This is a genomic window from Vibrio sp. YQ_11 (genome assembly GCF_043103065.1).
GTDB lineage: Bacteria > Pseudomonadota > Gammaproteobacteria > Enterobacterales > Vibrionaceae > Vibrio > Vibrio parahaemolyticus.
This window is the reverse complement of sequence record NZ_JBICJM010000048.1, coordinates 346,029-403,284: the sequence shown is the minus strand read 5'-3', so window position 1 is coordinate 403,284 and position 57,256 is coordinate 346,029. Positions and strand designations below refer to the sequence as shown.

At 45.4% G+C, this 57,256-nt stretch carries 55 protein-coding genes (2 of these 55 only partly in view); 33 read left to right on the top strand and 22 right to left on the bottom strand.

Annotation, left to right across the window (positions count from 1 at the left end):
• The 4 genes from ACF8EG_RS20245 to ACF8EG_RS20230 form a co-directional block, all read left to right on the top strand.
• On the top strand, positions 1–897 hold the 3' portion of the coding sequence (locus ACF8EG_RS20245; RefSeq protein ID WP_069505380.1) for an HD-GYP domain-containing protein. It extends 315 nt beyond the left edge of the window; only the last 897 of its 1,212 coding nucleotides appear in the window; the start codon falls outside the window, past its left edge; it ends in the stop codon at positions 895–897.
• Positions 898–1,097: 200 nt separating this feature from the next.
• The gene (locus tag ACF8EG_RS20240; RefSeq protein ID WP_005480654.1) at positions 1,098–1,724 is read left to right on the top strand and encodes a LysE family translocator; all 627 of its coding nucleotides are present in this window, start codon (positions 1,098–1,100) and stop codon (positions 1,722–1,724) included.
• A gap of 179 nt (positions 1,725–1,903) precedes the next feature.
• Complete coding sequence (locus tag ACF8EG_RS20235) at positions 1,904–3,442, top strand: YjjI family glycine radical enzyme (protein ID WP_069505382.1); 1,539 nt, start codon at positions 1,904–1,906, stop codon at positions 3,440–3,442.
• A 20-nt stretch (positions 3,443–3,462) separates the two neighbouring features.
• Positions 3,463–4,344: a YjjW family glycine radical enzyme activase gene (locus tag ACF8EG_RS20230; protein WP_053340050.1), complete on the top strand. Its 882-nt coding sequence runs from the start codon at positions 3,463–3,465 to the stop codon at positions 4,342–4,344.
• Positions 4,345–4,384: 40 nt separating this feature from the next.
• Here the strand turns inward: ACF8EG_RS20230 and ACF8EG_RS20225 are convergent, their stop codons facing one another.
• Positions 4,385–5,323 (bottom strand): LysR family transcriptional regulator, encoded by a 939-nt coding sequence (locus ACF8EG_RS20225; protein WP_024103879.1) that lies wholly within the window; start codon positions 5,321–5,323, stop codon positions 4,385–4,387.
• 458 nt (positions 5,324–5,781) lie between these two features.
• Between ACF8EG_RS20225 and ACF8EG_RS20220 the strand changes: the two genes are divergently transcribed.
• Together ACF8EG_RS20220 and ACF8EG_RS20215 are read left to right on the top strand one after the other, a co-directional pair.
• Positions 5,782–6,549, top strand: coding sequence for a TerC family protein (locus ACF8EG_RS20220; RefSeq protein WP_025630869.1), 768 nt, complete (start codon positions 5,782–5,784; stop codon positions 6,547–6,549).
• Between the two features lie 160 nt (positions 6,550–6,709).
• Entirely contained in the window at positions 6,710–7,312 is a 603-nt protein-coding gene (locus ACF8EG_RS20215) for a 2OG-Fe(II) oxygenase (protein WP_025630870.1), read from the top strand.
• Positions 7,313–7,371: 59 nt separating this feature from the next.
• On the opposite strand, the gene ACF8EG_RS20210 is transcribed toward ACF8EG_RS20215, so the two are convergent.
• The 11 genes from ACF8EG_RS20210 to proV form a co-directional block, all read right to left on the bottom strand.
• A complete protein-coding gene (locus tag ACF8EG_RS20210; protein WP_065765125.1) occupies positions 7,372–9,321 on the bottom strand; it encodes an LTA synthase family protein in 1,950 nt (649 codons plus the stop codon).
• 203 nt (positions 9,322–9,524) lie between these two features.
• Complete coding sequence (locus tag ACF8EG_RS20205) at positions 9,525–10,937, bottom strand: ATP-binding protein (RefSeq protein ID WP_031781818.1); 1,413 nt, start codon at positions 10,935–10,937, stop codon at positions 9,525–9,527.
• A complete protein-coding gene (locus tag ACF8EG_RS20200; RefSeq protein WP_069505384.1) occupies positions 10,927–11,583 on the bottom strand; it encodes a response regulator in 657 nt (218 codons plus the stop codon). Before ACF8EG_RS20200 ends, ACF8EG_RS20205 begins: the two co-directional genes overlap by 11 nt.
• Positions 11,584–11,586: 3 nt before the next feature.
• Positions 11,587–12,222, bottom strand: a complete 636-nt coding sequence (locus tag ACF8EG_RS20195; RefSeq protein WP_069505386.1) for a tetratricopeptide repeat protein — start codon at positions 12,220–12,222, stop codon at positions 11,587–11,589.
• 14 nt (positions 12,223–12,236) lie between these two features.
• Entirely contained in the window at positions 12,237–13,031 is a 795-nt protein-coding gene (locus ACF8EG_RS20190) for an SDR family oxidoreductase (protein ID WP_069505388.1), read from the bottom strand.
• A gap of 8 nt (positions 13,032–13,039) precedes the next feature.
• Complete coding sequence (locus ACF8EG_RS20185) at positions 13,040–13,723, bottom strand: TenA family transcriptional regulator (RefSeq protein WP_069505390.1); 684 nt, start codon at positions 13,721–13,723, stop codon at positions 13,040–13,042.
• Positions 13,724–13,748: 25 nt separating this feature from the next.
• Positions 13,749–15,308, bottom strand: coding sequence for an AMP-binding protein (locus tag ACF8EG_RS20180; RefSeq protein WP_069505392.1), 1,560 nt, complete (start codon positions 15,306–15,308; stop codon positions 13,749–13,751).
• A gap of 80 nt (positions 15,309–15,388) precedes the next feature.
• Entirely contained in the window at positions 15,389–16,000 is a 612-nt protein-coding gene (locus tag ACF8EG_RS20175) for a thermostable hemolysin (protein WP_015296838.1), read from the bottom strand.
• A 276-nt stretch (positions 16,001–16,276) separates the two neighbouring features.
• Complete coding sequence (gene proX / locus ACF8EG_RS20170; RefSeq protein ID WP_029795784.1) at positions 16,277–17,284, bottom strand: glycine betaine/L-proline ABC transporter substrate-binding protein ProX; 1,008 nt, start codon at positions 17,282–17,284, stop codon at positions 16,277–16,279.
• Entirely contained in the window at positions 17,277–18,362 is a 1,086-nt protein-coding gene (gene proW, locus ACF8EG_RS20165) for a glycine betaine/L-proline ABC transporter permease ProW (RefSeq protein WP_025505026.1), read from the bottom strand. Before proW ends, proX begins: the two co-directional genes overlap by 8 nt.
• 3 nt (positions 18,363–18,365) lie before the next feature.
• Positions 18,366–19,553 (bottom strand): glycine betaine/L-proline ABC transporter ATP-binding protein ProV, encoded by a 1,188-nt coding sequence (gene proV, locus ACF8EG_RS20160; protein ID WP_024701815.1) that lies wholly within the window; start codon positions 19,551–19,553, stop codon positions 18,366–18,368.
• A gap of 438 nt (positions 19,554–19,991) precedes the next feature.
• Here proV and ACF8EG_RS20155 point away from each other — a divergent pair, with 438 nt between their 5' ends.
• The 7 genes from ACF8EG_RS20155 to ACF8EG_RS20125 all read left to right on the top strand — a co-directional run bounded on the left by ACF8EG_RS20155 (position 19,992) and on the right by ACF8EG_RS20125 (position 28,519).
• Positions 19,992–21,872, top strand: a complete 1,881-nt coding sequence (locus ACF8EG_RS20155) for a DUF294 nucleotidyltransferase-like domain-containing protein (RefSeq protein WP_053315112.1) — start codon at positions 19,992–19,994, stop codon at positions 21,870–21,872.
• Positions 21,869–22,615 carry a 3'-5' exonuclease gene (locus ACF8EG_RS20150; RefSeq protein ID WP_005477841.1) on the top strand — a complete coding sequence of 249 codons (747 nt, stop codon included), beginning with the start codon at positions 21,869–21,871 and terminating at the stop codon, positions 22,613–22,615. The genes ACF8EG_RS20155 and ACF8EG_RS20150 overlap by 4 nt, the downstream gene beginning before the upstream one ends.
• Positions 22,616–22,803: 188 nt before the next feature.
• Positions 22,804–24,465 (top strand): BCCT family transporter, encoded by a 1,662-nt coding sequence (locus tag ACF8EG_RS20145; protein WP_020838949.1) that lies wholly within the window; start codon positions 22,804–22,806, stop codon positions 24,463–24,465.
• Between the two features lie 301 nt (positions 24,466–24,766).
• Positions 24,767–25,300: a diaminobutyrate acetyltransferase gene (ectA, locus tag ACF8EG_RS20140; protein WP_005477699.1), complete on the top strand. Its 534-nt coding sequence runs from the start codon at positions 24,767–24,769 to the stop codon at positions 25,298–25,300.
• A 35-nt stretch (positions 25,301–25,335) separates the two neighbouring features.
• The gene (gene ectB, locus ACF8EG_RS20135; RefSeq protein WP_005464458.1) at positions 25,336–26,601 is read left to right on the top strand and encodes a diaminobutyrate--2-oxoglutarate transaminase; all 1,266 of its coding nucleotides are present in this window, start codon (positions 25,336–25,338) and stop codon (positions 26,599–26,601) included.
• Positions 26,602–26,616: 15 nt separating this feature from the next.
• Positions 26,617–27,003 (top strand): ectoine synthase, encoded by a 387-nt coding sequence (locus ACF8EG_RS20130; RefSeq protein ID WP_005464385.1) that lies wholly within the window; start codon positions 26,617–26,619, stop codon positions 27,001–27,003.
• A 91-nt stretch (positions 27,004–27,094) separates the two neighbouring features.
• Entirely contained in the window at positions 27,095–28,519 is a 1,425-nt protein-coding gene (locus ACF8EG_RS20125; RefSeq protein ID WP_015296832.1) for an aspartate kinase, read from the top strand.
• A 71-nt stretch (positions 28,520–28,590) separates the two neighbouring features.
• On the opposite strand, the gene ACF8EG_RS20120 is transcribed toward ACF8EG_RS20125, so the two are convergent.
• The 6 genes from ACF8EG_RS20120 to ACF8EG_RS20095 all read right to left on the bottom strand — a co-directional run bounded on the left by ACF8EG_RS20120 (position 28,591) and on the right by ACF8EG_RS20095 (position 35,075).
• Positions 28,591–29,577, bottom strand: a complete 987-nt coding sequence (locus ACF8EG_RS20120) for a cytochrome-c peroxidase (protein ID WP_031381152.1) — start codon at positions 29,575–29,577, stop codon at positions 28,591–28,593.
• Between the two features lie 402 nt (positions 29,578–29,979).
• Entirely contained in the window at positions 29,980–31,131 is a 1,152-nt protein-coding gene (locus ACF8EG_RS20115; RefSeq protein ID WP_069505394.1) for an ABC transporter permease, read from the bottom strand.
• Positions 31,128–32,294, bottom strand: a complete 1,167-nt coding sequence (locus tag ACF8EG_RS20110) for an ABC transporter permease (RefSeq protein WP_069505396.1) — start codon at positions 32,292–32,294, stop codon at positions 31,128–31,130. The genes ACF8EG_RS20115 and ACF8EG_RS20110 overlap by 4 nt, the downstream gene beginning before the upstream one ends.
• A 19-nt stretch (positions 32,295–32,313) precedes the next feature.
• On the bottom strand, positions 32,314–33,294 hold the full coding sequence (locus ACF8EG_RS20105) for an HlyD family secretion protein (RefSeq protein WP_025630883.1): 981 nt from the start codon (positions 33,292–33,294) through the stop codon (positions 32,314–32,316).
• Between the two features lie 3 nt (positions 33,295–33,297).
• Positions 33,298–34,713, bottom strand: a complete 1,416-nt coding sequence (locus ACF8EG_RS20100; RefSeq protein ID WP_005500452.1) for a TolC family protein — start codon at positions 34,711–34,713, stop codon at positions 33,298–33,300.
• A gap of 134 nt (positions 34,714–34,847) precedes the next feature.
• Positions 34,848–35,075, bottom strand: a complete 228-nt coding sequence (locus tag ACF8EG_RS20095) for a hypothetical protein (protein WP_005500455.1) — start codon at positions 35,073–35,075, stop codon at positions 34,848–34,850.
• 495 nt (positions 35,076–35,570) lie between these two features.
• Between ACF8EG_RS20095 and ACF8EG_RS20090 the strand changes: the two genes are divergently transcribed.
• The 6 genes from ACF8EG_RS20090 (at position 35,571) to ACF8EG_RS20065 (ending at position 42,987) form a co-directional block, all read left to right on the top strand.
• Positions 35,571–37,190: a sensor histidine kinase gene (locus ACF8EG_RS20090; RefSeq protein WP_029837246.1), complete on the top strand. Its 1,620-nt coding sequence runs from the start codon at positions 35,571–35,573 to the stop codon at positions 37,188–37,190.
• Positions 37,187–37,873 carry a response regulator gene (locus ACF8EG_RS20085; RefSeq protein WP_020840554.1) on the top strand — a complete coding sequence of 229 codons (687 nt, stop codon included), beginning with the start codon at positions 37,187–37,189 and terminating at the stop codon, positions 37,871–37,873. Before ACF8EG_RS20090 ends, ACF8EG_RS20085 begins: the two co-directional genes overlap by 4 nt.
• Before the next feature lie 652 nt (positions 37,874–38,525).
• The gene (gene zwf, locus ACF8EG_RS20080) at positions 38,526–40,028 is read left to right on the top strand and encodes a glucose-6-phosphate dehydrogenase (protein ID WP_029801870.1); all 1,503 of its coding nucleotides are present in this window, start codon (positions 38,526–38,528) and stop codon (positions 40,026–40,028) included.
• Positions 40,025–40,741: a 6-phosphogluconolactonase gene (gene pgl, locus ACF8EG_RS20075; RefSeq protein ID WP_025504463.1), complete on the top strand. Its 717-nt coding sequence runs from the start codon at positions 40,025–40,027 to the stop codon at positions 40,739–40,741. The genes zwf and pgl overlap by 4 nt, the downstream gene beginning before the upstream one ends.
• 39 nt (positions 40,742–40,780) lie before the next feature.
• Complete coding sequence (gene gnd / locus ACF8EG_RS20070) at positions 40,781–42,229, top strand: decarboxylating NADP(+)-dependent phosphogluconate dehydrogenase (protein WP_015296824.1); 1,449 nt, start codon at positions 40,781–40,783, stop codon at positions 42,227–42,229.
• Positions 42,230–42,459: 230 nt separating this feature from the next.
• A complete protein-coding gene (locus ACF8EG_RS20065) occupies positions 42,460–42,987 on the top strand; it encodes a hypothetical protein (protein WP_031850875.1) in 528 nt (175 codons plus the stop codon).
• Between the two features lie 10 nt (positions 42,988–42,997).
• Here ACF8EG_RS20065 and ACF8EG_RS20060 read toward each other — a convergent pair whose 3' ends face one another.
• Positions 42,998–43,201, bottom strand: a complete 204-nt coding sequence (locus tag ACF8EG_RS20060) for a hypothetical protein (protein WP_025631216.1) — start codon at positions 43,199–43,201, stop codon at positions 42,998–43,000.
• Positions 43,202–43,780: 579 nt separating this feature from the next.
• Here ACF8EG_RS20060 and ACF8EG_RS20055 point away from each other — a divergent pair.
• The gene (locus ACF8EG_RS20055) at positions 43,781–43,918 is read left to right on the top strand and encodes a hypothetical protein (protein WP_005464410.1); all 138 of its coding nucleotides are present in this window, start codon (positions 43,781–43,783) and stop codon (positions 43,916–43,918) included.
• A 60-nt stretch (positions 43,919–43,978) separates the two neighbouring features.
• Here ACF8EG_RS20055 and ACF8EG_RS20050 read toward each other — a convergent pair whose 3' ends face one another.
• Positions 43,979–45,739, bottom strand: coding sequence for a sigma-54-dependent Fis family transcriptional regulator (locus ACF8EG_RS20050; RefSeq protein ID WP_069505398.1), 1,761 nt, complete (start codon positions 45,737–45,739; stop codon positions 43,979–43,981).
• 235 nt (positions 45,740–45,974) lie between these two features.
• On the opposite strand from ACF8EG_RS20050, the gene ACF8EG_RS20045 reads away from it, so the two are divergent.
• Complete coding sequence (locus ACF8EG_RS20045) at positions 45,975–47,495, top strand: aldehyde dehydrogenase family protein (RefSeq protein WP_025532536.1); 1,521 nt, start codon at positions 45,975–45,977, stop codon at positions 47,493–47,495.
• Positions 47,496–47,561: 66 nt separating this feature from the next.
• Here ACF8EG_RS20045 and exsE2 read toward each other — a convergent pair whose 3' ends face one another.
• Positions 47,562–47,915 (bottom strand): T3SS regulon translocated regulator ExsE2, encoded by a 354-nt coding sequence (exsE2, locus tag ACF8EG_RS20040; protein ID WP_069505401.1) that lies wholly within the window; start codon positions 47,913–47,915, stop codon positions 47,562–47,564.
• Between the two features lie 7 nt (positions 47,916–47,922).
• Entirely contained in the window at positions 47,923–48,369 is a 447-nt protein-coding gene (exsC, locus tag ACF8EG_RS20035; protein ID WP_005464682.1) for a type III secretion system regulatory chaperone ExsC, read from the bottom strand.
• Between the two features lie 388 nt (positions 48,370–48,757).
• On the opposite strand from exsC, the gene ACF8EG_RS20030 reads away from it, so the two are divergent.
• From ACF8EG_RS20030 to vscJ, 12 genes are all read left to right on the top strand, one after another.
• A complete protein-coding gene (locus ACF8EG_RS20030) occupies positions 48,758–49,174 on the top strand; it encodes a YscW family type III secretion system pilotin (protein WP_069505403.1) in 417 nt (138 codons plus the stop codon).
• A gap of 622 nt (positions 49,175–49,796) precedes the next feature.
• Positions 49,797–50,657 carry a type III secretion system transcriptional regulator ExsA gene (gene exsA / locus ACF8EG_RS20025; RefSeq protein WP_005464548.1) on the top strand — a complete coding sequence of 287 codons (861 nt, stop codon included), beginning with the start codon at positions 49,797–49,799 and terminating at the stop codon, positions 50,655–50,657.
• A 131-nt stretch (positions 50,658–50,788) separates the two neighbouring features.
• On the top strand, positions 50,789–51,787 hold the full coding sequence (esxD, locus tag ACF8EG_RS20020) for a type III secretion system regulon anti-activator ExsD (protein WP_079750066.1): 999 nt from the start codon (positions 50,789–50,791) through the stop codon (positions 51,785–51,787).
• Positions 51,788–51,799: 12 nt separating this feature from the next.
• The gene (gene vscB, locus ACF8EG_RS20015; protein WP_005500477.1) at positions 51,800–52,228 is read left to right on the top strand and encodes a YscB family type III secretion system chaperone VscB; all 429 of its coding nucleotides are present in this window, start codon (positions 51,800–51,802) and stop codon (positions 52,226–52,228) included.
• A gap of 41 nt (positions 52,229–52,269) precedes the next feature.
• Positions 52,270–54,114 (top strand): SctC family type III secretion system outer membrane ring subunit VscC, encoded by a 1,845-nt coding sequence (gene vscC, locus ACF8EG_RS20010; protein WP_242536742.1) that lies wholly within the window; start codon positions 52,270–52,272, stop codon positions 54,112–54,114.
• A gap of 5 nt (positions 54,115–54,119) precedes the next feature.
• Positions 54,120–55,421 carry a SctD family type III secretion system inner membrane ring subunit VscD gene (vscD, locus tag ACF8EG_RS20005; protein WP_005477850.1) on the top strand — a complete coding sequence of 434 codons (1,302 nt, stop codon included), beginning with the start codon at positions 54,120–54,122 and terminating at the stop codon, positions 55,419–55,421.
• Positions 55,408–55,617: an EscE/YscE/SsaE family type III secretion system needle protein co-chaperone gene (locus ACF8EG_RS20000; RefSeq protein ID WP_015296814.1), complete on the top strand. Its 210-nt coding sequence runs from the start codon at positions 55,408–55,410 to the stop codon at positions 55,615–55,617. The genes vscD and ACF8EG_RS20000 overlap by 14 nt, the downstream gene beginning before the upstream one ends.
• Before the next feature lie 11 nt (positions 55,618–55,628).
• Positions 55,629–55,877 carry a type III secretion system needle filament protein VscF gene (vscF, locus tag ACF8EG_RS19995; protein ID WP_005464566.1) on the top strand — a complete coding sequence of 83 codons (249 nt, stop codon included), beginning with the start codon at positions 55,629–55,631 and terminating at the stop codon, positions 55,875–55,877.
• A 3-nt stretch (positions 55,878–55,880) separates the two neighbouring features.
• The gene (gene vscG, locus ACF8EG_RS19990; protein WP_005477707.1) at positions 55,881–56,240 is read left to right on the top strand and encodes a YscG family type III secretion system chaperone VscG; all 360 of its coding nucleotides are present in this window, start codon (positions 55,881–55,883) and stop codon (positions 56,238–56,240) included.
• Complete coding sequence (gene vscH, locus ACF8EG_RS19985; protein ID WP_005464335.1) at positions 56,237–56,863, top strand: YopR family T3SS polymerization control protein VscH; 627 nt, start codon at positions 56,237–56,239, stop codon at positions 56,861–56,863. The genes vscG and vscH overlap by 4 nt, the downstream gene beginning before the upstream one ends.
• 8 nt (positions 56,864–56,871) lie before the next feature.
• Positions 56,872–57,216 (top strand): SctI family type III secretion system inner rod subunit VscI, encoded by a 345-nt coding sequence (gene vscI / locus ACF8EG_RS19980; RefSeq protein ID WP_005464519.1) that lies wholly within the window; start codon positions 56,872–56,874, stop codon positions 57,214–57,216.
• Positions 57,216–57,256, top strand: the beginning of a protein-coding gene (vscJ, locus tag ACF8EG_RS19975; protein WP_005500485.1) for a SctJ family type III secretion inner membrane ring lipoprotein Vsc. 706 nt of this gene lie beyond the right edge of the window; only the first 41 of its 747 coding nucleotides appear in the window; it begins with the start codon at positions 57,216–57,218; its stop codon lies beyond the right edge, outside the window. Before vscI ends, vscJ begins: the two co-directional genes overlap by 1 nt.

Here is a 57,256-nt window from a genome sequence, read left to right as displayed (position 1 = left end):
AAAAAGCTGATTGCGGAAGCAAAAGGCCTAGCGCAGAAACTTCTCAACCAAACTTTTGAAGGCAAAGTTATCCAAGTCGACGAGATTGAATCGTGGGCGGATGACATGATCGAAAGTGTATTTATTGATTCAGACGCTTTGCAGTGTGTTTCTGCATTGCGCCAGAAAGATTCTTATTTACTCGAGCACTCAGTAAACGTCGCCTGTCTGCTGGTTTCGTTCGGAAAACACTTAGGCTTAGACAAAGATACCCTCAAGCAATTGGCGATTGGTGGCATCATTCACGATGTAGGTAAAATCAAAGTGGACGATAAAATTCTTCACAAGCCAGCGCGTTTAACGCCAGAAGAGTTTGAGCACATGAAGTTGCACCAAGTCTTCGCGGGCGAGATCATCGTTGAAGTGAAAGGGTTGAGCGATGTCAGCCGAGACGTGTGTTTAATGCATCATGAAAAGCTTGATGGAACGGGGTATCCGCGCGGACTATCGGGCGATGAGATTCCGATTCATGGTCGCATGAGTTGTATCGTCGACATTTATGACGCGCTCACCGCTGATCGTTGCTACAAAAAAGGCATGAGCTCAGCAGAAGCATTTAAGATTTTGCTCAGTCTAACGCCTTTCCATCTTGACCCTGACCTGGTTTACAAGTTCATCAACTGCATTGGTGTGTATCCAGTAGGTTCTATCGTGGAACTCAGTGATGGCCGAGTGGGTATTGTGTGGTCTTCGAATCCATCTCAAGCGTTAAAGCCAGAAGTGAAATGTTTCTACTCCCGTAAGTACAAACGATACATTGATGTCGCGATGGTGGATTTAAAAACAAGTACGCACAAAATTGAAAGAGCGATAGCGCCTTCATCGTTAGAAATTGATCCAAAACCGTTCTATGACTAAATCGGTACTTAGCTTGAATCATTACTGACTATTTTCTTTACACTATTGCATATAGCGAGTATTTTGGTTGCATAATTAATGCGCAATTTGGATTGCGCATTTGCCTCAGAAATACGTTTCAAGGATAGAAGCGTCGATGCTACATCACTTAGCTTAAGGCTTAATATGTGGCATCAAACCATGATTGGAAAGGAGCGCCAATGCAACTCGATACTTGGATTTACTACACTCTCGCGATACTTGTGCTCACAGCCTCTCCTGGGCCAAGTTCTCTACTTTGCTTAAGTAAAGGTGTCAGCAGCGGCTTTCGTCTCGCACTGACGACGGCTCTAGGCAGTTTAAGTGCGATTACCATCATTCTTACCCTTTCTTTTACCGGTTTAGGCGTTGTGATTGCGTCTTCTGAGTTCGTGTTTAACATCATCAAATGGTGTGGTGCGGCATATTTGATTTGGTTAGGCATTCAAGCATTTCGATCAAAACAAAACGATTTTGCGAAGTCCGACTCTGCACAGGTGTCAACCAGCCACGTCAGCGCCTATACCAGTGGTTTTATCGTTGGTTCCAGTAATCCGAAAGCCATTATTTTCTTTACGGCACTATTCCCACAATTCATTGACCCAACCGCTTCGCTGCTGACCCAATATGCGATTTTCGCGGGTACGTTCGTAGTATTCGAATTGAGCTGGTTAACCTTTTACGCCTTATTAGGGGTGAAAACATCCAATTGGTTATTTGAAGCTGGACGAGCTAAGTTGTTCAATCGCTTAACGGGTGGAGTGTTTATCAGTGCTGGTGTGATGCTATCTACGGCGAATCGCAGCTAGATTGTGAGGTAACCCCTAATTTAGGGATAGCTTATTTCCAATATGGAAATTAACGGTTTGTTTTTTTTCATTAGTGGCAAGGCTTAACTAGGCGTAAAATTCACTCTAGCCCTTTAGGGGTAATGATCTGTACCTACCCAGATCCAGATGTCGTGGTCTTTTTTGCAGGAACATCCTTGATGACAAGCCTATCTGAACTCCAACAGCGTTTTCTCAATATCGCAACCGACGGCCGTTTGTCTCCGAAACAGAAGTCTAACTTCCTCGCTTTACAAGCCGAAGCATGTATTCCATACATGCCCATTTCTGAAGCACTTCGTGAAGCGATGAGCGATGGCGTAATTTGTGACATGTTTGAAGGTCATGCGCCTTTTAAACCGCGTTACGTTTTACCTGACTATGCTAAGTTTTTATCTCAAGGCTCTGAATATTTGGAGTTGTCACCTGCAGAAGATTTTGATGATGCGCTAAATATGCTTACCATCATCTATCATCATGTGCCGTCTGTTACCAATATTCCGGTGTATTTAGGGCAGTTAGACGACGTCCTGATGCCTTATGTAGGCGACCAAACTGAAGCGCAGATTTACAAAAAACTTCGACATTTCTGGATCATGCTGGATCGCACGTTGCCGGATGCCTTCATGCACGTGAATATCGGGCCGACAGACAACATTATCTGTCGCACTATTTTACGTGTGGACGCAGAGCTCAAGCAAATTGCACCAAATCTCACGTTTATGTACGACGAATCGATCACACCAGATGATTTGTTACGTCAGGCGACGAAAAACATTTGTGACTGTAGCAAGCCTCATATTGCGAATTACCCAATTCACGCAAATGCTTATAACGGAGCGCGGTTTGGTATCGTCAGTTGCTACAACTCACTCCCGCTAGCTGGTGGTTCAAACACGCTTGTACGCATGAATCTAAAAGAAGTGGCGAAACGTGCAGCAAGTCGCGACGATTTTTTCAGTAATGTATTACCGACGTATCATCAACTAATGACGGAGTTGATGGATGCAAGAAGCTCGCACTTGCATGAACAATCACAGTTCTTCCAAGGCTTCTTAACCCAAGAAGGCTTGATTGAAGAGTCACGCTTTGCGCCAATGTACGGCATTTATGGCATGGCTGAAGCGGTCAACTTACTTCTTGAAAAAGAAGGGCAAACCTCCCGCTACGGACAAGACGAACGTGCAAATGCATTAGGCCATGAGATTTCAGCGACACTAGCGACATTGGTTGATTCTACGGCTGTGAGATATGGCTTAGAGGGCAAAGCGTTGTTGCATGCTCAAGGTGGTATCAGTCTCGATCTGGATGTAACGCCAGGTGTGCGCCTTCCTTACGGTAACGAGCCAGACCCTGTTACTTATGTACAAGCAACTGCGGCGCATCATCAATATTATCGAGCGGGTATCAGCGATATTCTAACGATTGATGAAACGGTGAAGTCAAACCCAGAAGCCATGTTCAATTTATGCAAGGGTGCGTTGAACGCAGGGTATCGAGAGTTCACCGCAAACGTCGCATCGAATGATTTAGTTCGAGTGACCGGTTATATGGTGAAGTTATCTGATATCGCGAAATACGATGCGGAAGGTTCCCGTACTAATACGACGTTTTTGGGCGCTGAAGCGGCGAAAAACACTGGAATTTTAGAGCGTTCACCACGAGTGGTGAGCCAAGAAATGTCGCCAGTCTACAAGTAACTGGTGACGGAAAGAACAAGATGTCTAGACGAAGTGAAAGCCTTTTGGCAAAAGTAACTCGTATCCTTCCTTTCTCTTGTGTTGATGGGCCAGGAAATCGTCTAGTCATCTTTCTACAAGGTTGTAACTATCAGTGTTTGAACTGTCACAACCCTCACACTATCAACCATTGTAATCACTGTGGTGATTGTGTTGCAGAGTGTCCGGCAGGCGCATTGAAGTTCGACGAAAGCAACAACGTTGTTTGGCTTAAAGAGGAGTGCACCCACTGCGATCATTGTATAGAGATATGTCAGAACCAATCTAATCCAAAAATTACTGACTACTCTGTGCCGACAATGCTCGATTTGATACGAAAACAACGCTTTTTTATTAGCGGTGTGACGGTATCCGGTGGGGAATCTACCTTACAACTTCCTTTCATTATTGAGCTGTTTAAAGGGATCAAGCAGGATCCTGAACTACAGCACCTCACCTGTTTCATCGACAGCAATGGTTCATTGTCAGTCTCGGGATGGTTGCGTGTCTTACCTTTTATGGATGGCGCAATGATTGATTTAAAATCGTGGCAAACCGACACACATCGTTGGTTAACTGGCCGAGAACATCACCGAGTCTTTCAGGCGATTGAGTTTCTTGCAGAACAACAAAAGCTGTACGAAGTGCGTCTTCTGCATATTCCCGGTAAAAGTGACTTAGATACGGAAATCGAATCGGTAGGGCGGTATCTTAATGCGCTACCAAGCTCGGTACACGTTCGCCTCAATGCTTTTCAACATCATGGCGTGGTGGGAGAGGCACGCAGCTGGGACAAGTGTTCAAAAGAAGAGATAGAGCAACTAAAGGAACAGCTTGGAAAGTTTGTTGATCGTCCTATCGCTGTTCCTTCCGTGTTCGTTTAGAGCAGCCTCTAATCTTTACACACTTAGGATTGCGCGCGGTTTACTTATCGCAGCCTTCGAGCTCTTTACAAGCATCAAGCAACTGTTGTTGTAGCCATCTCAGAGCAGGATCATTGAGACTCGCTTTGTTCCACACCAAGCTGTAAGCCACTTGCCCGTAATCAAACGGTAAAGAGCGCTGCACTAAACCTTTCGCTTGATGCGCGACTCCCGCCCAAAGTTTTGAACACGTAAATAGATAATCGGAATGATGGCACATGACGGCTGCCGAACCGAAATCTGCCACACGCATCGCCATATTACGCTTTGAATGCTGCTGAGTAAGGTTTTGCTCGAAGTAAGGCTGAGAAAGATCTTTATCGTGAATCCCGATGTGGCGAGCGCAAAGATAACCTTCAATCGACAGGGGCGCTTTAGATAACGGGTTTGATTCGCCCATTAAACACACCATTTCATCTTTCAAGATTGTTTGCCAAACCAAGTCTTTATTTTGAGTTGGCGGCTGGCTGATGTCATGCGGCAGCAACAAAAAATCGACTTGTCCTCTCACTAGTGAATCAAAACTCATCTCTTCTTTTGCATGGACGCTTAAGTGAGCATTGTTCCCCAACTGTTGAGAAATGCGCGTTAACACGGGAGCAAACAGCTCAAAAGAACTGCCTCTCATCGACAGAGAAAACGTACCTTGATAATAAGCTGGGTTGAATGAACCTTGGTGCAATAGGCCGTTCATGCTAGACAGAATACCGTGAATGGACGGGCCAATATTCAATGCAAATGGTGTGGGCACTAAACGTGTACCATCACGATAGAAAAGATCATCTTTGAGCGTTTCACGCAACTGGCTTAGCGTTTTACTGACACTGGAAGGCGTCACACAAAGTCGCTCGGCCGCCTGAGTGACACTGTGAGTTGTCAGTAACATGTGAAGGACGGTGAGGTGTTTTAAGCTAATGCGCGATAGAGCGATATAATCCATGAGAGCGATGATTTCTTGTGATTTCTGCCAGTATATCAGCATGAAACAAATTTTTACTATTGATCACTGAGTAAAAACAGCATCTTTTTCTTTGAGTCCAATGGAATAGCTTAAAGTCCAATATTGGCTTTATTTGATAAAAGATGCTTGGTGGACTTGTCGTTTTACTTGCTGAATATCTGAATATGCTTGATATAGAAGCGTTTCGAACGGGGGCATTCCTTAAGACTCCACTATAAAATTTTTCGAGTGATAAACAGAGGAGGGGTGAGATGGAAGGAATCCTTTAGAGCACAAATAAAGACACGAGTTTTTGTGTTGAAAAGAGTATTGTGTTGCAAACCAAGAGGTGCTTAACTCTAGATCCCTAAGTAACAGAGGTATAAATAATTAATGGACGACCCCTTTAGTCGACTGAACCCTTCTCCGTATCGCTTCCATTCTCAGGAGGCATACTCATGTTAGAACTTTTCATGCAGCCCGAAGCATGGGTGATATTTGCCACCTTATTTGCTCTCGAAGTTGTTTTAGGCGTCGATAACGTCGTTTTTATTTCCGTTTTATGTGAAAGATTGCCATCCCACCAGAGAAAGCTCGCACGAAATCTAGGTATTGGTCTTGCGGTGTTAGCGCGTATTGGATTGGTGTTTTCTATCACATGGATCATGCAACTTACACAGCCATTATTTAGCGTTGCAAACCATGCAGTGACAGGTCGAGATATGATAATGATCTTGGGTGGTGCGTTTTTGTTAGCGAAAAGCTTAAAAGAGCTTTGGAGCTGGTTAACTCACAATGAAACCAATCACTCTACCCATGTGCGCACAGGATTGGCGGTGGTTTTGTTACAAATCGTTGCGGTTGATGCGGTATTCTCGATGGATTCTGTCATCACAGCAGTCGGTTTAACAAGTGAAGTACCGCTTATGGTTGCTGCAATTATTGCTTCTGCATTGGTCATGGTTATGACTGCTGAGAAGATCAATAACCTAGTTACCCGTTACCCTGGTTTCAAAACCTTAGCGCTACTGTTCCTAGTATTGCTGGGTGGCTTGCTGATGGCCGAAGGCTTCGCAATCCATATCAATAAAGGGTATGTGTACTTTGCGATGGCGTTTGGTTTGGTGCTGGAACTGTGTCATATCCAACTAAAGAACAAGCAGCGCCGAACTATCCAGCGAATCAGACCGATGCATCAACCAACCGTGATTTATGGTGCCCGATAACTTACTAATTTAGCCGCTCAAGAGAGCGGCTTTTGTGTGTGCTTTTCTTTCAGTTTTATTTGCTGATTCAGAATTTGTCGTTTCGACAAAAAGTTGTATTTGTTGCATTGGATTGAATTTTTTATATAAACCGTCCAATCCACACGAGTGAATAAAATAAATGAACAAGCTGATCGATGCGTTAGCAACGGATGGTTACTACATTTGGGATGACTTTCTTTCTGAAGGCGAAGTAACCCAATTACGTGATTGCATACCGGATAATTGGAAGAAAGCACGCATTGGTCGAAATGATGATGTGACCCGAATGGAATCAATTCGCAGTGACAAAATTCAATGGTTAAAACCAGCTATGGGCCAGCCAATCGCGAATTATTTGAGCAAAATGGAAGAGATTCGACAAGAGGTGAACCGCCATTTCTTCTTGGGTTTGTTTGAGTATGAAGCGCACTTTGCTAAGTACGAAAAAGGCGATTTTTACCAAAAACACCTTGATTGCTTTAAAGGGAACGAAAACCGTCGCTTAACCACGGTGTTCTACATGAATGAATCTTGGAGTGAAGAGGACGCGGGCGAACTGGTCGTCTATGACCTCAATGACAAAGAAATCGCAACAATCCCGCCTCGTGGGGGGCGTCTACTGGTGTTCTTATCTGAACAGTTTCCTCATGAAGTGTTGCCGACTAACGCGGAGCGTTTCAGTATCGCTGGCTGGTTTAGAATTAATGGTGTGAGAGATAACCTTCTGGATATCGCGAGCTAACATTTAAAAATGAAAAAAGGCAGCATTTGCTGCCTTTTTCTTAACTGAATCAACGAGTACTAGTTAGCACGTTTCGAAGAATACCAGTTGTTTTGATACGCTTTAGATGCAAACAACGCGTTTGCTTTTGCGCGGTCAATAACGGATTCATCGACCTCTAGCGGCGTCATCGTTTGGCTTTCAAAGTCGTATTCCATGGTCGACACTTTTTCGCCAGGAGAAAGTACAACCAAGTTATCTCGGGTTAAGTAACCGAAGTTTTTGTCGTACTGCATCATTGCGCGTTCATCTTCGCGAGCCAGTGGCTTAGTTAAGTCACGGCCAATCATCGGTGTTTTTGCGTCCACACCAATAAGAGACAGCAGCGTTGGCGGCATATCAATGTTGTTGGCGATGCGGTCATCTTTACGTGGTTGAATGTCTTTACCAATGATCAAAGCAGGGATGTGGAAGTGCTTAACAGGAACAAGGTTTGCACCAAATACACGAGCATCGTGGTCCGCAATTACGATGAAAATCGTGTCATCCCAGTATGATGATTTTTTCGCTTTGTCGAAGAACGTTCCCAAAGCGTAATCTGAGTATTTCACCGCGTTGTTACGCGTCATGTGCTCAGAATCGTATTGTTCGATTTTACCTTCTGGGTACTCATAAGGACTGTGGTTGCTTGATGTGAAGACAAGGCTGAAGAAAGGTTTGTCGCCTTTTGAAAGGCGCTCAAACTCTTCATCTGCTTTATTGTAAAGATCTTCGTCGCTCACTCCCCAAGAGCCAACAAAGCCTGGGTTCGTATAGTTTTTCTCTTCAACAATTTGGTCGAAGCCATTGCCGAAGAAGAAGGTCTTCATGTTATCGAAGTTTGCTTCACCGCCGTAAATGAACTGTGTGTGGTAGCCTTGTTCTTTCAGCAAATCAGCAATAGTAAAGAAACCCGTTTGGCTCTTACTCAGTTTAACAACCGCGCGAGAAGGCGATGGCGGGAAGCCTGTTGTTACCGCTTCGATACCACGAACTGAACGAGTGCCCGTGGCGTACATTTGTGTAAACTGCCAGCCTTCTTGCATCAGTTCATCAAGGTTTGGTGTAAGAGGCAGACCACCCAAAGAGCCCACAAACTGTGCGCCCAAGCTCTCTTGTAACAAGATAACCAAGTTTTTACGCTTGCCTTGGTACGTCGCTGGGTTGCTGTTCATGGTTGGTAGCAATGTAGGATCAAAGTCGACCTTCGTTGATGAAGCGCGAACGAGATCCAACATCTTTTGATTGTCCATCTTGCCGTAGAACTGCTCAGCGCTCTTTTCTGACTTCATATTGTTGACAGCAAATAGCAATGAGTAAGACGAATTCAGTGCTAAGTCGTTAAGCAGTGGATCGTTCGAAAACGCCACCATAGCAGGGTTGAGCGGACGGTGACCCAAAGACGAACGAGCGCCTGCAACACAAAGAAGCACAACGAAAATCGCCAAAAGAGGGCGCCATTTCCAATTGATTTGTTGCGCGCTATCGGTCAGTTTTCTGCTCCATTTCCAGCCTAAAACTAGCGTCAAAGCGGTGCCGATTGCACCAATAAACAGTTCTAGTTTGTAGCCAGTCCAAAGCATGCTCATCACTTCTTTCGGGTAGATGAGGTATTCAACAAACAGGCGGTTCGGACGTAGGTCATATTCTTGAATGAATGGTGCCGTTGCCAGCTCCATGTACACAAGAATCCATAGCCCAGTGACCATCCACAAGCGCAATACCCATTTCCAGCATTCTCCGACCTTGCCTTTTAGTGGCATGAAAGAAGAAAGCAGAGCAGGGAGGATGAACAACCAGCATAACGTTGCGATATCAACACGCACGCCTTGGCCTAGGATGTAAAGGAAGTCGTTGAAGGATTCAATACGATCAAACTGCCAAAAGGCGAGTAAAATGCGTGATATGGACAAAAATGCAAGTGAAAACAAAGAAAAAACAGCGAGAGGCTGCAATGGCCCAAACATGGGTCTCTTAGACGAACTTTTCATATTTATTTTGTGATGGACTTAGTCGTGATGTTGTGTCGTTTCTAGCAAAGCGAGCGTGAAATAAACGTGAATTATAATGAAAATCTATGGACTGGATTGTAAGTATTCGTATGTCTATGTAAGAGTGGGAGGCGTCTCATGTCTGGGGCGAAACAAGGCGATAGAAGTGTGCTCCATATCGCCTTTTTAGTCGTCTTTTTTCGCTAGTACTTTGGGAATGCGACGACAAACGTGTTCTTGCCGTTTTCTCTCGGAATCAGCTCTATTATTGCGCTGTGTAGCGTGGCGATATCTTTGCAAATAGACATGCCCAACCCCGCACCATCGCCTTTTTCTGAGTGACCTCGGTAGAATTGTTCAAAGATCCTTTCTCGCGTTTCTTGTGGAATCTCCGGGCCAGTGTCGGAAACTAAGATTTTGATGGCATTTCTATTTTCTTGCACACTAACTTGGATTTCGCTGTGTGCGCCTGAATAGCGAATGGCGTTGTCTACAAGGTTACGGAACAACACTTCTAACAACATTTTGTCGCCAGAAAGCGCGACTTCCGCTGGTGAGAGGCTGATGTCTTGATCTTGTCTTAAAGCAAGTGGCGCTAAATCGGCGACGACGGTTTGCAGCAATGGCGTTAGTTCGACGTTGTCAAAGACGCGTTCAGATAAACTGTCTACTTTAGCAAGTGTAAGCAGTTGGTGGATGAGACGGTCGGTTCTTTCAATGCCTTGAAGGATGTTGTGTAAGTCTCCGCGTAGCTGCTCTGGATCATTACTTTCAAGAGCGTTTTCTACGTTTAGGCGCAGGATTGTCAGCGGCGTTTTGAGCTCGTGTGCGGCGGCTCGCGTAAAGCGCTTCTCTCTCTGCCACGCTTGTTCAAGTTCAGAAAGCAATGAATTGAGTGCTTCCACCAACGGAGCAAGCTCGGTTGTGTTGTCGGTAACATGAATGCGGTCTAAGCGGTGCACGTTTCGTTGCGTGATAGCCGTGCGCAGATCGTTAATTGGTCTGAAATACCTGCCTATCAGCCAGAACAGCAACAGCAGCAAAGTCGGCAATAGTAGTAACTGTTCGATGGACGTCGACAGAGCGATTTCATGGATGATCTCTTTACGTATCTTCTGCTTTTCAGCAACGACAACGTATTCGTTCTCATGCTCGGTCTGTGGTAATGAGAGTTGGAAAGTGCGCCACTGTACGCCGTCTTTGGTAATGTCGGCGTAGCCGTTGTTATCAAAAGAAGAAGAAAGAGAACTCAGATTCGGAGTGGAACTCCAGATTAACTTGTTGTCACGGTAGAATTGAAAAACGAGATTCTGTTCGTAGGGGTGACCAAATTTGGTGGCTTTGTCTTCGTCGCTCTTTGCCAAAGAATCGATGTTCTTCATCCACTGGTCGAATAGCTCTCTGTGGTTGGCGAGAGTGTCCGTTTCGGTTGAAATGGACAGCGTCAGCAGCATCAGCTTAGCGGATTGCCCAAGCCTAGCGTCATAAACTTCTTCGACTTCGTGTTTGGCTGACTGAAAGCTGAAGTACAAAGAAATAAGCAAAAGCGCGCTGACTAACAAGCCAACCGAGAGCGTCAGTTGGCGTTTAATGGAGTAAGGTTTTTTATTTTTCAAGAATGTACCCCACACCACGAATGTTTTTGATGGCGACGTTGGGGGCTTTTTTACGTAGGTTATGAATGTGAACTTCTATCGCGTTGTCGCTTGAACCTTCATCCCAGCCATGTAGTGATTGTTGCAATTGCTCCTTACTTTGCACGCGTCCGGCGTTCGTCATCAAGCTGGTGAGGATTTTAAATTCATTGCGTGTGAGTTTAAGCAGCGCGTCATCGTAGCGAATGCTTTGTTCCGATAAGGATAAAGACAACTGCCCAACCTGAATGATTTCTTCTGCACTGCCAGATTGACGGCGAATCAACACACGCAAGCGAGCGAGCAACTCTTCGAGTGCAAACGGTTTTCCGAGGTAATCATCTGCGCCGCCATCAAGGCCTTGAACGCGATCGCGAATGTCGTCGCGTGCGGTAAGTATCATCACTGGGAGCTTAAACCCGCCTTTGCGAATATTACGCAGAACTTCCAATCCATCGATATCGGGGAGAGTGAGATCCAAAATCACGGCAGTGAACGCTTCTGTTTTGAGTGCGCTAGTCACGCCAGACCCTTTTTCCACCCAATCAACGGTGTACCCATGGCGACTTAATGAAGTCACCATGGATTGACCGAGTAGTTTGTCATCTTCTACGAGTAATAAGCGCATGGTTTATTTCAATCTCCCAAGAATCGCTTCAATTTCCAGTTTTCGGCCTTTATCCGCCAAAGGTCGGTCAGGGCGAGGTGACGCCTGCATTGCGCGAGTCAAATACACTTTCGCTTCTTTGTCTCGACCTTCTTCTGCAAGGAAGTCTCCATAAAAATAGTTCGGATCGATGCCTTTTGGATTGATCTCTAACGCTTTTTTCAACATTTGTTCGGCTTTATCGTCATCACCAAAGCCAATTGGCCACCCCGGAACTTTGTAATACAAAGAACCTAAACTGGTGTATGCAGAGCCATCAAGCGTTTGCGGTGACGTTGCAATTACCCCTTCGAGTAAAGATTTAGCTTCTTTGGCGAGTGATAGTGCACCTAAGCCACCTTGAGCACCAGCCAGCGATGCTTTATTGATTGCCAGCCAAACAGTGAGTTCGGGATTGCCGGGTTCTCTGTCGAGATAAATACTGGTTTTGGCAATCGCGCTATGAAAGCATTGTTCCTTTTCGTCACCGTCAGGCGTGCTGTACTGACATTCCGCCCATTTCTTTTGAACCTGTTGCAGTGGAGCATTACCTGCCAACGCAGCGGTCGAAGCTAACGTTGAACAAACCGTCAAAGCGCAAAGTAGTTGTTTGGTATTCATCGTCCATGTCCTCTTCAATGACTGACTCGGTTTACGTATTGGTGAATGGTTTCTTGTTGCTTACGAATCGCAGAAGAAACCACGCTTGGAAGCAGTTGATTGATGCGTGCAAAAAGTTTTTCTGGCCAACCAATCCATTTCGCGGAAATTTCTTTTTCCAACATGATGACAACGTGATCGGCAACAACTTGCGGGGAGTCCGTTTTGTTACCCAGTTGTCGATTCATTTCATTGACGGCATCGCTATTGAGTGAGGTTTCTGTCGCTCTTGGTGCCAAATACAGCGCACGGATTCCGGTTGCGAACAGCTCTCTGTCGAGCGATTCGGTAAAACGGTGCAACCCCGCTTTTGCCGCGCAATAGGAGGTATAGCCTGGGTAGCCAATTGAGCCGAATGTTGAACCTATATTGAGAATCACCCCAGGTTGCTTTAACCACGTCAACGCCGATTGGCACAGCAGCATCGGCGCAACGAGATTGAGTTGGATTTCGTCTGCAATCTGCGTTGGTCGTTTGTGGCTTAACAACGAGAAATCGTTGCTGCCCGCATTGTTAATCAGTGCGTCCACTTTTTGATGTTGGCGCGCTCGATCTTTAATCGCTGTTAATCCTTCTGATGAGGTGATGTCTGTAACGACTACGTCATGACGTTCTGGATTTGACAGTTCACGTTGTAGTGTTTGCAAGCTCTCTTCGTTTCGCCCAACAAGAATGAGGCTGGCTCCGCGTTTTGCTAACTCGCGCGCGATGGCTTGCCCAATTCCGCCCGTTGCGCCTGTCAGGAGAATGGTGCTGTTGTTAATGATCATGCTTCACCTCACGCCGCTTGTTGGGTTGAGAAGGAAGGCAAAGAGCGCAGCATTTGTCCGTACAGTGCAAACACCATTTTTGCGGAGTCGATGATGACTTGTTGATCTTCCACTATGGTGATTTTGTTCATCAGTGATTCAAAAAATTGCAGATGATCTTGGTCTAACACGCTGTGTGAAATTAGGTAAGTCATTGCTGAAGGCGGTAGGCTTAGCGTTGACTGGATTTTTTCTGCCATTTGGCCACCAATGCCGACGCTGGTGCCTTCTAATACCCACACCATGCCAAACAGCGCGAGTGGGTTGTGGCGGTCAATATTGTGGTAAAGGTAGGAAACCATCAATTCAATCGGCGCACCGACTTGGCCTACATCTTTGTTGTTGCGCACTGCTTCGGCATCGCCGCCACACGCTTTGATGTCATTTAAAATCCATTCTTGATGGCCTTTCTCTTCCTCGATGTACTCGGCAATGGCATCTCGTACCCATTCGTATTCGCCAGATAGTCGGCCTCCACACGCCATCAGCAAGGGAACGGTGTGCTTAACGTGATGGTAAGCTTGGGTTAGAAAGGCGATATACATATCTTTGGAAATGTTGCCTTGTTGAACGTCTGCGATGACTGGCGCAGTTAACATTGCTTGTTGAGCAGCGGCAGTGCTTTGTTTGAGTTGTTCGAAAAATAAAGTCATAACCTTCTCCTTAAGAAGCCGTTAACTAAGATGCAGTTTGGAAAGACGTAATGTGTTGCTGAAAGGGCAAATCGATACGTTGGAGCTTTTGCGCTTGCAGCGTTAATTCAGACGTTGTGCTCGCTAATAACTGAGTCACATCATGTTCGATTTGATTTCGTTTGAGCTTGCCGTTATCCGTGTACCAACCAGAGATGGCTCGTGGGTTGTCTAGCAGCAATAAGGTTCGGATTTGAGCGTAATCGGGTAGGGTTCGGTTTAATGCATGAACCTTTGCTTCGACGTCTTCGCTATTGGCAATGACAGCGCATAATGTTTGTTGGTTATCGCCCGTAACGATCAGTGGCGTCATCGGCAAAAACGCCAACGCTTCTGATTCAATCCATTCCGGTGAGACATTTCTGCCGTATGCGGTGACGATAAGGTTCTTCTTGCGTCCTGAGAGAGTGACAAAACCTTGCGCGTCAATTTGGGCTAAGTCGCCAGTCGCTAACCATTCTTGAGTAAACGGCTCATTCAAATAGCCAAGAGCAACGTTGCCTTTGACAAGCAGTTCACCATCTTCCGCGATACGAATCTGAGTGTGCGGAAGTGGTTTGCCACACGTTCCTGCTTTAAATGCGCCTGGTGTATTCAAACAAACAACAGAGCCACATTCAGACAGACCATAACCTTCAAACGCAGGGATGTTCAGCGCATGCGCGGTGTTAATCAGTTGCGACGACACTCTTGCACCGCCAACGGCGACAAATTTTAGAGAATCCACAAGAGAGGGCTGCTGTTTCGCGATATGAATGAGCGCAAGCAATAAAGCCGGTGTTAGCACTAAGCTTTCTGGTTTGATGGTCGCTAATGCTTGTGCAAACAGACGCGGTTCGAATTGGCTTGAACCGAGTAAGCCAGTTTGCTCTGCGGGTAAAATATATGACGTCACGCCCAACATGAGTGGAACATAAACGCCAGTTATGTTCTCGAGAAGCGTCGATAACGGAAGCAGCACTAAGTGTGAGTGTGCCGTGCTATTTACTGCGTCGGCGAGCGATTTTGCCACCAAACACAAATGATCATTGCTTAAACAAACGCCTTTAGGCTGACCCGTCGAGCCAGACGTAAATGTGATTTTTCCGGTTTCTGGTAGATAAGCTACCTGTGTATCTTCATCTCCCAACTGGTTACGACGCAGCAAAGGCAAATTTGCAATGGAAAACGGATTGTCTTGTTGCTTAAAGCTTTGCTTAGGATGAGAAGCCAACCATGCTTGCCAATCGCCAACTAAAGCATCGACGCCTGATTGCTCTAACGTATGTTCAACTTGTGCATCAGAGAAAAAAGTCGGAATAGGCACGACGACTATGTCTGCCGCCATCGCCGCCAAATCAACAATGGCCCAATCGATGCTGTTTTCTGCGCGTAGCGCGAGTGCTTTGATGTTCTGTGCAATAAGCTCGGCGGCAACGAGTTCGATCTTGTTTAACAATTCAGAGTAAGTCAGTTCAACCGTTTGATTCGCTTCGTAGCCGACAAGTGCTACTCGATCTGGTGTCGTTTTTGCCCATTTTGTAATGGCATCGAGGAGAATATTCATACATCACCTATATTCTGGCGTTGTGTTTAACCAAGTTGTTGTGGTTGTGGTTGTGTTTTTAACGACGTTTACTTTTCTATCTAGGCTTGTTTGCGTTTTCTTTCTTGGACTAATCGAAGACGCTCTAGTCCTTTTTGCAAATTGCCAGCTAACACACGCGGTTGATGTTCGTAGTACGACCCCCAAGTGGACTCGGCATCGGGGACTTTGTTTTGATCGGCCTGCGCGATGATATGAGGCTCCAATCCTAGGCGCGCCATCATGGCGTGAAGTGGATCTGTCGCGGTGAAGATGCACCATTCAAAACCGAGGTTGACCAGCATTTCTGCGATGAGGTAGAAGTGCAGAGACGACATGCCCTTAGCGAAAGATGCCAAGTGACCGAATTCCACTAAGTTCGAACGTTTTACGTCGCAGTTAAATACGTTAGAAACCAGCTTTTGGGCGTCGTCTTCTAAATACTGTTCAAGGAACAAGGGCTCATCTTCGGCGATGCGAAAGCCGCATACGGAAATAATTTGGCCGCCTTCAATGAGGGTTAAATACGCCGGCATAAATTGTTTTAGCTCGGCAAAGAATGCTTCTTGATAACGCTGAGAAACATGCTCGATAACTTGGCTCCAAAGCGGATGCATTGGATAAACGATGTCTAAAGTAAAGCCATCTGCAGAAGTTTGTGCATGGTGTTTCATGAGCGCTTCCTTTGTTTGAGTAGTTATCAACAAAATAAAACGCGAAACTTAAGAAATTCTTAAGGAATGAAATTTTGATAAATTATTTAACGAAAGGAAGGCTTAAATGGCAGTGCCTTTTGGGGTTTTGTGCTGGTATGTAATTGATATTAATACGATGTTTTTTGAGTGATCTAAATAAAAAAGCCAGTCTAAATAATCGACTGGCTTTTCATTTTCTCACTGAGGAACTAAAGATACGCTAAAGCTTTAGCGGTTTGGTAAGATGTTTGGGCGTTACATTGCCGCTTTCTTCGCTTCTTCAATCCAACCATCAAAGGTTGTTTGGTTGGCTTTAATCCAGCCATTTACGTGCGCTTCGATGTCTGCCGCGCTATTTTTACCTTGGCTCATCATCATGTTTTGAGCGCTGACATCATTGATATTCAGTTTGATGATTTCGAACAGTTTCGCTGCCGATGGGTTCTTCTCGGTGAACTCTTTGTTCGCGACGATGCGCATAGAGTTCATTTCAAAACCGTAGTTTTTGCCGTTTTTCAGTGTGGTGTCGATGTCTTTACGTTCACCAGGAAGAGACGAGAATGGCACCTCTAGCCAAACGACGTCTTTACCCGGAACAAGTACGCCACTTACCCAATACGGTGTCCATGTGTAGTAAAGAATTGGGTCGCCTTTTTTGTAGCGGGAGATTGTATCAGCAATGATTGCGGCGTAATTACCTTGGTTGTGAGTGACGGTGTCACGAAGTTTGAACGCGTCCAACTGATGCTCAACCACCATTTCACACCCCCAACCTGGGTTACAGCCGGTAAGATCGGCTTTGCCATCGCCATTTGCGTCGAATAGCTTCGCCAATTTTGGATCTTTTAACTGACCAATGTTCGTAATGCCGTATTTCTCGGCGGTTTTCTTATCGATGAGGTAGCCTTGCGCTGCGCCACTGACGTATTGGCCTTCTCGGAAAAACTTATCATCACCACCTGACATGGTGTATTTGTCTGCATGGAGCGGGAACCAGCCAACCGCTAAGAATGTTGCGTCACCTTTCGCTATCGAGGTGTAACCGACGTTGTAATCCACTTCTTTGGTTGGTTGGACATCGTAACCCAAAGCTTCCAGAGCGCGGTTTACAATCAACGTTTGGAATGTCTCTTCAGCGACAGTGGACTGTACAGGTTGAACCGCGACGCCTGCTCCCGGTAACTCTCCAGCAATACCGTAAGTCGAAAATGCGATTGTGCTTAGCGCGCCGACAGACAGCGCTTTCTTCCATGAATTATTCATTCGTATTTCTCCTAAGTTTTAGGTCGTTTTGGTTCTTGTTGGTTTTAAATTTGAGCAGATAAGAGATAGGGCCGGTATGGTACCAGCGAAGTTTGGTATTGCCGGCGTTGACGCCAAGCTCTTGCGTAATGCGATCCAACAAAATAGCGAGGATCACAATGCCTAAACCGCCGACAGCGGCCAGACCCATGTCCAGTCGTCCGATGCCTCGTAACACCATCTGACCCAAACCGCCCACGGCGATCATCGAGGCGATAACCACCATCGACAGAGAAAGCATCAAGGTTTGGTTGACGCCCGCCATGATCGTTGGCAGCGCAAGCGGCAATTGAATGCGATACAGCATTTGCTTTTTGTTTGCACCAAAAGAGTGACCCGCTTCGATAAGCTCTTCCGGTACTTGTTGAATCCCAAGAATGGTCAATCGAACCACTGGTGGTAGCGCGAAAATGATCGTCACGACAACGCCCGGTACGTTACCAATACCAAACAGCATCACTATCGGAACAAGGTAGACGAACGCCGGGGTGGTCTGCATCGCATCCAATATTGGTCTTACAAATTTGGCGGCGGTTTGACTTCTGGCTAGCCAGATCCCCATGGGTAAGCCAATCAACAAGCAGAAAAACACCGATGTGAGCACCAAGGCGAGCGTGGTCATGGCTTGAGACCAAGCGCCGATCAAGCCAATGAACACTAACGATACTAGTGTTGATAAACCAAGTTTGAAGTTAGAAAACTGCCACGCGAGTAAAAATAGGATCAGCACCATAATCGGTGACGGCGTAGAGACTAACGCGGTTTCGAATGAGGACAAGATAAAATCGATCGGAACTCGTATGGCTTGAAAAACAGGGCGACCATGTTCAACGAGCCAATTCAACCCAGATTCTACCCAATTATCGAGTGGGAGAACGGCATCTTGAAATGGGTTCATGATATCGAAAGGTGTCTCTTGCACGGTTTCGCTGTTCAACCAATCGTTGCTGGTTGCGGCCTCACTACCTTGTGACCACGGGTCTTCTTGTGTTGGTGCGGCTTGCGACCAAGGATCGTTATTTGTTTGCTCTGTAGACATCGTTTAATCCTTATCGAGTGTTTGCAGAAGACGCGACTTCGTCACGACACCAAAATAGGTTCCTTGCTCATCGACTACTGGCACAGCATAAGGAACGCTCGCCACGACGCCGAGAATGTCATTCACAGACTGGTCCGGCTGAAGGGTCACGTCATCTTCTAATTGAGCGCTGGCCAAGGAGCGATTTTCCTTGTGGGCTAAGCGTAAGGAGTCGAGAGAAACGATGCCGGAATATCGGCTAGATTTATCGACGACGATGCCGTAATCACGGTCGTGATCCATCAAGATTTGCATGGCAGAGCCAGGGCCGTCGTGTTCGGATTTCTTGAATACCGCAGCGGGCTTCTTGCGCGCAATATCTTTGACGGTTAGCACGCTGGCGACATTAACGCCGCGGAAAAACGCCTCGACATAATCATTGGCGGGGTTATGAAGAATTTCATCTGGTGTGCCGACTTGCACAACTTCGCCGTTTTGCATGATGGCAATTCGGTCACCGATGCGCATGGCTTCGTCCAAGTCGTGCGAAATGAACACGATGGTGCGTTTATCGTCATTTTGCAGACGAATCAATTCATCCTGCATTTCAGAACGAATCAAAGGATCGAGCGCGGAGAACGCTTCATCCATCAGCAAAATATCGGGGTCGCAAGCTAGGGCGCGGGCAAGACCAACACGCTGCTTCATACCACCTGATAGTTCATCAGGAAACGATTCAGCGTAGGTGTCTAATCCAACTCTCTGCAACGCTGATAATGCACTTTCGTGGCGAATAGTCACATCGACGCCTGCGAGTTCCAGGCCAAAAGCGGCATTTTCTATCACCGACATGTGGGGCATGAGCGCAAAATTTTGAAAAACCATTGAAATGTTGTTACGACGAACTTCGCGTAGTTCTTCTTCGGAGATGTGAGCAATGTCTTTCCCTTTGAGGTAAACACTGCCTTTGGTGGGCTCAATGAGTCGATTGAGAAGTCGAACGAGAGTGGATTTTCCTGAGCCAGAGAGCCCCATAATGACAAAAATCTCGCCTTCATTGATGGTCAGAGATACATCGTTGACGCCAACGGTTAAGCCAGTTTGTTCAAAAATATCGTCTTTATCAACGCCTTTTTCGATGAGTGAGAATGCTCGCTCCGGAGCTTCTCCAAACACTTTATAAAGTCCCTTAACTTCCAGTATGGGATCCATGTTAATTGTCCTTTGTTATGTGTTTATCACGAGTTAACGCTTTGTACTCTAATTAAATTGGTAAAAGTTTTCAAATGATTGACTTGGCTTATTGGTGTTCTGTGATCATATTTTTCGTAGTAATGAACTTTCATTGTTTTATTGATAAATCATTTTAAAACATTTGGTTATGAATGTTTTTGTTTGTGCTTTTAGGCGATAAATACGACGTTGAATTTATTTCTAAGTTTTTAATACATATCGGCACAGTAGAGTTGCATATTTGTTGTTCAGTGTTTAGAGGAGGGAAGAATAGTAAAATAGTTAGAGTTCAAACTTATGCTTGAAAAAAACAAACATAACATGATGAGGTAAGCAGAAGTCTTAGCGTTATCTGTTGCTTATGCTAAATCGAGATGATATTGATCTGGTTACTTTAGGCAACGCATGGAATAAAGAATGGAAGCCGAGCAGTTAGAAGTACTCAATTTCATTAGCCAACATCCTCCTTTCGATGAACTGCCAGAAGAGCAGTTAAAAAAAATCGCCATTCATTCAGAAGTGGCGTATTTCCGTCAAGGTACCGACATCCTCAAATTTGGCGATACGATTCGCGACTTGTATATGGTACGCAGTGGAGCGGTAGAGATTTATCGACGCAAAGGTGAACTTTATAACCGTATTGATGCTGGTGGCCTGTTCGGGCAAATGGGGTTGCTCATGAACAACCGCGTTCGTATGCCAGCAAAAGCGATTGAAGACACCTTGGTGTATTGCATTCCTGAGAACATCTTCAACGAACTTTGCGACGAGTTTGAAAACTTCGCGGATTTTATGGAGCTTGAAGATAGCGCTCGGCTTCGCAATGCGATCTCTAGTCGCTCCGATGGCAATGATTTAACAACCGCAAAAGCGCGTAAAATCCTGACTCGTGACCCTGTGACACTCGAAGCGACCGCTTCTATTCAAGAAGCTGCAAGCCTAATGGCAGAAGAGAACGTCACCGCCTTGCTCATCGTCCGCCCAACCGAAGAACTGACCGAAGAGGATGATGATCAACTGCTTGGCATTCTTACTGACCGCGATTTATGTATACGGGTTTTGGCGCAGGGGATTGATACCAATATATCGGTGAGCGAGGTCATGAGTTACGACGTGGTATCGCTCGATTACAACGCGTATGTGTTTGAAGCGATGCTGACCATGCTTCGCTACAACGTGCATCATCTGCCGATTCTCAAAGACAAAAAGCCAATAGGCATCATCGGTATGACGGACATTGTCCGTTACGAATCTCAAAACAGCTTGTTGCTGGTGAGCTCGATTTTCCAACAGACCAGTGTGGAGGATCTCAAACAAGTTTCCTTACAAGTGAAAGATTGTTTTGTTCGCATGGTCAATGAAGACGCCAACGCACACATGATTGGACGAGCGATGTCGGTGATTGGCAGCAGCTTTAAGCAGCGATTAGCGGAACTCGCCGAACAAGAGCTTGGTCCTGCCCCAATTCCATACTGTCTGGTTGCGATGGGATCGATGGCGCGAGATGAGCAGCTCATCGTCACCGATCAAGATAACGCCCTTATTCTTGATGACAGTTACGATCCTGACAAGCACGGCGAATATTTCGCGCAGTTTGCGAAATTTGTATGTGATGGATTGGCGGCATGCGGCTATACCTATTGTACGGGCGACATTATGGCTACCAATCCTGAATGGCGAAAAACCAAATCGCAATGGGAAGAGTGCTTTGGCGATTGGATCGATCATCCGACGCCAGAGAGGTTGCTCAACAGCAATATTTTCTTCGATTTGCTAGGGATTCATGGCCGGGTGAAATGGGCAGAGCAACTGAGTAGCTTTATTGTCAGACGAGCCAAAAAGAACAATCGATTTTTGGCTTGTATGGCTTACAACGCCATTCGAAGAACGCCGCCGTTAGGATTTTTTAAAGATTTCGTGATGGAGAAAGATGGGCGTCATCGCAACTCTATCAACCTTAAACGACGCGGTACCGCGCCGCTGGCAGATTTGATTCGAGTGCATGCCTTGGCGATTGGTTCGCGTTCGCAAAACTCGTTTGATCGATTAGACGACATTAATGACGCCGGGATTCTGCCAAAAGGGCGAGGAATGGACTTGCGAGATGCGATGGAGCTTATCTATATGGTTCGAATCCGTCACCAAGCCTTGGATATTGAAAATGGCGACGAGCCGGATAACAACATCGAGCCAGAAAACATGTCTGATTTCGAACGTCGTAATCTGAAAGCGGCATTCCAAATTCTAAGCAATGCGCAGAACTTCATTAAGTTCCGCTACCAAAGAAGCAGTAAATGATGTGGTTGGAAAAAAGTAAGGCGAGTACACCGCTGCTCGATACTTCGCAAACGCCGGAGTGGTCAGTATTGTTTGAGCAGTTGGCAGAGCAAGCGCAAGATCAACGGTTGAAGCGATACTATTCGACTCCTATGGTGAATGGGGATACGCCATTAAAAGAGGTGCCGTTTGTCTCGGTAGATTTTGAAACGACGGGCTTAAATGCAGAAGACGATGCCATTCTTACCATTGGTCTTGTGCCGTTTACGATTGACCGAGTGCAGTGCAGTGGTTCAGCGCATTGGATTGTAAATCCGAACCGAGAGCTTAATGAGGAGTCTGTCGTTATTCATGGCATTACGGATTCTGAAGTGAAAAACGCGCCCCAATTAACGCAAATACTAGGTGAGATTTTGGATGCACTCGCTGGCAAGGTGGTGCTGGTGCACTACAAGAATATCGAGCGACAGTTTTTTTATAATGCGCTTTTAAACACCATTGGCGAAGGGATTCAATTTCCTGTCGTTGATACATTGGATATTGAGTACGCGCTTCAACGCCGAGAATGCTCAGGCATCTGGAACAAGTTAAAAGGTAAGAAGCCAGGGTCAGTGAGGTTAGGGCATGCTCGGGAACGATATGGTCTGCCTGCTTATCAACCGCATCACGCATTAACGGATGCATTGGCGACGGCAGAGTTGTTTCAAGCTCAGTTGCAATATCACTTTAACCGAGACATGCCAATTTCTGCTATTTGGCAATAAATGTTATTTACCTTAAATACAAAAACATCAAATGATCGATGGAGGTGTTTCCTTTTAAGATGCTAATGAGAGCTACTACTTTAAGAAAATACATATACTTAAACTTGTGCTTGGTGATGTGAACTAATCATCACTCAAACTCCTACAAAGTATTTAAATTTGGTCACGTATTGTTAAGGAGATTATTCGTGAGCACCGACAATAATGGTGGGATTAAACGTCCCGATGGAAAGGTAAACGCGATAGATACTGACTATCAGATTGGTCAGGATAACGTTGCGTTAAAAGTCGGCCCATTCGGCTTAGACATTCACAACCGAGTTTTCGCAATTTCTGGGATGGCTATCGTCCTCTTTGTTGTGGCAACGCTAACTTTTCGCCAACAAGTTGAACCCTTTTTCGCTGGCTTACGTGCTTGGCTAGTATCCAATCTTGACTGGTTCTTTCTTGCTTCTGGCAACGTATTTGTCATTGTCTGCTTGGTCTTGATTGTGACACCGCTTGGCCGAGTTCGAATTGGTGGTACTGAAGCGACACCAGATTACTCTTATGCAGGCTGGCTAGCGATGTTGTTCGCAGCCGGTATGGGCATCGGATTAGTGTTTTTTGGTGTGTCTGAGCCAATGTCGCACTTCAGCTCTGCACTTGGCGGCGTGAACATTGAAAATGGTGTGCGCACCGACTGGGCACCACTTGGTGGTGCGGTTGGTGATACAGATGCTGCATCTGCGCTTGGTATGGCTGCGACCATTTACCACTGGGCACTTCACCCTTGGTCGATTTATGCATTGTTGGCCCTTGGCTTAGCGATTTTTTCGTTCAACAAAGGGTTGCCACTGACCATGCGTTCCATTTTTTACCCGCTGTTTGGTGAACGAGTTTGGGGCTGGGTAGGGCACATCATTGATATTCTTGCGGTTGTTGCGACGGTATTTGGTCTGGCGACATCGCTCGGCTATGGCGCTTCACAAGCAGCAACAGGTTTGAACTTCTTGTTTGGTGTGCCAATGACCGACACAACTCAAGTCGTGTTGATTGTAGTGATCACGGCATTGGCGCTGATCTCGGTGGTTGCAGGCCTGGATAGTGGGGTAAAACGTCTGTCTGAAATCAACATGATTCTGGCGGCGATGTTGCTGTTCTTTGTGATCATCGTTGGCCCAACAATGGCGATTCTGACTGGCTTTTTCGACAACATTGCATCGTACATCACTAACATTCCCGCATTGTCTATGCCGTTTGAACGTGAAGACGTGAACTATTCGCAAGGTTGGACGGCGTTCTACTGGGCTTGGTGGATTTCTTGGTCACCATTCGTGGGTATGTTTATCGCTCGTGTTTCACGTGGACGTTCGGTTCGTGAATTTATCATCTGCGTTATTTTGATTCCTTCGACGGTTTGTGTGCTTTGGATGACAGCTTTTGGTGGCACAGCGATCAGCCAGTACGTGAATGACGGTTACGAAGCCGTATTCAATGCTGAGCTTCCGCTTAAATTGTTCGCTATGTTAGACGTAATGCCGTTTGCAGAAATTACATCGGTAGTAGGTATCATTCTGGTGGTTGTGTTCTTTATCACGTCGTCGGATTCAGGCTCCCTTGTGATCGATACGATTGCAGCTGGTGGTAAAGTCGATGCGCCAACACCACAACGTGTTTTCTGGTGTACGTTTGAAGGCTTAGTCGCCATCGCACTGATGCTCGGTGGCGGGCTGGCAGCGGCTCAAGCGATGGCAGTAACTACAGGCTTACCATTTACCATCGTATTGCTTGTTGCGACAGTTTCTTTGATTAAAGGTCTAATGGATGAACCTCGTCCAAGTACCAAGGCAGTCAAAAAAGATAAATAGCCACGACGACAAAACTAACCTTAAAACGGCATGCGAAAGTGTGCCGTTTTTTTATGTAAAAAACCTTAAGTCCCCTCTTTGAAACCCCACTGCATTCTGACTCATGTTGAGTTGTTTCGTATTAAATAATGCTTTAATAAATTAGAGTTCAAACTATTTTAATTTTAGGTTAAATGTTGTTTTTATGTGATTTTGGTCACATTAATCCAGATTAAAACGCCAATTATTTGATTTTCAACCGTAAAGAATGTCCATAATAAATACGAAATTTAATTAGACGTCAAAGGATATGCATTTCAAAATGATCACATCAGCACCTTGGGTGCTTTATCCAGAAATTGGAGAAGACCCAAGCAAAAAATGGATTTTTCGTGAACCTAAAATCTCTGATGGTGACGGCATTTACAGCTTAATTGCAGATTGTCCTCCGTTGGACATGAACTCTTCTTACTGCAATTTTCTACAGTCAACGCATTTCAGCAAAACCAGCATTTTGGTTGAGCACAAAGGCGACATCGCTGGCTTCATCTCGGGTTATCAGAAGCCTGACGAACAAGACGTATTATTTATTTGGCAAGTCGCTGTATCACCTCGATTCAGAGGTAACGGTTTAGCATTTCGTATGCTCAAGGAGCTTCTCGAAAGGGAAGCGCTGAGCGAGGTTAAATCGGTAGAAACGACCATCACGGAAGATAACCAAGCCTCTTGGGCGTTGTTCAAAAAGTTAGATGCGATGAACGGCAATCATGGCCAAGTCAGCACCTTTTTGGATGAAAAAGCCCATTTTAAAGGCAAGCACGATACAGAGTTTTTGTATCGCATTCCTCTCAAATAATCCTCAAACAATAGGAATCAAAAAACGGTCTCATCATGGATATTTTCAAAAAGCAGGAATCCAACGTACGCTCATATTCAAACAATTTTCCAGTGGTATTTCGCAAAGCGAAAGGTTGCTGGCTAGAAACAGAACAAGGTGAACGCTACTTAGACTTCCTCGCTGGAGCGGGATCCCTAAATTATGGCCATAACAACCCTGTATTGAAGCAAGCACTGCTTGAATACATTGAAATGGATGGCATCACTCACGGTTTGGATATGCATTCAGAAGCGAAAGCGGGCTTTCTCGCCGCACTGGATAACTACATCTTAAAACCAAGAAAACTGGACTACAAAGTTCAATTCACCGGCCCAACTGGTACGAATGCGGTGGAAGCGGCACTCAAGTTGGCGAAAAAAGTGAAAGGCAGAAGCAGCGTTGTTGCATTCACTAACGGTTTCCACGGTTGTACCGCAGGCGCGCTGGCGGCTACAGGTAATCAGCATCATCGACAAGGTAACGGCTCAAGCCTTACAAACGTAACGCGCATTCCGTTCGAAGGTTACGCTGGCGTTGATGGTTTGGCGCTGTTCGAAACTATGCTGAATGACAACTCTGCAGGTATGGACAAACCAGCAGCCGTATTGCTGGAAACCGTACAAGGCGAGGGTGGTTTAAACGCCGCCTCTAATGAGTGGCTACAGCGCTTGAGTAAAATATGTAAAGCAAACGACATTCTATTGATTGTCGATGACATTCAAGCTGGTTGTGGCCGAACTGGGACATTCTTCAGTTTTGAGCCATCAGGTATTGAACCCGATATTGTGACGCTATCGAAATCGATCGGTGGTTACGGTCTGCCAATGGCGGTTGTACTGCTGAAACCAGAACTTGACCAATGGAAACCAGGCGAGCACAACGGCACGTTCCGTGGTAACAACCACGCATTTATTACTGCGGCAAAAGCACTAGAAATCTACTGGTCAAATGACGATTTCGAAACGCACATTAAGCAATGTTCGCAAAATGTGAGTGAAGTGATTGATCGCTGCGTGCGTCGTTTCCCGCAAATGTTCGTTCAGAAAAAGGGACGCGGCATGATGATTGGCATCGAGTGTATTCACGGTGACTTGGCAGCAGAAATCGCTAAAGCATGTTTTGACGACGGCATGGTGATTGAAACCGCAGGCCCAGACGATGAGGTGGTGAAGTTCTTCTGTCCATTGACCATCAGTGAATCTGAGCTGAACCAAGGATTAAGCATCTTTGAACGTGCAGTGGAAACGATTGCTGCAAAACACTTCAAACAAGCATCTTAATAAGGATTATCAGTTATGATCGTAAGAACACTTGACGAGTGTCGAAATAGTGAGCGTCGCGTAGTCGCGGATAACTGGGAAAGCGTACGTATGTTGTTGAAAGATGACAACATGGGATTTTCTTTTCACATCACCACGATTTATGAAGGAACGGAAACGCATATTCATTATCAAAATCACCTAGAGTCCGTTTTCTGCATGAGCGGCGAAGGTGAAATCGAAGTGGTGGGGGGCGAAACTTACCCAATCAAACCGGGCACATTGTACATTTTGGACAAGCACGACGAGCATTACCTAAGAGCATATAAAAACAAAGAAATGGTCATGGCGTGCGTTTTCAATCCCCCAATCACAGGTGCCGAAGTGCACGATGAAAACGGCGTTTACCCGCTCGTTGACTAAAAGCTAAGTGTGAGGTGCACGTCGCCTCACATTTCTACGCGCTTTCTTTTTCTCTATTTCACTTAACGTTACCAATCAAAAAAGGCTTATCATGACTTTTACCGTAGAAAAAATCGGCGGTACTTCAATGACAGCATTTGATGCTGTTCTCGACAATATTATTCTTCGTCCCAAAACGCCATATAACCGCATTTTTGTTGTGTCGGCATACGGTGGCATGACCGACGCGCTATTAGAATGTAAAAAAACCAGCAAAGCAGGCGTCTATCAGTTAATTGCTAAACGTGACGATCAATGGCAAGACGCCCTAGCGTATGTAGAAAGCCGCATGTTGCTTACTAACGAAAACATCTTTGCGGATCCAATGAATCGAATTCGAGCGGATAAGTTCATTCGTTCACGCATTGCAGAGGCGAAAAATTGTATCGCTAATATTCTAGAAACCTGCCAATACGGACAGTTTTCTCTGCGTCACTATCTGCCACAAATTCGCGAGTTTCTATCGTCGATTGGTGAAGCGCACAGTGCGTACAATACAGCGCTTAAGCTGAAAAACATGGGCATCAATGCGAGGTTTGTGGATCTCTCTGGTTGGGATAATCAGGAACCAAGAAGTCTCGATGATTCCATTCGCGACGCGTTTGCTGATATCGATGTGACCAAAGAACTGCCTATCGTTACGGGTTATGCATACTGCAAAGAAGGTTTGATGCACACTTATGACCGAGGCTACAGTGAAATGACGTTCAGTCGTATTGCCGCTATCACCAAAGCAGACCTAGCCATCATCCATAAAGAATACCATTTGAGCTCAGCGGACCCACGCGTGGTCGGCCCAGAGAAAGTGTTGCCAATTGGAAGCACGAACTACGATGTAGCAGATCAACTTGCTAACTTGGGCATGGAGGCGATTCATCCCAATGCTGCCGCTGGTTTGCGCGAAAGTGGGATTGAGCTGCAAATCAAAAACACGTTTGAGCCAGAACATGAAGGTACGTTGATATCTTCAGGGTATCGCCCAGAAGAAGACAAAGTGGAAATCATTGCTGGTAAAGAAAAGGTCTTCGCACTGCACTTGTTCGATCAAGCGATAGTCGGCAAGGTTGACAACGTGAGCTACGAATTGATGGAAATCATCTCTGATGCACGCGTCAGCTTGATCGGTAAAGAGATGAACGCTAACTCGATTACGTATTACCTTGGCGGTAGCTCGGACAGCTTAAACAAAGTGTTATACAAGGCCGAAAAACGTTACCCGAATGCTTCCATTAAAGGGCGAATGGTTGCGCTAATTTCAGCAATCGGTTCTCACATCGACACTAACAAAACGTTAGCGAAGGGCGTCCTTTCTCTCATGAACAGTGGTGTCACACCGGTGGCGTTGCACTCTTCGTTGCGTAATGTAAACGTGCAATTTGTTGTCAGTGACAAAGAATATCAACGCGCTATTTGTGCATTACACGATGAATTTTTTACGCCTGTCGAAGGCTCGAACGCAATGGAGCATGTGGCTTAATTGATTCATCGATTTAGACGTTACAAAAGGAGCCTTTCGGCTCCTTTGTTCTATCTAGTGCCAACCAAATTTTAAATATTTGGCCTTGCGGTTTCATGAGTTGATGGTGGTAAGTGAGGCAAGGTGACTTGTGGTTGCTCGCCTGTCAGAGAACGCAAGAATTCTGTGATTTTGGTCGACTCTTCTTTCGTTAGCTTTTGACCAAGTTGCAGATCGGCCATCATTTCTACCGCTTCTTGAAGATCCCAAACAGACCCGTCATGGAAGTACGGGTAGGTTAATTCTACGTTACGTAAGGTTGGGACTTTGAAGACGAACTTATCGAAATCACTTCCGGTAATGGCTTTGCGGCCAACATCTGGGTTATCTGTTGCAAATGGCTTCACTAACCCCATTTTTTGATACATTTGTCCGCCTGCTAATGGTCCGCTGTGACAAGCGGTGCAACCTTTGTCTTTAAACAGTTGATAGCCTTCCACTTGTGCAGTAGTAAGTGCGTCGTCGTTACCTTTCAACCATAAATCGAATGGAGAATTTGGCGTACGCAGTGTTTGTTCAAATGTTGCGATAGCATCGGTCACGTTATCAATGGTGATGTTGTTGCTGCCATAAGCTTGCTGAAACCACTCGCGGTATTGAGGGATAGATTGAAGAGTGTCGACCGCGAGTTGGTGGGTAAATGCCATTTCCAATGGGTTTTCGATAGGGCCTGCGGCTTGCTCTTGCAGATCTTTCGCTCGCCCATTCCAAAATTGAACGAAATTCAAATCTGAATTAAACACCGTAGGTGAGTTGATTGGACCAATTGACCATTTGTGACCAATTGAGCTTGGTAAGTTATCAACGCCACCTTTAGCGATGTTATGGCAAGAATTACAAGAAATGGTGTTCGACGCCGACAGTCTCGGCTCAAACCACAGCGTTTTACCCAATTCAATCTTTTTACTGTCGAGTCCAGTAATGGGTTCGATGACCTTGATGGGTTCGTTGGATTGACGTTCAGCATAGGCACCGAAAGACAATATAGATAAAACACTCACTGCGATAAGAGTTTTCATAATAACTTCCTTTTGATGTGATTTTCGACTCTCACTAGAGCGGCGCACTTCTTATGAAACCGCTGATAAAACAGCCGTTGGTGCGCTCGGAAATTACGGTATAGGAAAGGTGTTATTCGATAAAATGCAAAAATTTGATGGTTTTTATGGCAAAAAACGATGTTAAAAGTGATGGATTTTTGTACGTCAAGCTGGAGCAGGCCATTGTGAGTGTTGGTTACAAATTTGTCACAAATGTTTAAAGTTATTTATCGGACGAATCCTTGATTAAAGTCAATTTCAATCTGAGGTTGTGAGGCGTTCAAATACAACAAAGGGGGCGATAGTTCGCTCCCTTTGTTGTTCATCTGGTCATGGAATTGTGATTTCTGTCAATTTATCTCTTTGAGCTGCAGAGAAAAATTAACTTAGGCTTTCGGTAACAACGGGTTTGTTGTTACGTTTTGCTATCCAATACGCCACGCCACCCCATAGCGCAACAAGCAACCACAATGCTGTCCAATGTTTGGCAACTTGCTGCCATGTCGCGCCCATTTGGTTGAGCGCCAAGAAGCCTTTTATTGCCCAAGTACTCGGGCTCAAATCGGCTATCCAAAGCAGTGGTTCAGGTATTGATTCAACTGGCCAAATGAAGCCCGCTAAAAAGATGAGAGGCATTGAACTGACTAGAACCACTAAGGTGACCAGTTCTCTTCTTGGTAGTAGATAGCCAAGCCAAAAGCCTAACCCACAACAACCCAGCAAGAACGGGAAAAGCATGGTTAAGAGCTCACCTGCTTTGGCAATGTGATTCACACTCAGACGTTCGAAGCTAAAACCAAAGTAATACGCGCTCAGTAAGTAATAAATGGCAATAAACACCAACGTTCTTACCAATAACAATGACCCGGTTGATACCTGAGACCAGTAGCCTAGGCCATGACGCTGTGAACCGGTTTGTAAGCCTACTGCCATAATAAGTGTTTGCTGCAAAATCAGCACAAAGACAGCAGGAACCACGTATTCGATATAGCCCATCGTTGGGTTGAAGGTCGGTTTCATGTTCAGCTTGATAGCAGAGTAATTATGGCTCGCCAAACTAAGCGGTACGCCTTCAATCACCATTTTGCTGACTTTAACTTGTGCGCCTAACGTACCGCCTGCTTGAGCTAAACCTTCAACGACCGTGCCGTAAACTAAGAAGTAAGAGGCATCTGCGGCGTACGCAAGAGTCGGGCTTTTACCTAACATTACGTCTTTGTAGAAGTGCTCAGGGATCACTAAGAAACCCGTAATTTCGCGATTCAAAAACGCTTGTTTTGCATCCTCAATTGTATGTAAACGCGAGACGACTTTGACTTGAGGTGTCGCATCGACCATACGCTCTAGCTTTAGGCTGGTTTGGCTTCCGTCTAGGTTTACGACCGCAATTGGCTGCTCTCTCGGGGTTTGTTGAGCGTATGGCAGTGGATACAAAAACGAATAAAAAACCACGCCACCAAAAACAGTTAATGTGACGACGGGGTTGGTCAGCACAGAGCGAATCTCTGCTTTAATCAGTTGCCAGAGTGTCATGCTGCCTCCCTTTTCTGAGTCGACAGTGCTGCCGCTCGGTATTTATGAATGAATGCGGCTGTCAGTAAGAGTGGCACCACATACCAGATCATTGGCCACAAAGCACTAAACGATTGAGCGGCTGAGGCTCCGTAGCTTGCCTGACCAACCTGAACTTCGATGTAATGGGTGATAGGTAATAGTGAGCGCCAAGCATGAGCGAGCGTGTTCATGTCGGAAACTGGAAACGTAATCCCCATAAAAGCAAAACTTGGCGCAGTAAACGCACCAGCAAAACTCATTGCGCGGGCAGGGTCCATCGATAAAAAGAAAAACAGTGCGCCCATAATGATACAGGCAACAACGGTGACAAATTGAGCCAGTAACATGACTACGAGACTGCCTTCCATCGGCCAGTCCAATAACACATAAAACCAGTAGAGGAACAAGGCACCTTGCAACATAAACACTGGGATGTATTGGCTCAAAATTGCGCTGAGTTTTGTGTATGGTTTATTACCCAAAAACTCAAAGCCATTTTTGCCCCCATAAATGCGAAAGTGCGCCGCAAGGATCAAAATCGTACTCACAACGATACAAATTTGCCAAATCGCAGGCACGATAGCGGTGACCAAAAACTGCGCGTAGTTAGTGTTGCGATTAAACAGCGCGGTGATTTGGGTCGACACTGGCACAGCTTGGCCGAGCGCGGACAACGTCGTTGTATTGCCTTTGGCGAGATTGCCCATCACTTGCACCTGAGCATCAAAGTACCCTTGAGCTTGTGCCACGGCTGAATTAATCAACTTCGCCACCAAAATATATTGGCTGTTAAAAAACACTGAAAGCTGCGGTTGTCGATGCAGCAAAATGTCTTGGTCAAACTTAGATGGAATGACGGCAAAAGCGTAAATATCGCCTTCAATCATGGCATTCTTGGCTTCATTCGCACTGGTGTAGTGATAATCCACAGAAAGCGTTGAAGAGGCATCTAACGTTTGGATCAACTTACGAGAGAGTTGCGAATGTTGTAAATCGACCACGCCAATCGACAGGTCTCTCGCAATCCCCGCAGAAAACACGCCCCAAATGGTAAGCGAAAGCAAAATAGGCACCCAAGTTAAGCACGACAGTAACCACTTGTCGCGCCGTAACACATGCCGTTGTGAAATCTTAATCGTCATAGATTTTTACCTTGAGCGATTACAGCTCAACCACAACGCTCATACCCATGCGCAGTTCTGGTTCTGGTTGAGTAGGGCGAGCTTCTACTTCAAAGGTACGCAGATCGAAACCTTGTGCTGCATCGGTCGCTCGCCAAGTTGCGAAATCGCCCATTACTGCAACGTGCGTGACTTTAAACTCGACACTTTTATCCAACGCTGGCAGGTATGCGTTAAATATGGTGTCTTTAGTGAAGTGTTTAAGCAGATCCTCGCGCACGTTCAGTGTTGCCCACGCATCTTCAGTGTCGATGACGGTCACGACAGGGAAGCCCTGCGGTGCAAGCTCGCCGCTTTGTAAAAGTACTTGAGATACTTCACCGTCAAACCAACTGTAGATTTGAGTATCTTTCGCATAAGCTTCCACTTCAGCAACTGCGCCAGACGCCATACGAGCTTTCTCAGCCGCGGCCACTTTGGTTTCGCTACGAGCCCCTTCTTTCGCCATCTCATACATCTGGAAAGCGGCACTTTCGGTGTATTTAGAAGCCTGCCATTGGGTTAGCGCTTCATCACGTTTTTGCTCGGCAACCACGCCATCTTTATACAGGTTGTTCACGCGGTTATAGGTTTTTTCCATCAAATCCGCTGCGGCTTTCGCTTTTAGCCATTGGTCTTTCGCGGCTTGAATTTGCTGCTCACGTGCGCCTTTCTCTGCTTCTTGCGCTAGTGCATCTGCCGCTTTTTCACCAGCTTTTGCTTGTTCCAGTTTCGCTTCGATTTCTGGGCTGTGAAGCGTAAAAATTAACTGGCCTTTTTCAACATCATCGCCTTTGCGAACCATCACTTCGTCGATGCGACCTGGGACTTTCGATGAAATGCTGTATTGCTGAGCTTCAATCAAACCTTGTAAGCGAACTGGTTCTGGCTGATAAGCTTGGTAAAACTGATAGCCAACCCAAGAAGCCACACCCAAGGCGCAAATTGAAAGTAGAACGGGTTTTAAAGATTTTGCTGCCATGACTTATTTAACCTCTTTGGATATTTTCGCTGGGGCGTAAGCGGTATTTTGATATTGTTCGAAGCTGTTCATTTCACTGCTTAATGCTAATAGTTTGGTTAGTGAAATCAGATAGCGGAAGCGCGCCGCCGAACGTTGAGTTTCGATACTGGCGACATAAAGCTGAGCGTCAACCACATCGAGAGAAGAAGAAAGACCTTGAGTGAATGCCTTCTCTCGCAGAAGCAGGTTTTCATTGGCTAGTGCGATGCTGGATTCTAAGCCTTGCACTTCATCAATCGCTTGCTGCGCTTCTAGATACGTTTTCTGCACAAGTAAAGACAAGTCTTGTTTGGCTTGAGATTTAAGAGCATCAACTTGAGATACAACGCTTTGTGCGGCTTTAACTTTTTCGCTTCGACCTGTGGATTCAATCAATGGAATGTTAACGCCAACCCCTACGAGCCAATCCGGTTTCATTTGGCTGGCCAACGAATCGTCTTCATACAGGCTGTAATCGCCGTATAAGTAAACTTCTGGGTAGTATTTGCCTTTCTCTGCCTTAATTAAGCTCGATGCCTGTTTGTGCTTGGCATCCAAAATGTCGAGCCCTGGGTAGGTGAGCAAGGTCTGATCGATAAATGCACTCAGTGGTGGCAGGTTATCGTTAATGAACAAGGTTTCTGCTGGTTCAACAGAATCCTCTTGCGCGAGAAGTTTTCCAAGAGCAGCTTGTGCAATACTCAAGTCACTGGCGGCTTTGCGTGTTTCTACTTTGGCTTTGTCTAATGAGGCTTCAGCTTGTAGGCGTTCAACGCGAGCGATCTGTCCTTGCTCTTCCAGCTTGATGGCAAAATCTCGGTGCTTTTTCAAACCTTGTTCTACAGCTTGGCGCGTAGCGAGCACTTCTTTGGCAAGTACAACTGAGAAGTAGTATTTAGAAAGGTCTTCAAAGCGAGCCTGTTGCTCCATGGCTAACTGACTTTTCGCTTCATCAGTTTTACCCGCCGCGGCAGATTGCGCAGCTGAGATTCGGCCACCAGTAAAGATAGGCCAAATCGCACGGATAGAAGAAGAGAAAATATCGCGCTCAGTAATGGTTGAGGTGGTGTTCGCTAAGGCACCAAAAATGGGTTGAAAAGCAGGTGGCACATTAATGTGTGTTCCAGTGCTATCTAGGATCTGCTTTCCTGAAAGAGTAACGTCGGTGTCCAAGCGTGTGTAGTTAGCACCAATGCTTACTTGAGGCAGATTAAGGTTGCTGGTTGCGCTTTCTTGATATTGATAGTTCTCAACATTTGCACGTTGAGCTTTAAGAGAATAGTTGTTTTCTAGTAACAACTGCCACGCAGTGTCAAACGTGATCGGTGCTGAATGGCAGGCAAGAGAAATGGAGCTACTAATAAGGCCCAATACCCAAAACTTTCCAGTTTGTTTCATAATGGCTACTTTGTTGTAGAGTATTGGCTCTAATATAAAGTAATCAACTCACGCTGTTAAGTGGTTGAAAGGAAGAATTAAGGGTAAATCAGCGCTCAGCATCGCCAATCACTGAGCGCGAGGTTGTTAAGAGTTTATTTCATACGAGGGCAGTGGAATTCCGCTCGCCATTCTAGTTGGCGAGAACCACGCATCGTGTTCAACAAATCTTTACCGCTCATTTGAGGAAACGAGAGTAACACCTTGAGATCCGAAGCATTACCTCCGTTTTTTTCATAAGCCCTGACGTGTGTAAAAGTTGAATACATATTCTCTGACAGCATAGCCTTATTCAGGCAAATTCCAAATGTATCGCGTTCCATGTTTGGTGTTCCTTCTAAACTATAAATTCACCTCTGTTTATAGTTTTCCAGTTTGCAGATGGTGTCTAAGTGTTTGTCATATAGTCAGTATTTGTATTTTTATTAAGTTATTTCCAAATTGCCTGACTTCAATGTTGAGCTAATAATAGACTTCCAGCTTCACTGCTTTCTTATAAAATGCTCTTTGTGGCTTCTTGACTAAAAATTATACGATGGAAAGTCTAAATGTGCCTCAAAAACCGCTAAATTTGGTGTGATCGTAATCATGCTTTAAAGGGCAATTTATGTATGCCATTGAATATCAGCAAGGAATATTGTGCCTGATGAATGGATGTAATTTTATGTTTCACGCCGCCTATTAATTCACCATAAAAGTCACGCTTTGTTTGCCGTGTTCACAGATTTATCATCTGATCTAAGCCTTGCTGTTAACTCGATGTTAACTTAGAACAACACCACAGTGACGTGGAAGTGGGTTAACGGTAAGGATGCACCATGAGTTGGAGAACCATCAGCTTTAGAAAGCGCATGCTGGTCATTATGACGCTCTCGGGCTTGATCGAGTTACTTCTGCTCGTCGCCGCAGGTTTTACCTACCTCAAAGTCAATCAAGAACACGAAATGGGTGAAAAGGCACTCGGTGTTGCCCGTTTCCTCGCAGAGTCTGAAATCGTCATTGAGATGGTGGAAGCTCAGCAGCCAGAACCTTATCAAGAGTCCTTTCGCGCACTCACTAAAGCGATTGGTGCGGCCTTTATTGTGATTGGGGATAACCAAGGCGTGCGCTTAATTCATCCGGTAGATGAGCGAATTGGTAAGCCTATGAAAGGGGGCGACAATCAACGAGCTCTGGTCGAAGGTCAATCCTATGTGTCTACAGCTCGCGGTTCTTTGGGTTATTCCGTCCGCGGTAAAGCGGCGATATTCGACGCACAAGATAACATCATTGGTGTGGTGTCGGTGGGGTATTTGCTCGACAGGCTCCAAGATCGCATTGAGCCATTCCTCGCTTTTTTAATTTTGATGGTTGTCGTCGTAGTGGTGGCAAATGCCGTGGTGTCCAATTACGCGTCTCGAAAATTCCAGCGCGCGATTTTAGGCTTCGAACCAGAAGAGATCGGCCGTCTGTATGGTGAACTGGAAGTCACCATGAGTACTATCAAAGAAGGTGTACTCAGCATTGACGCACAAGGTGTGCTTCGTTCCATCAACCGCAGTGCTTGCCAAATTCTCGGCATTGACAGAGATAAGGCGCTCAATAAACCGCTTACGGATACACTACGCGACAGCGACTTATATACCGTTCTTGAAACGGGTCAAGAAGATCACGACATTGAAATTTTCCTTAATCATAAGCGTTTAATTGCGAACCGCTCACCCATCTTTGTGGAAGGAAAGATTGTCGGGGCGGTATCAAGTTTTCGCTTGCGTGACGAGATCAACGAACTTACGGAGCAGCTCTCGCAAACCAAAGAATATGCGGACTTGTTGCGTTCTCAAACTCACGAGCATAGAAACAAGCTCAATACGATCAGTGGCTTAGTGCAAATGAGTGAGCTTGAGGCTGTGCAAAAGCTCATCGGGCAAGAAACCGCCCATTATCAAGCCATGATTGAGTTTTTGCGAGATACCATAAAAGATCCGCTTATTGCGGGTATGTTGTTGGGAAAAACAGAGCGAGCACGAGAACTGGGTTTGCAGCTGGTGGTCGAGGAGGGCAGTCGCTTGGAGCCGCTTTCTGAATGGTTAAATTCGGAAGATCTGGTCACCATTTTGGGTAACTTAATCGACAATGCGTTTGATGCGACTTTGAGCGTTATTCGCAATGAATCCAACGTTGCATCAGAGCGTCGAAACATCGAAGTCTCGGTTAGCGATTACGGCAACGAAGTGATTTTAGAAGTCAGCGATCACGGATGTGGGTTGCCAGAGAACATTGAACCTCAAACCCTTTTAAAAAAAGGCATTTCGACAAAATCTCGACAAAATAGAGGGGTAGGTCTGCACCTAGTGAACCAATTAGCGACCCGCTATCACGGGCATGTTGAAATGCTACCAAACACAGAACATGGAACGCGAATAACCGTGTATTTGCCAAAGGAAGAACAAGTATGAACATGGCAACGCGAGTGATGATCATTGAAGATGACATTGCCATTGCTGAATTACACCACAAATACCTGAGCCAATTGGCAGGGTTGGATGTGGTTGGCATTGCAACGACGCGATTAGAAGCGGAAATGCAGCTCGAAGTGCTCAAGCCAGATCTGCTTTTGATGGATGTTTATCTGCCGGATGGTACAGGGTTGGAGATACTGAATACGCTGCGCTCAAACAATCAAATTTGTGATGTAATTTTGATTACCGCGGCTCGGGATGTCGACACACTACAGCAAGCGATGCGCGGAGGTGTGGTGGATTATCTGTTGAAACCCGTCATGTTCCCACGCTTGGAAGCGGCACTTAAAAAATACATCACTCAGCGCCAACAGCTGGATGTCGCGGAAAGCCTCGATCAAGGTTTGGTTGACCGCATGTTGCAATCAAATACAGGAACAGACAGCAGCCCTAAACGCTTGCCTAAAGGGATAGATAGCGTAACGCTTGATAAAATTCGCGACTTGTTTGTTGGTGAAGCCGCACTAACGGCTGATGAAGCAGGAGAAAAGATTGGCGCTAGCCGAACCACGGCAAGACGTTATTTAGAATATTTGATCAGCTCGGGTGAACTAGAAGCGGATCTCAACTACGGCACGGTTGGGCGTCCGGAACGTTGTTATAAAAAAGTGATACGGTAACAAAACGCGAACCCAGATCGTATTTTGAGTGTAAAACAGTTAAAGCGGTGATTTTTAGTCACCGCTTTTTTGTATCAGCTAAAAATAATCTTTAAAAGAAAAGGTTGATGAAGTTGTTTTTGACAGATGAGGGCGTAGTAGTGATTCGTCCCATGAAAACAAATCGGATTAACACATTTGCACAGAGGAAATAGATTTAGCTTATTTCACACTTATTATGTAATGGATTGCAAGTGTGGGTAAGTTTTGTCCGAATTAGAGTTTTTGCTTAAATTTTAACTAACTTAAGTGTTACTTTTTTTATCCATAAAATACAAACATTTATGACGTTTTAAGCAAGTTATTTAAACGTTTGCACAGCCAAGTGTTGATGTAAATCAAATAGTCGTAGACAATACTGCCCCGTGTCGGACTTTCCTCCACTGAGCGCAAGGTTGTGCTCTTGAGACATAAGTGACCTAAATGGCCTCAAAACGTCGTGTTTCTGATGATTAGGAGCGCAACTTCTTGAGGTTCTTTGGGCCTATAGACTTTACCTATCAACGTAATAGGTAAGACCAATTTTCTATTTTTGAGTGTCATTGATAGGGTTGGCTCATCCTTTAGCCGTATCCGGGCACACAATAAGTACCTCGTTTTTAAGGGAAAGATGATGGTAATACCAGAAAACAGCAGCATCGTTATTTTTGGTGCTTCAGGTGACCTTACATATCGTAAGCTCATTCCTGCTTTATACCACCTTTATGCGAACAAGCAGCTTCCAGAGAGTTTTGCCATTCTTGGCGTAAGTCGTACTGAATACAGTGACGAGTCCTACCGCGAGAAGCTGAAAAAATCGCTTCAAGAAATGGAAAAAACCGAGCCAGAAACGCTTGATGCATTTATCAACCATCTGCATTACCAAGCAATCAACACTTCTGACACGCAAGATTACAGCAAGCTGGCAACACGTTTAGACCAACTTGCCAACGAATATCAATTCGAACAACGTAATACGCTTTTCTACCTAGCTACACCTCCAAGCCTATACAGTGTGATCCCTGCAAGCCTTGCAGCACATGGTTTGAACAATGAGGAAGATGGCTGGAAACGTCTGATCATCGAGAAACCGTTCGGTTACGACCTTGAGTCAGCACGCACGTTGGATAAAGAAATTCACGAGCACTTCCAAGAACATCAAATCTACCGTATCGACCATTATTTAGGTAAAGAGACGGTTCAAAACCTGCTTGTTTTCCGTTTCTCTAACGCGATGTTTGAACCGCTTTGGAACCGTAACTTCATTGATTACGTGGAAATCACAGGCGCTGAATTCCTTGGCGTAGAAGAGCGTGGTGGTTACTACGACAACTCTGGCGCTGTGCGCGACATGTTCCAAAACCACTTGCTACAAGTATTGGCAATGGTCGGTATGGAACCACCAGCACAAATCAACGCAGATTCAATGCGTGATGAAGTGGTGAAAGTGCTTCAATGCCTAAAACCACTGGATGAAACAGCATTACGTAACGATCTTGTACTTGGTCAGTACACTGCATCAGACGTGCGCGGCCAACACCTTCCAGGTTACCGTGAAGAAAATGGCGTAGCGGACGATTCTCGTACTGAGACGTACATTGGTCTAAAAGCTTACATCAACAACTGGCGTTGGAATGGTGTACCTTTCTATGTTCGCACTGGCAAGCGTCTTCCGACTCGCGTTACTGAAGTGGTTATTCACTTTAAACAAACACCGCACCCAGTGTTTGGCCAAAATGCGCCGGAAAACAAACTGATCATTCGTATTCAGCCAGACGAAGGCATTCAGATGAGCTTTGGTTTGAAAGAACCAGGCGCAGGCTTTAAAGCGAAGGAAGTGAAAATGAACTTCCACTACGCAGACCTGCAAGAGACTCAAATGCTAACTGCGTACGAGCGTCTTCTACTTGATGCTTTAAATGGCGATGCGACGCTATTTGCACGTAGTGATGCAGTTGAAGCATGTTGGCAGTACGTTCAGCCAATTTTAGACTTCAAACAAGATCCTCAATCACTCTTCGGATACGCATGTGGTACATGGGGTCCTAAAGAGTCTGATGACTTGCTTCAGCGTGACAACCGCGCTTGGCGTTTCCCATGTAAAAACCTAACAGATACGGACTACTGTGAACTATGATCAACCATAAGATCTATCAAACTGCGGAGCAGGTAGTAGAAAGCCTAGCTAACGACATGAAAGCGTTCAGCGAAATGGGCCGACCTGTTCACATCTCTCTTTCTGGCGGCAGCACTCCTAAAATGCTGTTTAAACTGTTGGCTTCTGAGGCTTACGCAACTTCGATTCAGTGGCAAAACCTTCACTTCTGGTGGGGTGATGAACGCTGCGTGGCTCCTGATGATGCAGAAAGCAATTACGGTGAAGCAAACACATTGCTGTTTAGCCAAGTAAATATTCCTGCGGAAAACATTCACCGTATCCGCGGCGAAGATGAGCCTAAAGTAGAAGCAGAGCGCTTTGCAAAAGAGATGGCAGAGGTGATCCCGACTGAAAACGGTACACCTGTGTTTGACTGGATCTTATTAGGCGTTGGTGCAGATGGTCACACAGCTTCTCTGTTCCCTGGCCAAACGAATTATGATGATGCGAACCTATCTCTTGTAGCTGCGCATCCTGAATCGGGCCAACTTCGTGTGTCGAAAACCGCACGCGTATTAGAAGCTGCGAAACGCATTAGTTATTTAGTACTTGGCGCGGGTAAAGCGGACATTGTTGAAGAAATCAACAGTTCACCAGCTAACGTACTTCCATATCCGGCGGCGAAGATCCATGCAAAAGCGGGTTTGACGGAATGGTATTTAGATTTGGACGCAGCAGCAAAAATCGCTTAATGCGCTTGCTCGTCAATGAAAGACAATTGGAGAGAAACAATGAAAGGTGATATCGGTGTAATTGGCCTAGCAGTAATGGGTCAAAACCTTATCCTAAACATGAACGACCACGGTTTTAAAGTGGTAGCTCACAACCGTACTGCTGCCAAAGTAGACGAGTTTCTGGAAGGACCAGCGAAAGGCACGAACATCATCGGTGCATACTCTCTAGAAGAACTAGTAGAGAAGCTAGAAACGCCACGCAAAGTGATGCTAATGGTTCGCGCAGGTGACGTTGTCGATAAATTCATCGACGCTCTAGTCCCTCTACTAGACAAAGGCGACATCATCATCGACGGTGGTAACACGAACTACCCAGATACAAACCGTCGCGTTGCAGCACTACGCGAAAAAGGCATCCACTTCATCGGTACTGGCGTATCTGGTGGTGAAGAGGGTGCCCGTTTTGGCCCATCTATCATGCCTGGCGGCGCTCCAGAAGCTTGGGAAGCGGTTAAGCCTATCTTCCAAGGCATTTCTGCAAAAACTGACGCTGGCGAGCCTTGTTGTGATTGGGTTGGTAACGATGGTGCAGGTCACTTCGTGAAGATGGTTCACAACGGCATCGAATACGGCGACATGCAGCTGATCACTGAAGCTTACCAGTTCATGAAAGACGGTCTTGGTATGTCTGCAGATGAAATGCAAGCGGTATTCGCTGAGTGGAACAACACTGAGCTAAACAGCTACCTTGTTGAAATTACGGCTGACATCCTTGGCTACAAAGATGAAGACGGTGAGCCTCTAGTTGAGAAAATCCTAGACACAGCTGGCCAAAAAGGTACAGGTAAATGGACGGGTATCAACGCACTAGACCTAGGTATTCCACTAACGCTTATCTCTGAGTCAGTATTCTCTCGTTGCCTATCTGCACTAAAAGATCAACGTGTTGAAGCTGAGAAACTGTTCGGCAAGACAATCACGCCAGTAGAAGGTGACAAGCAAGAGTGGGTTGACGCACTACGTCAAGCGCTTCTAGCGTCTAAGATCATCTCTTACGCTCAAGGCTTTATGCTAATGCGCGAAGCATCAAACGAGAATGGCTGGGACCTAAACTACGGTAACGTTGCTCTTATGTGGCGTGGTGGTTGTATCATCCGTTCTGCGTTCCTAGGCAACATCCGTGATGCATACGAAGCAAACCCAGAACTAGCATTCCTAGGCTCTGATGATTACTTCAAAGGTATCCTACAAAACAGCCTAGTAGCATGGCGTAAAGTTGCAGCTAAGTCTCTAGAAGCAGGCATCCCAATGCCATGTACGACTTCTGCACTAACGTTCCTAGACGGTTACACAACAGCTCGTCTACCTGCGAACCTACTGCAAGCTCAACGTGACTACTTCGGTGCTCATACTTACGAGCGTATCGACCGTGAGCGTGGTGAATTCTTCCACACTAACTGGACGGGCACAGGCGGTAACACAGCGTCTACAACTTACGACGTGTAATCGTTTTAAGTAAACCGACTAAATGTAAAAGGATGCCCAAGTGGCATCCTTTTTTGTGTCTGTAAGATATTGAGATATTGGTAGATTTAAAAGTTACATCAAACCTTGACTCTTTTCGCACCTTTCAGAAATACGAGAGCATGCTTTATCAGTTAAGTATGTCTCTTCGAAGAGTGAAGTTAAGCTGCTCACTGGCGCATCCCCAACTTTAAGGTTCAAGGTAATAGAAAATGACACAACAGAAGCATCCATTTCACACAGCTTTCGTGTTGCTTATGTTCCTATTGCTGATCATTTATTCCATTTATCGCCTTTGTCATCATTTTGCTTTCGAATCTTTACCGCGTCAGATCAGTAGTGATTTTCAAGTGGTCTACATTGATGCGTCATATGTTTTAAGTATCGCAAGCTTACTCTTTTGCCCAATATTAATGGTTTATATCCTATTTGATCGAATGACAAAGTTAATCAAAGTTCCGATTCATTTGATAACAATAAGTGTCGTTTTATCTCTTATTATTGCTATTCCATTTCAAATTTTTGAATTTGGGCGATTGAAGTATATTGCGGAAAATAATGGTTACTCAGCGTGTCCACCTTTCACAATCGCATCCAGTGGAATGACGATAGAAGCAATGGTAAAAGATGAGAGGCTTTGCTTGGATGCTGAGATTAATCGCATTGCGATGTATGGTTATTTTCACGAATTAGAAAGGGTTGATGACTATATCAAGTCACAGGAAAATTACATTCAATAGAAAAGAGCGCCTAGGCGCTCTTTTCAGTGGTCGTTTTCTTGTTTTGATAGAACCTGTCTTTGAGGTAGAGAATTGCGCTGACCACAAGAGCCGCTACAGAAACAGTGAATAGGGCATACATGCTGAGAATCCATGCGAATGTGGCCGTCAAAAACGCAATGAAGGAAAACATTCTGCTGAAAGACATCACATGGCCAAGTTTGTTACTTTTCATAAACGCCTCCCAAAGCTGAGTGGGGATAGACAAGAGTGGTCATATTCCACACTTAGATTGTCTTCCTTTTTTGGCATTTTCACCCAAAAAAGTGGCTAAAGATTTCTCAAAAAAGGTGAAATATTGAACTGGTAGACAAATTTGTGGATGAAGTTGCAGCGATATGAGCTTATTTTATTATCACATCACAAGAATTTTACTGCACAGGCCAGTGATGGTTATGCATGAATTTGTAATTTGAAACGTCGCCTGCCTTAATTTTATAAGGTGCATAGGAAGTGCTTCTCTTCCTGTTGATTTATAGAATCGAAAATCACTTTTCTTTGTTTAACAATACTTTATTGAATATGCGTGATTGCATCAGGTTTGAGAATGAAACTAAGGTTGCAAGAAAGGCGAAAAAGAGTGCTAGGTAAGCCTTTGAACTACGCCTATAATTAGCGCCCACATGGAGGATGTTTAATAAATGAACATCCTTTATTTTTTGAAACCAGCAACAAGGATCCAGTAAAACGTGTTTTTCTGGTGTTGTTTACGTTGACCAAGAAGGTGATTAACACAACAAATTGAGGTTCTAAGATGACTCTTAACAAGTACTTTGTTTTCATTCCGGCAGAATTGGATCAGGAAATACACAAGGACAACCAAGTGATCTCTGAGAAGGAAACTCAACGTCAGGCATTAGTAAAACAGGCGCAACAACAAGGCGGCCTGTAAGCTAGGTTTCAAATAGAAAGAGCACCGCAAAGGTGCTCTTTTTGTATCTGAGGTTATGGATTAACCCAATATGCCGAGGCTTTTCAGCTTTCTATAAATCGTATTTCGACTCACGCCAAGCATACGAGAGGTTTTACTGATGTTGCCCTGATTTGCTTGATATGTTTTAAGCAGTTTGTCTTCGACGGTTGCACGCAGTTTTAATGTTGGCTCTGCAGTGGTTGTTACGTATTGAGCTTGGCTGAGCTTCTTACTCAGGTGAGTCGGTACGTGAGCGAGCTCCAACGTTTCTTCACCTTGCGCCATTAACGCGGATACTTTGATTAAACTATCGAGTTCTCGCAGGTTTCCCGGCCAAGAGTAAGAAAGCAGCAGAGAAAGTAGGTGAGGACAGAGTTGTTGTTTAGATTCAGCATGACGTCGATGGATATTCTCGATCAGTTGTTGCTTATCATCTCGTTCTTCAAAGCGAGGCAATTCGATGATCAAACCATTGAGACGATAGTATAAATCTTGACGGAACAATCCTTCGCTAACCAAGCTATCGAGATCCTTATGCGTGGCCGCGATGATTTGCGTATCGACTTGAACACTTTGGTTTGAACCAACGGGAAGTACGGTCTTATCCTGAAGCACATGAAGCAATCGGCTTTGAGCGTCCAACGGTAAGTCGGCGATTTCATCCAGAAACAAAATCCCTTTGTGTGCTTGGCGAATTTTACCCTGATAGCCTTTGTTGTTTGCGCCAGTAAAGGCACCGGCTACATAGCCAAACAATTCGGACTCAACCAGATCTTTTGGTAACGCTCCGCAGTTAACGGAAACCAACGGTCCCGTTTTTCTCTGGCTGTTTTTATGTAGCGCTTTTACAAACTCATTTTTACCGACCCCAGTTTCTCCGAGAATCAGTAAACTGATGTCTTTATCGATAACGCGATTGGCTTGTTGCCAGCAATGCTCGACAGTGGAATCACCATAATGCAGATCATTGGAAGCGGTAACGGAACGAGACTTCACTTTTTTGTCGGTCAGCGGCTTTGTTGTGAACACGAAAGGATGGTCGGCACTCTGGATAGAAAGAATGTGTTCGAGCGATTGCCCGATGACGTTTTGTTGCGCGAGGAGCTGAGAAGCAACTTGGTTGTGCGCAAGAATCTGTCCATCTTCATTGGCGATTATAATCCCTTGCCACCCACTGTTCAGTAAGCCTTTCTCACACGCCAAATCCACACGAATATGCCCTTGTGGAATCAAGTTAAGCAATTGATTTTCAACCTGCTGCACCATGTTTTGTACCAGCACCTGCGTTGAGAAATCATGTTTCTTTTGCTCGCTGGTGATATCTAATACGCCAATCAAATGACCAAGATGATCGAAAATAGGATTGGCCGAGCAGCTAATAAAACGATGGTGTTGGATAAAGTGTTGATCGCCGATGACAGAGACCGGTTTTGCTTCAATTATCGCAGTCCCAATCGCGTTGGTGCCTTTGACCTTTTCTTGCCAGCAGGCCCCCGAACTCAGCGCTATTTCGGTCAACTTTTCGCGGAACTTAGGTTGTCCCCAACTGCCGATGATAACGCCGTCTGCATCCGTCAGAATTAAGCGGCTGTCACTGTGAGCAAAAAGCTGATTAAACAACGGGAGAGCAAACTGGGTGACGGTTTCCAATAAGAAGTTGAGTTGGTGACGCCTATCTTGAAGTGTCGCCGGTGTCACTCGAATATCTTCAGGGCGTCGACGCTGTTTTAAACCCGCCTGTTCACTTCGGATCCATGACGTAGAAAGCCAGTTGTTATCGCTAATGTGTTGAAGTTCCATGACTGTACCATTTTGTCACAGTGAGGGTGTGCCATTTTGGAACACTTGAACATTGGTGTTCACACCATACATCCGCTCAAACATCGCTCACTTGGTTTGTTATCGCTTGGTAATCATAGTTTTACATTTAATTAACAACAAGTGCGGCGTAGTTGGCGTGTGACTTGCGTAATGCTCTTTGTGAACAGTGCGATACGACACTGTCGTTAATGAACGAGAAACAAAAGGAAGAGTTATGATCTATGCACAGCCAGGTAGTGAAAATGCCATCGTTAATTTCAAATCGCATTACGATAATTTTATCGGTGGGGAATGGGTAAAACCAACGGGCGGTGAGTACTTTGACAATATCTCACCAATCAACGGGCAAGCGTATTGTAAAGTTGCCCGTTCTGGCGAGGCAGATATCAACTTAGCCTTGGATGCAGCACACAACATCAAAGCAAAGTGGGCGAAAACTAGTGTGACTGAACGCTCTAACATCTTGCTGAAAATCGCAGACCGTATTGAACAGCATTTAGAAGAACTTGCGGTTGCAGAAACATGGGAAAACGGCAAACCAGTTCGTGAAACCTTGGCGGCGGACTTACCTTTGGTGGTGGATCATTTCCGTTACTTTGCGGGTTGTATTCGCGCACAAGAAGGCAGTGCGGCGGAGCTGGATGAGCACACGGCAAGCTATCACTTCCCAGAGCCGATTGGCGTAGTTGGTCAAATCATCCCTTGGAACTTCCCTATGTTGATGGCGGCTTGGAAACTGGCACCGGCACTTGCGGCGGGTTGTTGTGTGGTATTGAAGCCAGCAGAGCAAACGCCTACGTCGATTCTAGTTTTGATGGAAAAGATCGGTGATCTACTGCCACCGGGCGTCATCAACGTTGTTAATGGTTTTGGTTCAGAAGCGGGCCAAGCGTTAGCAACCAGCAACCGCATTGCAAAACTCGCGTTTACGGGCTCAACACAAGTTGGCAATCACATTCTAAAATGTGCGGCAGACAACTTGATCCCATCGACAGTTGAGTTGGGTGGTAAATCTCCAAACATCTACTTCTCAGATATTTTCGACTACGAAGATGAGTATCTCGATAAGTGCATTGAAGGTACGTTGCTTGGTTTCTTCAACCAAGGCGAAGTTTGTACCTGCCCATCTCGCGTGCTGGTCCATGAAGCGATTTACGATAAGTTCGTAGATAAATTGACGGAACGTGCGCAGTTAATCAAGCAAGGTAACCCGCTCGATACCGATACTCAAGTTGGTGCTCAGGCTTCTCAAGAACAGTTTGATAAGATTTTAAGTTACCTAGAAATCGGCCGTGAAGAAGGCGCAAAAGTGGTTTTTGGTGGCGGTGTATCAGAACAGCCAGAGTCAATCAGTCAAGGGTACTACATTCAGCCAACAATGCTGGAAGGCCACAACAAGATGCGAATCTTCCAAGAAGAAATCTTTGGCCCAGTGATTGCTATCACTAAGTTCAAAGATGAAGCGGAAGCATTGGAAATAGCAAACGATACGGAGTATGGGTTAGGCGCAGGCGTTTGGACGCGTGATGCAAACGTGGCATATCGCATGGGCCGTAATATCGAAGCTGGTCGAATTTGGATTAACTGTTACCACGCTTACCCTGCACACGCAGCGTTTGGTGGCTACAAGAAATCGGGTATCGGGCGTGAAACGCACAAGATGATGCTGGATCACTACCAGAATACTAAGAACTTACTGATTAGCTACAGCATTGACCCGTTAGGCTTTTTCTAAGCTTGATATCTTAAGTTAAACACGAACTCAAAACCCCGAATTTTCGGGGTTTTTTATTGGCATTCATTAATCCGCAGAAGGGAGCTGTGCGTGCGTGATAACTTGTGTTTGCTTTTCGCTTCTAGCAATCACATCTATCTTTCGCTCAAAAAGCTTTTCGATAGCAGCGCTTTGCTTCTCAAATCCAGTTGGTTTTTCAAAATCCAACACTTGATTGCACGATTCAAGGCTCGCGAACTGGTTTAAACATTCGCTCAGTTCTCGCTTTGAGCTCATGCGTGCCTGTTTGTTTTCAGATGAAGAGAGCAGGGTCACTTTGCGACCTTGAAACGTTCCTTGTGGCACAAGTTCACGTCGTTCTACTTGCTCCAATCCGTGAATGGGTTGGCTGTTGCGTGCAGATTGGATGTCATTAGACATAAGACACCTAAACTCTCAGATCTAAACTTTGAGGCATAGCAGGCGTCTCTTCGGCCACTACGTGAGCAGATAGCAACGACTCCCATGACTCGCTTTGCGTCAACAATTCCGCCAACGCATTTTCAAAATATTCATAATCCAATTGCTCGATGCCAATCAGTTTATTCAAACACAGTACGTGCCTATGATTATCTAAACTGAAAAATAATTGGTGTTCTGGCCAATGGTAATTGAACGCCAAAAAAGAACGATAAAGATCAGAATTGACGATTTGTAATCCAACAATTTCCGCTTCCAGTTGCAGCGTATTCGTTTCTGGATGAAAGATGAAATGAACCTTCAAGTGATCATCAAAAGCTAAGCTTAGTTCATTGTCCGTCAAATGCAGTTCAGGCAAGCCTATTTGATGAGCAAACTTCTGTAAAACCTCATCGATAGTTTGGCGTGCTGACATAGAAACAGTCCTTTTGAGAATTTTATCGGGAAACATATTCGATATCGTGGGGGGTGTTTATCAATTTTGGTTGTTAGTTATTATATTTTGGCCGGAAACCCAGAATTGACACCTTGCTTCTATTCTTACAAATGAGTGCTGGTGCATATAAAGATTAACGGTTATTAAATTCTATTATGGTGAAATTTTGGTTTATATCGACAAGCGATGAAGAACTAGAATTGTGTTATCTTAAAAATTAAATACTATGTTAATTACGTGTTGTACGTGGAACGTTATTGCTGTCCATCTGTAGAATAAATATAAGCCGAAAATTTAAACGTACACATAAGAAGTTGTGTAAAAATAAATCATAATAAGACGATAAAAATAATTTATGGGAGCCTAAATGAAAAGCAGTAAGTGGGCCGGTCTTATCGGTTTAATGTTATTGACTGGATGCGCTCAGTCCGTGGGGACTGCACAGCCATTTTCCGTTCAGAGCCAAGCGAATGTATATGGGTGGATTTCTGTCGAAGGATACCATCCTCCAGTTTCGACCTATATAGAGGTGGAGATGTGTCAAGCTATTGAAAATCAATGTCTTACTGTTGCTTCTCAGCAATATCAAGGTGTTCAGTTACCAGTTCAATATTCTTTTCTTATTGCGCCAATTCAAGCCGGGAAAGGAGAAATGAAAGTGATAGGGAAACTCTATTCTCAAGGTCAAATTATCGCCCAAAATGAGCAGAAATATATATTCAGAGAGGGAAGTCAGAAAGTGGATTTAAGACTTTTTCCTATAGAAATAGAAACAAAAAAGTAATCGGTTACATTTGATTAGCGCTATCTAATTTATTAAATGTGAATAGAAATAGCCAATTCAATGTGAAAGAATTGTTGAGCGTTTTTATAAATAAAATTGCGAAAAATGAGTCATCGGGACAGTTGGAAATTATATTAATAACTATTGCCACAAGCGTGTGATTTATGATTATATCCTACGCCTTGAACACGTTGGCTTGGCGTTTTGGATTAAAAAACAAACAATTTGAAGGTTTTGGAAATGTGGTTTTCCTAATTTTCATGATCATATTAGTAATTTAATTTATTCTAATATAAAAACAAAGTCAGAGTTTAAATAGCATAACGTTATTTAATAAAAAATAGACTTATAAAAAAGTAAAAGCGCTATCTGAAAATAAAACAACTACTCATTCAGAAGCCTGTATTTGAGCTTAGGCTGCTTAATTCCTCGAAGGAATGGCGGTTTCTAAGCTATTCGCTATTTATTTCGGGGGGTATGGTAAGTGATATGAACTTCTATGCTCTTTTCTTTGCTTCTTTAATTGAAATTGTACTGCTTAGGAAATAACAACAAACAAAGTAGTGCTTTGACAGTTTCTCTTTTACACACGAGAGAAATTAAAAATTATGAAGGGTAGAAAATGGATGTGTCAGGCCAACTAAACACAGAAACGGTCGGCTCTAGCTTGCGAAAAATTCGCAGTTTTTCTCACTACGAAAAACATGACGAAGTATTTCACTCAGACCAATCTCATATTGTTGTCGTTCACAATGGTCAATTACGAGTTCAAACTGGCGATTGCACCATAGATGTCGTTGCCGGGAGTGGGGTATTTCTCTCTCAAGGTGACTACTTGTTAGAGTACTCACCACAGGGTGGGAATTATCACTCATCTATCATTGAATTCGACAATGAGCTAGTAAGCCAATTACTGCAAAAACACAGCGATCTTCTCATGACGTTGCCAAAAGTGGACAAACTTAACTCGGGTTTGTTTTCTTTTGGTTTGAACATTCTCATTGAGCAAGTGCTTTCCGGCATGAAAACGCTGGAGGAGCAGTCGTACCCAGACGCCATCATGCGTTTGAAGTACGAAGAAATGCTGATTCTATTGCTGCACAGTCAAGGGGGCGAAGTCCTCTATGCCTTGCTATCGCAGCAAACTAACCGAACCTCAGACCGCTTACGCCGCTTTATGGAGCAGCACTATTTGAAAGAGTGGAAACTGACGGATTATGCTCAAGAATTTGGTGCCAGTCTCACAACCTTTAAAGAGCTTTTTAATGAGCACTATGGCATCTCTCCAAGAGCTTGGATCAGTGAACGTCGCTTATTGCACGCACACAAGCTTTTGCTGACGAGCAAAATGAGCATTGTCGATGTGGCAATGGAAGCGGGATTTTCCAGCCAATCTTACTTTACTCAAAGTTATCGACGTCGCTTTGGCACTACGCCAAGTAAGGTCCGTTCCGGTGATGAGCAAGTCGCCATCGCTAATTGAAATGACTTATGACTAAAATTTTCTGACTAATTTTGAAAGTCACCGACGGACATAAAATTCTATTATGTTCAGCGTAAGAACGAATAATTCAAATTTATTACATCCCTTTCATTTTGGAGTGTTCGAAAGGGATGCGGAGAAGAACACAAATGAAAAAGCAGCATTGGCGACGCCGTTCGCTTTTTCCTGACAGCATTGTGACGCAAAGGAAAGTCACTGTTTTGCAAAGAGGAGCACGATACGAGAGTGCGTCTCAGCCATCACAGGATCTCAATGTTGTCCACGTGAATCACCGACAGCTGTTGAGTGAAGGTGTGCTGAATGACGACCAGTTATCGTTGTTGCAACGCTTGTTGGACAGAAGTGTGGTGGACAGTTTGTGCGCCAGCCAATTGGTGAAAACGTATTTGAGACTAGGCACATCGATTGACCGTTTTGCCATGCGTCTGTTTTTAGAAATTGGCGCTCAGTTAAGTGACAGTCAACGAGTGGCGACCTTTGAGCAGAGGCTCGAATACATCAACTCTCGATTGGGCTTTCGCTTTAATTTGGCCACGCCAAAAACGCTGATCCTTTGTTGTTACTTGGCGTTGACCGAATGGATTCATCGACAAACCGACCAAAGTGCGTTGCACGCCTCGGTCAAAGTGGAGCAACTGATGAATCAGCTGGATATTCAAAAAGAGTACTGGTCGAAGTTATCGGGTGAAGACATCAGCGCGATTTTTGTTGAACAACAACTTGCGTTGATTGAGAGCCAGCAAACGCAGTTAAAAGCGCAGCTAAATACACTGAACGAGCAGCAGTCACAAGTAATTGAATCTCATAAAGCGTTGGTCGATAAGTGGCAACCGTCGTTAAGCAACTTGAAAGAACTGGCGGACTACACTTCAACGACGGATATGTTCATCTCTGATTGGAAAACGTGGTGCTCTGAGGCTCGTTTACAAGCACCGGATCTCAATGAAGTCTGGGATGCATGTGACGTGGTTTATAACGACCTCAATGCCGTTGCTAAAGTGTGGCAATGGTTTAAAGACATGCAGATCGTTGGCGATGTTGATCACTACTATTTTGATATTCAAAGTGGCCAATGCGGTCAGGCTTGTAACCATCTCAGCCAGATTTAAATAGGGCAGTATATGTTAGATAAAATGATGAAATCTCTAGCGGAAACGCTAGGGATAGGGCCTTTTATTGCCGGAGAAAATGGCGCTTACACCATCGAAGTAGACCAGTTAACACTGACAATCAAACAGCACTCATCATGGATCTTATGGGAAACTGCCTTGCCACTTCGATTCAATGAACATCTCGATTACCAACAAGAACAAGCATTAAAACGTTGTATGCAGCTATCACTAAAAACGCTTCGAGATACGCCAAGCGTGCTCACTACAAACGCTGATCAACAATTGATTTTGCAAGGCAAAGCGATGATAGAAAACACTTCAAATGAGCAGTTTGCAGAACTTCTTGCGCAACATGCCAACGTGTGTGAACGCTACATGGAATTGCTTGAACACGAGCGTGTTAATCACACCATCAGTCATCATGTGTGGTTACCGTAATGCGAACTCTCATGCCAAAAATAGGGCGCATTGCCGCCAAAATGACATTGTGCGCACTGTGTGTCGTTCCGATGTTTTCTGTACAAGCGACAGAGCTCAATTGGCCAGAACAACCGTTTCGTTACTATGCCGATAATGATTCGTTGAAAGATCTGCTTAACAACTTTGGTGCCAACTATCGAGTATCCGTGTCTGTGAGCGACAAAGTGAATGACCGAGTGAGTGGTCGATTCACGCCAGAAGATCCAGCGGAGTTTCTCGACTACCTAGCGCAAGTTTATAACTTGATGTGGTACTTCGATGGCGCAGTACTGCACGTTTACAAAGCGACAGAAACGCGCTCCCGATTGCTGCAATTGGAACTGCTTACCGCGCGCGAGCTTCGCAGTACCTTGATTTCAACCGGTGTTTGGGATGCTCGTTATGGTTGGCGCGCTGCCGAAAATAAAGGGCTGGTTTATCTAGCTGGGCCGCCGCGTTACGTTGAGTTAGTAGTGCAAACCGCAGAAGCGTTAGAGAGCCGATTGCTGCAAAAGTCAAACTCGACGGATGAGCTGTTTGTAGAACTCATTCCGCTTAAATATGCCTCGGCGACGGACAGAAGTATCTCGTATCGCGACCAAAGCATTACCGTTCCGGGGATTGCTTCGGTATTAAGTCGTGTGGTTGGCGGTGTTCAAACTCAAATTACGGATTCTGCGTCTGTACAAACATCGCCTGTAAACGGATTACCCGCAGAAGCAGCGAAACCTCGCGGCAAAACTGCGTCTGTGCACGGCGGTGCAACCGTAGAAGCGGAGCCGGGGCTGAATGCGATCATCGTTCGTGATACCCAAGCAAGACTGCCGTTGTATCGCAAGCTGGTCGCTCAGCTCGATCAGCCACAATCTCGTATCGAGGTTGCGTTATCTATTGTGGACATCAGCGCAAACGATTTACGTCAGCTCGGTGTGGATTGGCGTGCGGGTGTATCGGTTGGAAACAACCGCATTGTCGACATCAAAACAACCGGCGACGTTGATAACGGCGATGTCACATTGGGCAGTGGTCAGAGTTTCAAGTCCTTGTTGGATTCGACCAACTTGAACTACTTGTTGGCACAAATTCGTTTATTGGAATCGAAAGGCAGTGCGCAAGTCGTTTCCAGACCAACGCTACTCACGCAAGAAAACGTCGAAGCGGTGCTAAACAACAGCAGCACGTTTTACGTCAAATTGGTTGGCAAAGAGACGGCGGCTTTGGAAGAAGTGACGTATGGCACCTTGTTGCGCATTGTGCCTCGTATCGTCGGCGACAGATTCGCGACGCGACCAGAGATCAACTTGAGCCTTCACTTAGAAGATGGCGCAAAGATCCCAGATGGTGGTGTGGATGATCTTCCATCTGTACGTAAAACCGAAATCAGTACGTTAGCGACGGTAAAACAAGGGCAAAGCTTACTCATTGGTGGCGTATACCGAGACGAAGTGAGCCATCAGCTACGTAAAGTCCCGCTGTTGGGCGACATTCCATACCTAGGCGCTTTGTTCCGTAGTAACACCAACACAACGCGCCGAACAGTTCGCATGTTCATTATCGAGCCGAGAATCGTGGTCGATGGCATTGGCGACAGCGTGTTGATAGGTAACGAGCATGATTTGCGCCCGAGTATTGGCCAGCTCAACAATATCTCGAACAATAGCGCAGAATTTAAATCGGTTGTTGAAGTATTCAGCTGTACGTCAAAAACGCAGGCAGAACGTTATCAGCAAGACTTACTGTTACAGCAAAAGTCCTCGCTGCTAACTCAATGTCAATTGCCGTCCGGGCAAGTAGGCTGGCGAGTCAAAGTGGCGGAATGTGACCTTTCACAGGCCGAATGTGTTCGCCCTTCAGAGGAGCCATAACCGAAATGCAGCAATGGAAAATTCGTATTTTATCCGGCGTGCATTCCGGGGTTGAAGTCACACTGCCAGAAGGCGCATTGGTTTTAGGTAGCGACGACTTTATCGCAGACCTTGTGTTATCGGATGCTGGCGTAGAAGCCAATCACTTCACTTTAGTGTGTGACAGTGAATCGGTGATGTTGCGTGGATGTCAGGACGTAACCATCAACGGTGAAAACCGAGCGGTTGGTGAATCGGGCATCGAGCTAGAGCGCCACGCGGTGATCTCTGTTGGCGTGGTGAAATTTGCACTGGGTTACGTTGAAGACGAGCTGATCGTCACCAACGTTACGGATGCTCAAACCAAACAAGATGCACCAGTCGTTACTGCGCAAAGCACAAGCTGGAAAAGAACCGCACTGATAGCCGTGCTGTGCAGCGCGATACCAAGCGCGATATTCGCTGGCATGTGGTACAGCCAAGCCAATGGCAATGACAGTGAAGTTGTGGCAGAAGCCGAACCGATTGTGTTGGTACGCAATATTTTGAATGAGCTTGGGCTTAATGATGTGCGTGTGGAGTGGAACGCTACTGCTCATCAAGCAGTTTTAGAAGGTTATGTCGAAGACAGAACGCAGAAACTGCAACTGCTGGGAAGAATCGATGTTCTGGGTATTAACTACAAAAGTGACCTAAGAACGATGGAAGAAATCCGCCGAGGCGTGCGCTTTATTCTTCGTAACCTTGGCTATCACCAAGTGAAAGTCGAGAACGGGGATGAAACTGGCACGTTGCTGCTGACGGGCTACATCGATGACGCCAGCAAATGGAACCAAGTCGAACAAATTTTAGAACGCGATGTACCCGGTTTGGTCGCTTGGAAAGTCGAACTGCAGCGTGCAGGCGCGTACATGGACACATTAAAAGAGCTGCTCACCAACGCGGAGCTGCTTAAAAAAGTTCAATTAGTGACAAGTGGTGACCGCATTGAAGTACGTGGTGAATTAGACGACATCGAAACCACACGCTTTTACGGCGTGACTCGGGATTTTCGTGAGCAGTATGGTGAAAAGCCGTATCTGGTTTTGAAATCGATTCCCAAAGTCAGCAAAGGCACGGACATCGACTTCCCGTTTCGTAGCGTTAATTTTGGCCAAGTGCCGTACGTTATTCTTACCGATAACGTTCGTTACATGGTAGGGGCTCGCACTCCGCAGGGTTATCGCATATCCAGCGTAACGCCAGCAGGGATTGAGCTGGTGAAAGGCGGGCGCGTTATCACTATTGAACTTGGATACGAAGGCGAGAAAAACCATGACAAATCTTGAACAGATTCTAAATAACGACCTAAGTGGCATTGAAGTGCAAAACATTAAGAGCAAGCTCTTACAAGCACAGGCAGCGGTAAAGCGTCAGTTGGACTTGGGATGTCCTCCGCAGCAGTATCAATTGCTACTAAAACAGTATGAAGCATACACAGCGGCACAGGTTGTGATTGAAGCATACGAAGCTAACCAAAAATAAAGGGAAATCCTATGTCATTTTACGATGCGACCAACAGTGTAAACCTCGATGACGTTAAAACGAAACTTGAGCAACAAGCGAAAGACGCGAACAAATCCGTCACCGATGCCATTAAAAATCTAGAAACCAACGCGGACGATCCATCTAAGCTGGCTGAACTTCAGCACGCTATCAACAAATGGTCGGTGGTATACAACATCAACGCAACCACCACTCGTGCGATCAAAGATGTAATGCAGTCGATCCTGCAGAAGGTGTAATGCATGGAACGAGAATTACGCCAGCTGTTGGCTGAAATTGCTTTGATGGCGACGGGGATGCATCGCCATCAAGAGGCCAATACGATTGCTGATTGCCTTGAGGAGACCTCGAACTCTGAAGAAGTCGTAGTAATGATTCGTGCGATGAGCCTGATGAACAAAGGCGCGTACGAAGAGGCACATCGATTACTTGAGCCACTTTGCACCGCGTATCCTGACCTGATCAGTTTGGCGGCGCTAGCGGCTGCAAAAGCAGGGTTACTAAGCCAAGCTGAACGTTGGATGGAACTGGCAGCTCAAGGCAGCGAAGAAAGCCAAGCTTTTGCGGCGAGCTTCACCCAAGACATTAGGAATCTTGGATGAGAGTCGACCCTAGCTTTGTCGGACAAACGCCCGCTCATTCAACCGATGTTCGTCACTATGAACGCGACGATGCGAAGCGAATGAGCGAGCTTATGACGCGAGAAACCACGGCCGAAGTTTCTCGCTCAGCTCCCAAAGACACGCTGACAAAAGTAGAAGAGAAACTCAACGCAATTAAAGATTGGTATGCGTCGATCAAGGAAGCAGAGACTGTCTCTAAACAAAGCGTGCTTTCTTCGTTAAAGGACGTTATTTCTGATCCTCAAACACAAAAAGAAGCGCTGTGGTACGCCTTTCATCAGGCGAAAAGCGCCAAAGGAACGGATGATGCCGTTCCGGAATTATTGAGCGTTCTGAAACAAGAGTTGCTCGGAGATTTTGCTGGCCAGTTAATGGCTGAGCCGCCAACAGACAGAGCAGCATTAAAAGCGATGCTTGCGCAAAGCTTCCCACTTGGCGCTCAGAAAGAACAGGCGCTTTGGCATTGTTGGGCTGAGCTAAAGTCTTTGCCAGAGATGACATCAACAGTCGATTTAGTACGTGAAGAGCTGAGTTTTGTTATCCAAAAAAACGCGATGGTGAAGAACATCATGACTCACAGCCATAAGTTAGATTTGTCGTAGGAGTACACATGATCAATACACAGTACACCGAGGTGATGCAAACCAACCTTGAGAAGTTGCAAGATGCTCAAGTCGAAGACGGGCTGAGTGAGCGTTTTGAACAAGCCATGTCTATTCCGGAGGGGAACAACGGTTTAGAAGGCGGTTTGCTAGAAAACATCAGCGAACTAAAAAACACCATCGACAACGCGAAAAGCAGTCTGCAAGACAGCATGAAAATGGTCGGTGACGATCCTGCGCAACTGTTGCAAATGCAGTGGGCGTTAACGCGAATCACGTTTCAAGAAGAGTTGATCGCGAAAACCGTGGGTAAAACCACACAGAATGTCGAAACGCTTTTGAAGGCGCAGTAATGATGAAGAATAAAATGCGCGCGCTTTGCCTTGTATTGGC

Excerpts from the sequence above, each read along its gene's own strand:
- vscF (WP_005464566.1), top strand. The coding sequence starts at position 55,629 with ATGTCATTTTACGATGCGACCAACAGTGTAAACCTCGATGACGTTAAA.
- ACF8EG_RS20185 (WP_069505390.1), bottom strand. The coding sequence starts at position 13,723 with ATGACTTTATTTTTCGAACAACTCAAACAAAGCACTGCCGCTGCTCAA.
- ACF8EG_RS20195 (WP_069505386.1), bottom strand. The coding sequence starts at position 12,222 with ATGAATACCAAACAACTACTTTGCGCTTTGACGGTTTGTTCAACGTTA.
- proX (WP_029795784.1), bottom strand. The coding sequence starts at position 17,284 with ATGAATAATTCATGGAAGAAAGCGCTGTCTGTCGGCGCGCTAAGCACA.
- ACF8EG_RS20240 (WP_005480654.1), top strand. The coding sequence starts at position 1,098 with ATGCAACTCGATACTTGGATTTACTACACTCTCGCGATACTTGTGCTC.
- gnd (WP_015296824.1), top strand. The coding sequence starts at position 40,781 with ATGAAAGGTGATATCGGTGTAATTGGCCTAGCAGTAATGGGTCAAAAC.
- vscC (WP_242536742.1), top strand. The coding sequence starts at position 52,270 with ATGACATTGTGCGCACTGTGTGTCGTTCCGATGTTTTCTGTACAAGCG.
- ectB (WP_005464458.1), top strand. The coding sequence starts at position 25,336 with ATGGATATTTTCAAAAAGCAGGAATCCAACGTACGCTCATATTCAAAC.
- ACF8EG_RS20215 (WP_025630870.1), top strand. The coding sequence starts at position 6,710 with ATGAACAAGCTGATCGATGCGTTAGCAACGGATGGTTACTACATTTGG.
- ACF8EG_RS20115 (WP_069505394.1), bottom strand. The coding sequence starts at position 31,131 with ATGACACTCTGGCAACTGATTAAAGCAGAGATTCGCTCTGTGCTGACC.
- ACF8EG_RS20220 (WP_025630869.1), top strand. The coding sequence starts at position 5,782 with ATGTTAGAACTTTTCATGCAGCCCGAAGCATGGGTGATATTTGCCACC.
- ACF8EG_RS20180 (WP_069505392.1), bottom strand. The coding sequence starts at position 15,308 with ATGAATATTCTCCTCGATGCCATTACAAAATGGGCAAAAACGACACCA.
- exsC (WP_005464682.1), bottom strand. The coding sequence starts at position 48,369 with ATGTCAGCACGCCAAACTATCGATGAGGTTTTACAGAAGTTTGCTCAT.
- vscH (WP_005464335.1), top strand. The coding sequence starts at position 56,237 with ATGAGAGTCGACCCTAGCTTTGTCGGACAAACGCCCGCTCATTCAACC.
- ACF8EG_RS20085 (WP_020840554.1), top strand. The coding sequence starts at position 37,187 with ATGAACATGGCAACGCGAGTGATGATCATTGAAGATGACATTGCCATT.
- ACF8EG_RS20110 (WP_069505396.1), bottom strand. The coding sequence starts at position 32,294 with ATGACGATTAAGATTTCACAACGGCATGTGTTACGGCGCGACAAGTGG.
- vscG (WP_005477707.1), top strand. The coding sequence starts at position 55,881 with ATGGAACGAGAATTACGCCAGCTGTTGGCTGAAATTGCTTTGATGGCG.
- ACF8EG_RS20105 (WP_025630883.1), bottom strand. The coding sequence starts at position 33,294 with ATGGCAGCAAAATCTTTAAAACCCGTTCTACTTTCAATTTGCGCCTTG.
- ACF8EG_RS20045 (WP_025532536.1), top strand. The coding sequence starts at position 45,975 with ATGATCTATGCACAGCCAGGTAGTGAAAATGCCATCGTTAATTTCAAA.
- ACF8EG_RS20175 (WP_015296838.1), bottom strand. The coding sequence starts at position 16,000 with ATGAAACACCATGCACAAACTTCTGCAGATGGCTTTACTTTAGACATC.
- ACF8EG_RS20100 (WP_005500452.1), bottom strand. The coding sequence starts at position 34,713 with ATGAAACAAACTGGAAAGTTTTGGGTATTGGGCCTTATTAGTAGCTCC.
- exsA (WP_005464548.1), top strand. The coding sequence starts at position 49,797 with ATGGATGTGTCAGGCCAACTAAACACAGAAACGGTCGGCTCTAGCTTG.
- ACF8EG_RS20225 (WP_024103879.1), bottom strand. The coding sequence starts at position 5,323 with ATGGATTATATCGCTCTATCGCGCATTAGCTTAAAACACCTCACCGTC.
- ACF8EG_RS20230 (WP_053340050.1), top strand. The coding sequence starts at position 3,463 with ATGTCTAGACGAAGTGAAAGCCTTTTGGCAAAAGTAACTCGTATCCTT.
- ectA (WP_005477699.1), top strand. The coding sequence starts at position 24,767 with ATGATCACATCAGCACCTTGGGTGCTTTATCCAGAAATTGGAGAAGAC.
- vscI (WP_005464519.1), top strand. The coding sequence starts at position 56,872 with ATGATCAATACACAGTACACCGAGGTGATGCAAACCAACCTTGAGAAG.
- pgl (WP_025504463.1), top strand. The coding sequence starts at position 40,025 with ATGATCAACCATAAGATCTATCAAACTGCGGAGCAGGTAGTAGAAAGC.
- ACF8EG_RS20095 (WP_005500455.1), bottom strand. The coding sequence starts at position 35,075 with ATGGAACGCGATACATTTGGAATTTGCCTGAATAAGGCTATGCTGTCA.
- ACF8EG_RS20000 (WP_015296814.1), top strand. The coding sequence starts at position 55,408 with ATGACAAATCTTGAACAGATTCTAAATAACGACCTAAGTGGCATTGAA.
- ACF8EG_RS20050 (WP_069505398.1), bottom strand. The coding sequence starts at position 45,739 with ATGGAACTTCAACACATTAGCGATAACAACTGGCTTTCTACGTCATGG.
- proW (WP_025505026.1), bottom strand. The coding sequence starts at position 18,362 with ATGTCTACAGAGCAAACAAATAACGATCCTTGGTCGCAAGCCGCACCA.
- proV (WP_024701815.1), bottom strand. The coding sequence starts at position 19,553 with ATGGATCCCATACTGGAAGTTAAGGGACTTTATAAAGTGTTTGGAGAA.
- ACF8EG_RS20090 (WP_029837246.1), top strand. The coding sequence starts at position 35,571 with ATGAGTTGGAGAACCATCAGCTTTAGAAAGCGCATGCTGGTCATTATG.
- ACF8EG_RS20130 (WP_005464385.1), top strand. The coding sequence starts at position 26,617 with ATGATCGTAAGAACACTTGACGAGTGTCGAAATAGTGAGCGTCGCGTA.
- exsE2 (WP_069505401.1), bottom strand. The coding sequence starts at position 47,915 with ATGTCTAATGACATCCAATCTGCACGCAACAGCCAACCCATTCACGGA.
- ACF8EG_RS20065 (WP_031850875.1), top strand. The coding sequence starts at position 42,460 with ATGACACAACAGAAGCATCCATTTCACACAGCTTTCGTGTTGCTTATG.
- vscD (WP_005477850.1), top strand. The coding sequence starts at position 54,120 with ATGCAGCAATGGAAAATTCGTATTTTATCCGGCGTGCATTCCGGGGTT.
- esxD (WP_079750066.1), top strand. The coding sequence starts at position 50,789 with ATGCGGAGAAGAACACAAATGAAAAAGCAGCATTGGCGACGCCGTTCG.
- ACF8EG_RS20155 (WP_053315112.1), top strand. The coding sequence starts at position 19,992 with ATGGAAGCCGAGCAGTTAGAAGTACTCAATTTCATTAGCCAACATCCT.
- ACF8EG_RS20125 (WP_015296832.1), top strand. The coding sequence starts at position 27,095 with ATGACTTTTACCGTAGAAAAAATCGGCGGTACTTCAATGACAGCATTT.
- ACF8EG_RS20120 (WP_031381152.1), bottom strand. The coding sequence starts at position 29,577 with ATGAAAACTCTTATCGCAGTGAGTGTTTTATCTATATTGTCTTTCGGT.
- ACF8EG_RS20190 (WP_069505388.1), bottom strand. The coding sequence starts at position 13,031 with ATGATCATTAACAACAGCACCATTCTCCTGACAGGCGCAACGGGCGGA.
- ACF8EG_RS20235 (WP_069505382.1), top strand. The coding sequence starts at position 1,904 with ATGACAAGCCTATCTGAACTCCAACAGCGTTTTCTCAATATCGCAACC.
- ACF8EG_RS20055 (WP_005464410.1), top strand. The coding sequence starts at position 43,781 with ATGACTCTTAACAAGTACTTTGTTTTCATTCCGGCAGAATTGGATCAG.
- ACF8EG_RS20150 (WP_005477841.1), top strand. The coding sequence starts at position 21,869 with ATGATGTGGTTGGAAAAAAGTAAGGCGAGTACACCGCTGCTCGATACT.
- vscB (WP_005500477.1), top strand. The coding sequence starts at position 51,800 with ATGTTAGATAAAATGATGAAATCTCTAGCGGAAACGCTAGGGATAGGG.
- ACF8EG_RS20030 (WP_069505403.1), top strand. The coding sequence starts at position 48,758 with ATGAAAAGCAGTAAGTGGGCCGGTCTTATCGGTTTAATGTTATTGACT.
- ACF8EG_RS20210 (WP_065765125.1), bottom strand. The coding sequence starts at position 9,321 with ATGAAAAGTTCGTCTAAGAGACCCATGTTTGGGCCATTGCAGCCTCTC.
- ACF8EG_RS20200 (WP_069505384.1), bottom strand. The coding sequence starts at position 11,583 with ATGCGCTTATTACTCGTAGAAGATGACAAACTACTCGGTCAATCCATG.
- ACF8EG_RS20060 (WP_025631216.1), bottom strand. The coding sequence starts at position 43,201 with ATGAAAAGTAACAAACTTGGCCATGTGATGTCTTTCAGCAGAATGTTT.
- zwf (WP_029801870.1), top strand. The coding sequence starts at position 38,526 with ATGGTAATACCAGAAAACAGCAGCATCGTTATTTTTGGTGCTTCAGGT.